Annotated in this window: 44 protein-coding genes; 9 read left to right on the top strand and 35 right to left on the bottom strand. The window is 69.6% G+C overall.

The features are described from left to right. Positions 1 to 105 precede the first annotated feature (105 nt). From B0F77_RS49005 to B0F77_RS14580, 10 genes are all read right to left on the bottom strand, one after another. Positions 106 to 648, bottom strand: coding sequence for a YbaB/EbfC family nucleoid-associated protein (locus tag B0F77_RS49005; protein WP_245848151.1), 543 nt, complete (start codon positions 646 to 648; stop codon positions 106 to 108). Positions 649 to 702: 54 nt separating this feature from the next. Next, positions 703 to 1,719: an RNA polymerase subunit sigma-70 gene (locus tag B0F77_RS14540; protein WP_425435658.1), complete on the bottom strand. Its 1,017-nt coding sequence runs from the start codon at positions 1,717 to 1,719 to the stop codon at positions 703 to 705. Positions 1,720 to 1,773: 54 nt separating this feature from the next. Beyond that, a complete protein-coding gene (locus B0F77_RS14545; protein ID WP_086663419.1) occupies positions 1,774 to 5,004 on the bottom strand; it encodes an NB-ARC domain-containing protein in 3,231 nt (1,076 codons plus the stop codon). A gap of 24 nt (positions 5,005 to 5,028) precedes the next feature. Next, the gene (locus tag B0F77_RS14550) at positions 5,029 to 5,985 is read right to left on the bottom strand and encodes an endonuclease/exonuclease/phosphatase family protein (protein ID WP_086663420.1); all 957 of its coding nucleotides are present in this window, start codon (positions 5,983 to 5,985) and stop codon (positions 5,029 to 5,031) included. A gap of 110 nt (positions 5,986 to 6,095) precedes the next feature. Further along, positions 6,096 to 7,142: a branched-chain amino acid aminotransferase gene (locus B0F77_RS14555; RefSeq protein WP_086663421.1), complete on the bottom strand. Its 1,047-nt coding sequence runs from the start codon at positions 7,140 to 7,142 to the stop codon at positions 6,096 to 6,098. Between the two features lie 20 nt (positions 7,143 to 7,162). Continuing rightward, complete coding sequence (locus tag B0F77_RS14560; RefSeq protein WP_086663422.1) at positions 7,163 to 7,522, bottom strand: nuclear transport factor 2 family protein; 360 nt, start codon at positions 7,520 to 7,522, stop codon at positions 7,163 to 7,165. Positions 7,523 to 7,576: 54 nt separating this feature from the next. Beyond that, the gene (locus tag B0F77_RS14565; RefSeq protein ID WP_143466725.1) at positions 7,577 to 8,416 is read right to left on the bottom strand and encodes a hypothetical protein; all 840 of its coding nucleotides are present in this window, start codon (positions 8,414 to 8,416) and stop codon (positions 7,577 to 7,579) included. 109 nt (positions 8,417 to 8,525) lie between these two features. Continuing rightward, complete coding sequence (locus B0F77_RS14570; protein ID WP_086663423.1) at positions 8,526 to 8,990, bottom strand: cobalamin B12-binding domain-containing protein; 465 nt, start codon at positions 8,988 to 8,990, stop codon at positions 8,526 to 8,528. Continuing rightward, entirely contained in the window at positions 8,987 to 9,184 is a 198-nt protein-coding gene (locus B0F77_RS14575) for an MbtH family protein (RefSeq protein ID WP_281252514.1), read from the bottom strand. Before B0F77_RS14575 ends, B0F77_RS14570 begins: the two co-directional genes overlap by 4 nt. 86 nt (positions 9,185 to 9,270) lie before the next feature. Further along, the gene (locus B0F77_RS14580; protein WP_143466726.1) at positions 9,271 to 9,744 is read right to left on the bottom strand and encodes an amidase; all 474 of its coding nucleotides are present in this window, start codon (positions 9,742 to 9,744) and stop codon (positions 9,271 to 9,273) included. Positions 9,745 to 9,951: 207 nt separating this feature from the next. Here B0F77_RS14580 and B0F77_RS14585 point away from each other — a divergent pair, with 207 nt between their 5' ends. Together B0F77_RS14585 and B0F77_RS14590 are read left to right on the top strand one after the other, a co-directional pair. Beyond that, positions 9,952 to 10,623, top strand: a complete 672-nt coding sequence (locus tag B0F77_RS14585; RefSeq protein ID WP_086663426.1) for an AIM24 family protein — start codon at positions 9,952 to 9,954, stop codon at positions 10,621 to 10,623. A 39-nt stretch (positions 10,624 to 10,662) separates the two neighbouring features. Then, entirely contained in the window at positions 10,663 to 10,836 is a 174-nt protein-coding gene (locus tag B0F77_RS14590; RefSeq protein WP_086663427.1) for a BTAD domain-containing putative transcriptional regulator, read from the top strand. 297 nt (positions 10,837 to 11,133) lie between these two features. On the opposite strand, the gene B0F77_RS14595 is transcribed toward B0F77_RS14590, so the two are convergent. Together B0F77_RS14595 and B0F77_RS14600 are read right to left on the bottom strand one after the other, a co-directional pair. After that, on the bottom strand, positions 11,134 to 12,048 hold the full coding sequence (locus tag B0F77_RS14595; RefSeq protein WP_086663428.1) for an intradiol ring-cleavage dioxygenase: 915 nt from the start codon (positions 12,046 to 12,048) through the stop codon (positions 11,134 to 11,136). A gap of 76 nt (positions 12,049 to 12,124) precedes the next feature. Further along, on the bottom strand, positions 12,125 to 13,348 hold the full coding sequence (locus B0F77_RS14600) for a bifunctional glycosyltransferase family 2/GtrA family protein (RefSeq protein WP_086663429.1): 1,224 nt from the start codon (positions 13,346 to 13,348) through the stop codon (positions 12,125 to 12,127). A 144-nt stretch (positions 13,349 to 13,492) separates the two neighbouring features. Here B0F77_RS14600 and B0F77_RS14605 point away from each other — a divergent pair, with 144 nt between their 5' ends. Next, on the top strand, positions 13,493 to 15,058 hold the full coding sequence (locus B0F77_RS14605; protein WP_158102690.1) for a hypothetical protein: 1,566 nt from the start codon (positions 13,493 to 13,495) through the stop codon (positions 15,056 to 15,058). Here the strand turns inward: B0F77_RS14605 and B0F77_RS14610 are convergent. Next, positions 15,039 to 16,160 carry a M20 family metallopeptidase gene (locus tag B0F77_RS14610; protein WP_086663431.1) on the bottom strand — a complete coding sequence of 374 codons (1,122 nt, stop codon included), beginning with the start codon at positions 16,158 to 16,160 and terminating at the stop codon, positions 15,039 to 15,041. The two genes, B0F77_RS14605 and B0F77_RS14610, sit on opposite strands and share 20 nt — an antisense overlap. A gap of 36 nt (positions 16,161 to 16,196) precedes the next feature. Continuing rightward, complete coding sequence (locus B0F77_RS14615; RefSeq protein WP_086663432.1) at positions 16,197 to 17,738, bottom strand: AbgT family transporter; 1,542 nt, start codon at positions 17,736 to 17,738, stop codon at positions 16,197 to 16,199. Positions 17,739 to 17,851: 113 nt separating this feature from the next. On the opposite strand from B0F77_RS14615, the gene B0F77_RS14620 reads away from it, so the two are divergent. Beyond that, positions 17,852 to 18,871, top strand: coding sequence for an Lrp/AsnC family transcriptional regulator (locus tag B0F77_RS14620; RefSeq protein WP_086663433.1), 1,020 nt, complete (start codon positions 17,852 to 17,854; stop codon positions 18,869 to 18,871). Positions 18,872 to 18,887: 16 nt separating this feature from the next. On the opposite strand, the gene B0F77_RS14625 is transcribed toward B0F77_RS14620, so the two are convergent. From B0F77_RS14625 to B0F77_RS14640, 4 genes are read right to left on the bottom strand one after another with little or no spacing between them, the layout of a single operon-like run. Continuing rightward, positions 18,888 to 20,369, bottom strand: coding sequence for an argininosuccinate lyase (locus tag B0F77_RS14625; protein WP_211293791.1), 1,482 nt, complete (start codon positions 20,367 to 20,369; stop codon positions 18,888 to 18,890). Beyond that, positions 20,366 to 21,208 (bottom strand): carbohydrate ABC transporter permease, encoded by an 843-nt coding sequence (locus B0F77_RS14630; RefSeq protein WP_086663434.1) that lies wholly within the window; start codon positions 21,206 to 21,208, stop codon positions 20,366 to 20,368. Before B0F77_RS14630 ends, B0F77_RS14625 begins: the two co-directional genes overlap by 4 nt. Continuing rightward, positions 21,198 to 22,154, bottom strand: a complete 957-nt coding sequence (locus tag B0F77_RS14635) for a carbohydrate ABC transporter permease (protein ID WP_086663435.1) — start codon at positions 22,152 to 22,154, stop codon at positions 21,198 to 21,200. Before B0F77_RS14635 ends, B0F77_RS14630 begins: the two co-directional genes overlap by 11 nt. Next, a complete protein-coding gene (locus tag B0F77_RS14640) occupies positions 22,151 to 23,464 on the bottom strand; it encodes an ABC transporter substrate-binding protein (RefSeq protein WP_086663436.1) in 1,314 nt (437 codons plus the stop codon). The genes B0F77_RS14635 and B0F77_RS14640 overlap by 4 nt, the downstream gene beginning before the upstream one ends. A 117-nt stretch (positions 23,465 to 23,581) precedes the next feature. Between B0F77_RS14640 and B0F77_RS14645 the strand changes: the two genes are divergently transcribed. Then, the gene (locus B0F77_RS14645; protein ID WP_211293792.1) at positions 23,582 to 24,634 is read left to right on the top strand and encodes a LacI family DNA-binding transcriptional regulator; all 1,053 of its coding nucleotides are present in this window, start codon (positions 23,582 to 23,584) and stop codon (positions 24,632 to 24,634) included. On the opposite strand, the gene B0F77_RS14650 is transcribed toward B0F77_RS14645, so the two are convergent. From B0F77_RS14650 to B0F77_RS14705, 12 genes are all read right to left on the bottom strand, one after another. Continuing rightward, the gene (locus B0F77_RS14650; RefSeq protein WP_086663437.1) at positions 24,598 to 25,923 is read right to left on the bottom strand and encodes an alpha/beta hydrolase domain-containing protein; all 1,326 of its coding nucleotides are present in this window, start codon (positions 25,921 to 25,923) and stop codon (positions 24,598 to 24,600) included. The two genes, B0F77_RS14645 and B0F77_RS14650, sit on opposite strands and share 37 nt — an antisense overlap. A gap of 22 nt (positions 25,924 to 25,945) precedes the next feature. Then, positions 25,946 to 26,722 (bottom strand): ATP-binding cassette domain-containing protein, encoded by a 777-nt coding sequence (locus B0F77_RS14655; RefSeq protein WP_086663438.1) that lies wholly within the window; start codon positions 26,720 to 26,722, stop codon positions 25,946 to 25,948. Then, positions 26,722 to 27,579, bottom strand: a complete 858-nt coding sequence (locus B0F77_RS14660) for an ABC transporter ATP-binding protein (RefSeq protein ID WP_211293793.1) — start codon at positions 27,577 to 27,579, stop codon at positions 26,722 to 26,724. The genes B0F77_RS14655 and B0F77_RS14660 overlap by 1 nt, the downstream gene beginning before the upstream one ends. A gap of 9 nt (positions 27,580 to 27,588) precedes the next feature. Beyond that, complete coding sequence (locus tag B0F77_RS14665) at positions 27,589 to 28,530, bottom strand: ABC transporter permease (protein ID WP_086663439.1); 942 nt, start codon at positions 28,528 to 28,530, stop codon at positions 27,589 to 27,591. 7 nt (positions 28,531 to 28,537) lie between these two features. After that, positions 28,538 to 29,368, bottom strand: a complete 831-nt coding sequence (locus B0F77_RS14670; RefSeq protein WP_143466728.1) for an ABC transporter permease — start codon at positions 29,366 to 29,368, stop codon at positions 28,538 to 28,540. Between the two features lie 108 nt (positions 29,369 to 29,476). Then, a complete protein-coding gene (locus B0F77_RS14675) occupies positions 29,477 to 31,024 on the bottom strand; it encodes an ABC transporter substrate-binding protein (RefSeq protein ID WP_086663440.1) in 1,548 nt (515 codons plus the stop codon). Between the two features lie 111 nt (positions 31,025 to 31,135). After that, positions 31,136 to 32,242, bottom strand: coding sequence for an ArsR/SmtB family transcription factor (locus tag B0F77_RS14680; RefSeq protein WP_086663441.1), 1,107 nt, complete (start codon positions 32,240 to 32,242; stop codon positions 31,136 to 31,138). Between the two features lie 28 nt (positions 32,243 to 32,270). Further along, on the bottom strand, positions 32,271 to 33,848 hold the full coding sequence (locus tag B0F77_RS14685) for a pectate lyase family protein (RefSeq protein WP_086663442.1): 1,578 nt from the start codon (positions 33,846 to 33,848) through the stop codon (positions 32,271 to 32,273). 10 nt (positions 33,849 to 33,858) lie between these two features. Beyond that, positions 33,859 to 34,824, bottom strand: a complete 966-nt coding sequence (locus tag B0F77_RS14690) for a pectate lyase family protein (protein WP_086663457.1) — start codon at positions 34,822 to 34,824, stop codon at positions 33,859 to 33,861. 96 nt (positions 34,825 to 34,920) lie between these two features. Continuing rightward, the gene (locus B0F77_RS14695) at positions 34,921 to 36,087 is read right to left on the bottom strand and encodes a right-handed parallel beta-helix repeat-containing protein (RefSeq protein ID WP_086663443.1); all 1,167 of its coding nucleotides are present in this window, start codon (positions 36,085 to 36,087) and stop codon (positions 34,921 to 34,923) included. Positions 36,088 to 36,221: 134 nt separating this feature from the next. After that, positions 36,222 to 37,124 carry a DUF4082 domain-containing protein gene (locus B0F77_RS14700; protein ID WP_086663444.1) on the bottom strand — a complete coding sequence of 301 codons (903 nt, stop codon included), beginning with the start codon at positions 37,122 to 37,124 and terminating at the stop codon, positions 36,222 to 36,224. Between the two features lie 132 nt (positions 37,125 to 37,256). Beyond that, the gene (locus B0F77_RS14705) at positions 37,257 to 37,691 is read right to left on the bottom strand and encodes a DUF6069 family protein (RefSeq protein ID WP_086663445.1); all 435 of its coding nucleotides are present in this window, start codon (positions 37,689 to 37,691) and stop codon (positions 37,257 to 37,259) included. A gap of 113 nt (positions 37,692 to 37,804) precedes the next feature. On the opposite strand from B0F77_RS14705, the gene B0F77_RS14710 reads away from it, so the two are divergent. Both B0F77_RS14710 and B0F77_RS14715 read left to right on the top strand, forming a co-directional pair. Next, the gene (locus tag B0F77_RS14710; protein WP_086663446.1) at positions 37,805 to 38,371 is read left to right on the top strand and encodes a TetR/AcrR family transcriptional regulator; all 567 of its coding nucleotides are present in this window, start codon (positions 37,805 to 37,807) and stop codon (positions 38,369 to 38,371) included. A gap of 52 nt (positions 38,372 to 38,423) precedes the next feature. After that, positions 38,424 to 39,068 (top strand): dihydrofolate reductase family protein, encoded by a 645-nt coding sequence (locus B0F77_RS14715; RefSeq protein ID WP_086663447.1) that lies wholly within the window; start codon positions 38,424 to 38,426, stop codon positions 39,066 to 39,068. Between the two features lie 7 nt (positions 39,069 to 39,075). Here the strand turns inward: B0F77_RS14715 and B0F77_RS14720 are convergent, their stop codons facing one another. Both B0F77_RS14720 and B0F77_RS14725 read right to left on the bottom strand, forming a co-directional pair. Continuing rightward, on the bottom strand, positions 39,076 to 41,700 hold the full coding sequence (locus B0F77_RS14720; RefSeq protein WP_086663448.1) for a tetratricopeptide repeat protein: 2,625 nt from the start codon (positions 41,698 to 41,700) through the stop codon (positions 39,076 to 39,078). 80 nt (positions 41,701 to 41,780) lie between these two features. Next, positions 41,781 to 42,203 carry a hypothetical protein gene (locus B0F77_RS14725; RefSeq protein ID WP_086663449.1) on the bottom strand — a complete coding sequence of 141 codons (423 nt, stop codon included), beginning with the start codon at positions 42,201 to 42,203 and terminating at the stop codon, positions 41,781 to 41,783. Between the two features lie 267 nt (positions 42,204 to 42,470). Here B0F77_RS14725 and B0F77_RS14730 point away from each other — a divergent pair, with 267 nt between their 5' ends. Then, positions 42,471 to 43,673, top strand: coding sequence for a vanadium-dependent haloperoxidase (locus tag B0F77_RS14730; protein WP_211293794.1), 1,203 nt, complete (start codon positions 42,471 to 42,473; stop codon positions 43,671 to 43,673). 7 nt (positions 43,674 to 43,680) lie between these two features. On the opposite strand, the gene B0F77_RS14735 is transcribed toward B0F77_RS14730, so the two are convergent. Continuing rightward, complete coding sequence (locus B0F77_RS14735; RefSeq protein ID WP_211293795.1) at positions 43,681 to 44,280, bottom strand: TetR/AcrR family transcriptional regulator; 600 nt, start codon at positions 44,278 to 44,280, stop codon at positions 43,681 to 43,683. A 130-nt stretch (positions 44,281 to 44,410) separates the two neighbouring features. Between B0F77_RS14735 and B0F77_RS14740 the strand changes: the two genes are divergently transcribed. Then, positions 44,411 to 45,178, top strand: coding sequence for an NADPH-dependent F420 reductase (locus tag B0F77_RS14740; protein ID WP_086663451.1), 768 nt, complete (start codon positions 44,411 to 44,413; stop codon positions 45,176 to 45,178). Positions 45,179 to 45,214: 36 nt separating this feature from the next. Here the strand turns inward: B0F77_RS14740 and B0F77_RS14745 are convergent, their stop codons facing one another. Both B0F77_RS14745 and B0F77_RS14750 read right to left on the bottom strand, forming a co-directional pair. Next, a complete protein-coding gene (locus B0F77_RS14745) occupies positions 45,215 to 45,877 on the bottom strand; it encodes a VldE C-terminal domain-containing protein (protein ID WP_086663452.1) in 663 nt (220 codons plus the stop codon). A gap of 172 nt (positions 45,878 to 46,049) precedes the next feature. Continuing rightward, positions 46,050 to 47,701 (bottom strand): family 43 glycosylhydrolase (locus B0F77_RS14750; RefSeq protein ID WP_158102691.1); only part of this gene is annotated, 1,652 nt, incomplete at its 5' end.

The raw sequence follows: 47,701 nt of genomic DNA on the forward strand, positions 1-47,701 counted from the left end.
CGACCCTGGCCTGTTCGAGCAGCTTCGCCAGCGCGCCGAACTTCTCCGCGAGGCTGTCGCTACCGCGCGCGAACGCGGTCAGCGCTTCCGGCTGAACGTGGAAATTCACCTGACTCCCCCTACCTCAGGTACGTGCTGGGCGGTTCCTCGTCTTCGACGTGATCTTGGGGCGGCCGGTTCCGCTGCGCGGGCCGCGGCGTGGCGGGCGGCGGGAACGGTGGCCGGGCCTGCGGCGGGTACGGCGGCTGCGGCTGCTGCGGCGGCTGCGGTGGTTGCGGAGCACCGGGCGGAGGGGGCGCCGACGGCATCATCGGCTCCACGCCCGAGGCGGCCATGCCGTCCTTGAACTGCTGCAGCTGGTCCCCGAGGATCGGCGCCACGGCCTGCTCCAGCTGCGTGCTGCGTGGCCATTCTGATCGCGTCGAGGATCTCCTGCTGCAGCTGGACGTGCGAGCGGTTCATCGCGTTCGGCGACAGCTGCAGCCCGAGCACCGCGCCGGAGGTCGCCGCGGTCACCGTGACGGCACCGTCGCGGCTCCGGCCGACGCCGCGCAGGTCCTTCATGGCCTGCTGGAGCTCACCGGCCTTCTTCGCCTGCTCCTCGAACGAGCGCATGAGCGACTGCATCCGCTCCTGGCGGTCTGTCACAACACTTCCCCCGAAACGTCATCGGTCGACGCAACGAGGTTACGCGAACGGTCGTCAGAGCACGGCGGGCAGGCCGAACGCCGGGAACAGGGCGGTGCCGAAGGTGGCGGTCTCGGCGACCAGGCCGTCCTCGATCCTCAGCACGGTCAGCGCGAAGGCCTGGTACGGGCCGTCGNNGACGTAGGAGGCGGCGACGGGCTGCCGGTTCGCCGTCGCGGGCAGGATCCTGAACCTCACGGCGTGCGGTCCGTGCAGTGCGGGCGCCCAGGCCTCGATGATCGTCTTCCGGCCCTCGAACCACACGGCGTGCTCACCGTCGTAGCCGCCGGCGCCGGGCTGCTGGCTGGCGCGGGCGTCGGCGCTGAGCAGGGCGGCGAGGGCCTCGTCGTCGGCGCGTTCGAGGGCGGCCATGTAGCGCTGCAGGACCGCTCGGTCCTGTTCGCTGGAGTCGGTGTGCGCCCAGTCGACGCGGTGTTCGGGCAGGCGTTGTTTCAGGGCGGGCCTGGCCCGCTGCAGCATGCTGTTCACCGAGGCCACGCTCGACTCCAGCACCAGCGCGGTCTCCTTGGCGGGCCAGCCGAGCACGTCGCGCAGGATCAGCACGGCGCGCTGGCGCGGCTGGAGGTACTGGATCGCGGCCAGGAACGCCAGCTCGATGGTCTCCCTGGCGACGGCGGCGGTGTCGGGGCCGGTCTCGGCGGACTCGATCTCGGCCAGCAGGGTGTCCGGGCAGGGTTGCAGCCACGGCACGATCGCGGGTGGCACGCGGCCGGACGGTGGTTCCGGCAGGGCCGTGCGGGGATGCCGGGCGAGGAAGTCCAGGCAGGCGTTGGTCGCGATGCGGTACAGCCAGGCGCGGAAGGTGGACCTGCCCTGATAGGTCTCGCGGTGGCGCCAGGACCGCAGGAACGCCTCCTGGGTCATGTCCTCGGCCTCCTCGAACGAGCCGAGCATCCGGTAGCAGTGCACCTGCAGCTCCGGCCGGTACCGCTCGACCAGCGCGGTGAACGCCCGTTCGTCACCTGCCCGCGCGGCCGTCACGACGGCGCTGTCCTCGCCCAAGCTGATCACTCCTCGCCTCGTCGAACACGTCGATGTCTGTATGACTGTGTTCGGGCGGATTGCTCATCGCACGCGCAGGAGGTACAGCCCCGCGTCGCCCACGAGGGCCAGCCGCTCACCCGCGGGATCGAAGGAGGCGTCCCGCAGTCGGCCGTTGACCTTGATCCAGCACACGCGACGAAGCCCGTCGATCTCGTAGAGGCCGAGCAGGCCGGAGCGCGTCGCCACCGCCACGTGATGGTGGCTCACGGCCAGCTTGTCGGCCGTGCAGCTCAGCTGGAAGTCGTCCGCGCTCAACCGCGCGGCTGCTCTCCGCCGACCGGTGCCGGGGTCCCAGACGATGATCTCAGCCATCGTGTACCCGCTGTCCTCGGCCAGCGACACGAGACTGGACTCGTCCGGTGTGAAGCTCAGCGAAGCCCATCTCGTCGCGGCAGGTTCGTCGAAGGTGCGCAGGGGTTCTCCGTCGCCCGCGCGGAAGATCTTGACGCCTCCGAACCAGAACGCCACCGCGTGCCGGGCACCGTCGGGGACGAACGCGACCACGGGGTGCAGCTCGTACATGGCGGGGACGAGCCAGGCCGCGCCCGCACGGGCGCTCGGGTGGATCAGTGGAGGTGTGCCGAAGGGGTAGGAAAGTTCTTGTCGCGGTGGGCTTTCCGGGCTGTCGAGATCGATCGACGCCCATTCCCCGTGCCGTTGAACGGCCAACTGCCGCCCGTCGGGACTCCAGCGCACCACGTCGAACGACCGTGTGCCCGGATCCCGCTCCGTCAAGTTCTCGGGGTACCAGAAACTCACGACGGGCGCGCCGGCGGTGGCGATCATCGTGCCGGACCGCACCCAGACGAGATCGCCGTCCAGGCCTTCGTCGATGCCACCGTGGATCCTGCCGACGACCTCGGGCGGCTCCGCTTCGAGCCGTGGATCAGGCGGGACCCGCCAGGTCACCAGGCTCACCGCCCCGTGCCGGTCGGTCCGGTACGAACTGAGTGAGCGACCGTCCGGGGACCATCGGGAGTCGTGACAGGACCGCAGCTCGACAGGCGATTCCCGCCACAGCACGGTCTGGCTCCGCGGGTCCAGGATCATGACACCGCCGCGTGTGGACAGTGCCAGGGAGAAACCGTGCGGCCGCCAGGCAAGTCTCACGGGCACGCCCAGGAGTTCCCGGTGGGGCCATGCAACGACGTCCGAGGGCGACGAGACGGGATCACACCACCACAGCAGGCACCGATCAGTCGACGAGGCGGCCAGCCCGTGCTCACCGTGCCAGTCGAGCGCGACGACGCAGGCGGCCGCAGAAGGTTCCAGGCGAGCTGGTTCACCGCCCATGACCGGCCACAGCCTCACCTCTTGCACTGAGGAGACCGCCAGGCTCGACGAGTCCGGGGCCCAGGCGATCGCCACCGGGGTGCCGATCGAGTAACCGCGTGACGCGAAGGCGTTCACCTCGTCGCCGGTGCCCGCGTCGAAGATCAAGACAGTGAACAGGTGTGAGATCTCGTCGCTGTCGTCCGGAAATCGGTCCGTCCTGCCGACAACGGCGATGTACGAGCCGTCCGGGCTCCACCTCACCCTGTCCAGCGCCGCGTCCGGCACGGAGATGACGGTCGTTTCGGTCCAGGTAGCCGTGTCCCAGATCCGGACGGTCGTGTCGTAAGCACCGGTGGTGGCGACCAGGTGCCCGCCCGGATGGCACGTGATCGACGTGACCGGTCCGCGGTGCCCGCCGAGGACCCTTACGAGCGCGTTGTCGGCACGATCGGGAAAGGGGTGCAACGGTGTCACCCCGCCCTCGCCGACCGCCTCAGGGACGTGGGAGATCCGTTCGAACAGCTCCGGGCGGCAGAACAACCGGGTGTGCAGGGTGAGCGCCAGGTCCCCGCGGTTCTGATGACCCACGAGAAGGTGTGCCTCCTGCCGCAGCATCGAAGCCAGCATCTCGACCGGACGATCGGCGGCACCCGCGGCCGAGTACGTGATGACGTCCGCCTCCAACGCGAGCGGTCCACGGGACCACATGCGCTCGACCTGATAGCGCAGGTCGAGCAGCAGGAGCCGGAGCTCGTCGGCGCGACCTGCCTGCACGAGGTGGTACGCGAGCTGGTCGGTGAGCGGGCAGCCGCCGTCCAGCAAAGCCGCGCTGGCCGCAGACATCGTCCGAGAATGGTTCTCCCGCAGTGCCTCGCGGGTCACGTCGTGCAGCCGGACACCCGTGTTGCCGGACGCCGAGGCCAGGCAACGGCGGACCAGGCGGTCGCATTCGATCCGCGTCTGCACGGAGCTGAGCTGCCACAACTGTTCCAGCCAGGCGAACGGGACCACCGCGCCCTGCGGGAAGGCCGCGATCGACCTCAGCCGGTCGACGCTGGCCGCACCGGCGGAATCGGCGAGGTCCGCCAGACTCAGCTCCAGCGTGGTCGCGATGCCGCGGCGCAGCTCCACGGCGGAAAGCTGGTCGGCGGAGGTGATGCCGTGCCGGTCCAGTTCCGTGATCACCCCCGACACCGCCTCGGCGACCGGAAGACCGTGCTGGGTCACCAGGCTCCGCAGGGTGCCGCCGAGCATCGTCAGCGCCAGCGGCCATCGTCCGACCCGCGCCGCCAGTACGCCGACGTGTGCCGCGGCGTCGTCCGGCAGGTCCAGACTCAGGACCGCCCGGGCTTCCTCGTCCTCCAGCGCGTCGACGACCACATCGGTGGCGTCCACCAGGCCGCGGTTGCGAGTGGTCACGAGACGAACGCACTGCGACCCGCCGTCCAGGAACGGATCCACCGCGCCACTGGACCAGGCGTCGTCCAGGACGAGGAGCAGCCGGCGCGTGGAAATGGCGTCCCGGAACGCCTCCGCCGCTGCGGGAACGGTCGCGAAGACGCGCGGCGCGATGCCGGCCACCAGGGCCGTCACGTCGCTGAGCAACGACGCGAGCCGCTGTTCGGACGGATCGCGGCCCAGCTCGACCCACAGCACACCGTCGGGGAAGCGCTCCCGGACGGACGGCTGATGGCAGGCCCAGGTCGCCATCGACGTCTTGCCGAACCCGCCGGGACCGCACAGCACCACGGGGTGCCCCTCGCCGGCGGCGGGCTCCAGCAACGCGTCCAACAGCCGGCCGCCGAGACCGACGCGCTCGGTGAAGCCGTTGGGCAGCCGCGGCGCCATGACCGGGACGGCCGACCGCCTGGTCCGGTCACCGATCACCACGTCGCCGACGACGTTGCCGATCTGCACCACGCTGTCCGCCGAGCCCGACAGCTCGTTGTGGACAGGTGGTTGCTCGTGGTCCGGCATCCGATCATTGTCGCCGACCGGACCTCACACGGTGAATTCGCACCACAACGGGAAGTGGTCCGAGATCCGGTACGACAGCTGGGTCTGGCTGTCGGCGCGAATGAGATCGCTGGTGAAGTCGAAGGTGCCGGCGTTGGCGAACGGCAGCGACAGCACGGCGCGGCCGGTCGTGAACCAGGCGATCTGGTCGTAGAAGTGCCGCGTGTCCGCGGGCGCGTTCGGGTCCTCGAAGATCGTGCGGGGCGTGTAGTTCAACGCGGCGGGCGGTTCGAGGCCGGTGGAGACGAACGCCCGGTAGAGCGGGTCGCCGCGGCGGTCGATGTTGAAGTCTCCCAGCGCGATGAGGTTCTCACCCCAGGGATCCTTGCTCGCGGACCAGCGGGCCAGCCACTGCGCGATCGCGGTGAGCTCCGGAACCCGGTCCGCGGCCTGCTCGCCGTACAGGACGTGCAACGTCACCAGCGTGAACCTGGTGGCGCCACGGGCGAAGCTGACCGCGTACGGCGTGCGCGCGAACTGGTCGGTCATCGCGCCCGCGGTGGCCTTTTCGGGCGCGACGACGAGTTCGCAGGCCAGGCCGGAAGGCCGCACCCGGCTCCGGTCGTACACGAAGGCGAGCCGTTCGCCGTTGCCCGCGTGGCCGTCGGTGACATCGGTGACCACGAACGCCCAGTCGTCGCCGAGCACCTCCATCATCGCGAGGAACGCCCCGGCCGTGCGGCGCAGTTCCTGGACCGCGACCACGTCGAACCGGCGGACCACCTCCGCGATGGCCAGCACGTTGCCGGCGTCCCGGATCGGCGAGTCGCCGGTCTTGGACCGCCACACCGGGTTCATCCGGTCGAACGCGCGCACGTTCCAGGTGCCGATCAGCAGGTTGGACGACGTCTTCTTGGGAACTGTCTGGTCCAGAGCCGCGCCGAGCGCGTCGAGCTCCTTCGTGACGCCGGCCGGTGGGCGGGCGAGGTCGATGCCGGGCATTGCGCACCTCCAGGGCGCCGTTGCGCTGTGTGACATGACATCGAAGGAACTGCCCACTTCGTGTCAGCAAGTCACCCATTTGGCCCTGGAGGTGGTCGCGTAGCGGAGGCTCAGGTGCCCCGGACCGGGTGCATCCAGCCGTGCGGGTCGGCGAGCCTCCCCTGCTGCAGGTCGAGCAGAGCATGGCGCAGGCCCATGGTCACCGGGCCGGGCGTGCCGTCGCCGACCGTCCAGCCGTCCTCACCGTCCACCACGCCGCCCACCGGCGTCACGACCGCCGCGGTGCCGCACGCGAAGGTCTCGGTGAGCGATCCCGCACGACACTCGTCGCGCCACTGGTCGAGGGAGAGCTGGTCCTCGCTCACCGGGTGGCCGAGCGACTCGGCGAGCGCCAGCAGCGTCTTGCGGGTGACGCCGGGCAGCAGGGTGCCGGTCAGCCGCGGGGTGATGATGCGGCCGTCGCGCACGAAGAACAGGTTCATGCCGCCCAGTTCCTCGACCCAGCGGCGTTCGGTGGCGTCGAGCCACACCACCTGCCGGCACCCCGCCTCCTCCGCCTCGCGCTGGGCGAGGAACGCCCCGGCGTAGTTGGCCGCGCACTTCACGTCTCCGGTGCCGCCGGGGAACGCCCTGGGGTGGGCGCGGTTCACCCAGACCCGCACGGCCTCCACGGCGCCGCCGAAGAAGCCTCCCGCGACGAACGCCATCATCAGGAAGCGGTACTCCCTGGCGGGACGCAACATCAGGTTCGCCTCGCTCGCGAACATCAACGGCCGCAGGTACAGGCTCAGCGACGGGTCGTCCGGCAGCAGGTGCTCGTCGGCGCGGACGATCTCCTCGACAGCGGCGAGGAACATCTCCTCCGGCAGTTCGGGCATGGCGAGCCGGCGGGAGGAACGCTGGAAGCGCTGGGCGTTCTCCGCGGGGCGGAACACCGCCATCGAGCCGTCGGGCTGGCGGTGGGCCTTGAGCCCCTCGAACACGACCTGGCCGTAATGCAGGCCGATCGTGCCGGGGTGCATCGGGATGTCCGCCAGGGCAACGGTTTCCAGCGGACTCCAGCCCTCACCGTCGCGCCACGTCGCGGAGATCATGTGCGCGGTGAAGGCCGAGCCGTGCTCGCCGGCCGGGTTCTCGGCGAGGATCTGGTTGGTCATGTCGTTCTCTCCTCGGTCGGTCAGACGAGCGGGGCGAAGAAGAAGGTCTCGCGGCGGTCGAAGCCGTGCCGGCCGACGCGGAAGAAGTCGGCGAACTTCAGGTCGACGTCGCTGCCGTCGTTCATGCGGCCGTGGAACTCGCCCGCCACCGCCACCTCGTCGCCCGACTGCAGCACGGTGGTGAGCTGGTGGGCGCCCTCGCGGATCGGCCGCAGGTCGCAGTAGAAGTGCGCGATGGCGGCACGGCCGACGAACGGGTCGTGACCCGGCCGGCGGTACTCGGCGCCGGGGGCGAAGAGGTCCACCGACTCGAGCAGCCTGCCCTCGTCGATCAGTCCGAAGTAACGCCGGGCGAGCTCGGCGCCGGTGTCGTCGTTCACTTGTCCTCCTGATGAAGTCGAGCCGCCATCACCGCGGCGATGCGTGTCACGGCGTCAGGTGTCGTCATCGCGCCGTGCTCGCACTCGACGGAGTGCGTGACGATGCGACCGGTGACGTGCGGCGTCCAGGCGAGCGGAGTGAGGCCGTCGTCGTGGCGGGCGGCGAAGAACAGCAGTGCCGATTCGTCCAGCAGCAGGCGGGCACCGTGCGGGGGTGCGCGGGTACTTGCCCATGTAGGCGTAGATGACGACGTGCCAGTCCACGTCGCTGAGCAGTGCGCCGGCGAGCGAGCGCAGCGCGACGACGGCCTCCTCGTCCTGCTCGGGACTCGTCTGCTGCGCGTAGCTCAGCGAGATGCTGAGCACGCCGTGCTGCCGGAAGAACATCCCCTCCAGCACGCTGATCGCCACCAGCAGGCCGGGCGGGCACAGCTGGCCCATCATGCAGCCGCCGAACGTCTCCAGATGCGGCCGCGCACCGTGGTCGCGCAGTCCCGCGAGCCACTCGCAGCACCGCCTCCAGCTGGCCACCGACTCGCCCAGCGGCGAGCGGCTGCAGGGCAGGCAGTACGAGACGGGACCGCCCTCGGTGGCGTCGAGTCCCGTCTCCGTCAGGACGGCGAAGATGTCGCGCGGGTCCGGTGAGCCGTGCCGCACCTGGATCGGGAAGTCGCCGGACCGCACGTCGCGCACCACGTCCCTGGTGCGCGCGGCGCCGTGCGCCACGATCGGGTAGCCGTTGAGGTCGCTGCCCTCGCCCATGGCTCGCCGTGCCGCCGCGTGCTGCCCGAGCCGGGTGTAGCTGTCGAGCGTGATGGTGCCGACCGTGCGGGCGGCGGCGTGCTTGGTGGCGATGAGTCCCTGGCGCATCCGGTCCGGGTCGCTGAACCCCATTCGCGGCTGGACGACCAGGTCTCCGCTGCCGCCGCGGCGCGGACGTACTCGCCGAACGAATGCGTCGCGAGCCGGCCCGAATCGCGTCCCGAATTGTGCACGAGCGCACTCATCGACAAATTCCAGTGGGCAGAGAATCGACGAAGGAGAGGAACCTCTGCGACTCCGAACCGTCCTCGAAAACGCCGTCGAAACCGGCCGCCATCAACTTGTCCGCCCGTCCGTCATCGGTTCCGGAGGTGCCGAGCTTGCCGCCGATGACGACAGGTACGTGATCCAGTTCCTCGGTGCGGCGAATTCGTTCGATCACGCGCAGGCCGTCGGTGAAACCGTGTCCGTTGACACTGCTGACGACGACCAGGTCGCGGCCGGGGCGGGTGGCCTCGCGCACGAGCAGGTCGTCGGGGACGCACGCGCCGAGGTTCGTCACCCGGTGGCGGAGCTCCTCGACCAGCAGCTGCAGGAACACCAGGTTCCAGGTGTGCGCGTCGGAAGAGACGCTGGTCACGAGTACATCGAGTGGTCTTGCGGGGGCCGGGTGGACGAGCCCCGGCCGCAACGTGGTGACGATCATGCGGGCTCCACCACCGGCGTCAGGTCGCTCCAGTGCTCGTCGACGTAGCCCAGGCACTCGTCCCGTGCCGCCTCGCCGAACACCGTGCGCCACCCGGCGGGAACGTCGATGCCCACCGGCCACAGCGAGTGCTGGCCGAGATGGTTCACCAGCACCAGGTACTTCCGGTTCTCGTCCTCGAACGGATTCGTCACGTTTGCTCCTCCTCGCCGGACAGACATGCCGCCGAGAAGAAAACTAGCGAAGCGGGAACTCGGGCAGAGGCAATGTGAAGAGGCAGTCAGGAGGCAGCTTGCCGCCGCACTTTCAGTGCGCTTTCCACGGATTCGGCCACCGGCAACAGCCTGGACACCTCGCGAGCGCCGAAAACAGAAATTCCGATCGGTAAACCTCCGATCGCGCCCAACGGAAAGCAGATGTTCGCATAGCCGGCGACGGCGGCGGGGGTGGAACTGCTGACCGTGCGCGGATCGCGGGCTCCGAGGCGCCACGCGGGCGCGTTGGCGGGAGCGAGCACCGCGTCGAGGTGGTGGGTGTGCAGCGTCGAGTCGATCAACGCCCGCGCCGCCCGTTCCGCGCGATGGCGGGCCTGCCGGGCAACGGCGCGTTCCACCTCCGACACCGCGGCGGCGCGTTCGAACAGGTCCTGCCCGAACAGGCTGAGCTCCACGTCGTCGGCCAGGTTCGCCTCGATCAGCTCGTCCAACGTCGCCGGACATCCCGTTCTGCCGCGCAGATACCGTTCGAGGCCCAAAGCTAGATCTGCATCCGCGCCCGGCCGACTGTTTGACCTCCTGCGCTCTCGCCCCGAGGCGCCGATACCCTTGTTACTTGAATGTCACACGCTCAACCCGCCGTGACCACCCGAACGGTCGATACGTCGTTACTGCGTGTGTTTGACTTCGACCCGAAGCGCACCCCTGCGATGCAACGAGCTCATGATCACCTGCATCATCTGGGCATGCGCAGCTCACTGTTCAACCACGCGGAACGGTCCGTAGAGCCCGGAAGCTTCCAGCTGCAGAACGAACGCATGCTCAAGGTGGACCTCACCGGCAGCGGCGGGTTCTTCTTCGCCAAGCAGGGATCGATGGTCGCCTACCAGGGTGACGTCGACTTCGCCTACGAAGGTGCCGGCGGTCTCGGCAAGCTGTTCAAGAAGGCCCTCACCGGTGAGGGCATGTCGCTGATGAAGGTGTCGGGCAGCGGCGACGTGTTCCTCGCCCAGGACGCCGACGAGATCTTCGTGCTGTACCTGGAGAACGAGGGCGTCACCGTCAACGGCAAGAACGTGCTCGCCTTCGACAGCTCGCTCAAGTGGGACATCAACCGCACCGAAGGCGCGTCGATGCTCAGCGGCGGCCTGTTCAACACGACGTTCACCGGCACCGGCGCACTGGCCGTCACCGCCTACGGGACGCCGGTCGTGCTGAACGTGGACGTGCCGACGTACGTCGACATGCAGTCCGCCGTGCTGTGGTCCACCTCGCTGCAGTCCTCGATCCGCAAGACGGCGAAGCTCGGTGCCATCATCGGCCGCGGCTCGGGCGAGGCGTACCAACTCGCGCTGTCGGGTCAGGGCATCGTCGTCGTGCAGGCCTCGGAAGGCCACCCGGTGCCGACCGCGCAGTGACGTTTTCACGACGATCTCGCCGGCCGGCAGACCGACCCGTTGCGGGAAAGCGCTCACCGCACCCTCGTCGAGCCGCATCTCGCGGACGGCAACCCCGCGCAGGCCGTGCGGCAGTACCAGAGCTACCGGGAGCTGTTGCGGGCGCAGCTCGGACTCGAACCGTCCCCGCACATCCACGACCTCATGCGGCCGCTGCTGCGAAGCACGCGGTAGCGGCCGCATCCTGAGTGCCGCCGGACACCAAGCACCTGACCAGAAGTCTTGTCCGAAACCTCACGACTCGTTGATGCCGAGCGCGTCTGCAAGTACCACCAACTCTTGATCGAATCGCCCTCAACTACACCCAACCGGTTCGTCACCCGACGAACCGTCGCCGTGTCCTCCGTCCAGAACCGCCCTGTTGGTAGTAGAAAAGTGCCTGTTGATGTTGAGTTGGCGGTACTTGCAGACGCCATCAAGCCGAACGGGCGTCCGTCAGGCGAGTAACGGACACAACTTCTGGCAGCCTGCTTAGCGGGATGGAGGCTGTCCGGTGGGAGCACCGTTCGGCGGCGCACCGGCGGACGGCGTCGTGGTGGTGTCCACCCCGACGTTGAGCGTCACGGTGTAGCCATTGGTGACGTCACCGGTCACGGTCGCGAGCTGCAGGGCGCCGCTGTCGTCGCCGAAGACGTTGTCACCGCTCAAACTCACCTTCTTCAGGTTCGCCACCGACTGCTCGTAGCCGGACTGGGCGTAAACCTGCTCGCACACGTTCTGCGGCAACGCGACCTGCGAGGTGGCGATCACCTTCGTGTGATCCGTGATGCCGGCCTGGTCCGGGTAGACCTCGAAGTGGATGTGCGGCCACCGCCCGTCGTAGCAGGCCGGGAAGATGCTCGTGAAGCGCACGCGGCCGTCGGCGTCGGCGATCTGCACGCCGCGCAGGTAGTTCTCGTTCTCGATGCCCTTCGAGTACAGCGAGTACTCACCGACGTTGTTGCAGTGCCACACGTAGACGGCCACTCCGGCGAACGGCGCACCGCCCTTGGCCAGGTCCGCGATCACCAGTTCCAGGGTCATGGGCACGCCTTCGGCGGTGGCGCTGCCGGTGCCGAAACTGGACCGGATGTCACTGCGCACGACACCGCTCTGTTCGAGGACGTCCGGCCCGTTGGAGCCGTCGCCCGGATACGGGCCCGCCGTCTCGTCCGGAATCTCACCCGAGGCCGCCGCAGCCGACGAAGTGCTTGTGGTGGTTGAAGAACCACTCGAATCCGTACCGCACGCCGCCAGCACGGCGCCCGCCGCGCCGAGACCGAGGAACCTCAGTGCCCGGCGGCGGTTCAGCAGCGTTTCGACGTCGAAGCCGAGGCCCTGGTCCACGACCTCGTCCTGCGGCCGCGGCAGGGGGCGACCCTCGTAAGTCAGCTCGGATTTGCTCATGATCCAACCCTAGGAAGAGAACTTGTGAACACTGTGTGCGAAAGCTGTGAGCGACCAAAGTCCACAATGGACATGGTTAGCGGGCGCTCGTCCGGAAGACCCAGTTGCGGAACAACAGGAACCTCAACGCGGTGGCCACGAGGTTGGCCAGCACCACGGCGAGGATCTCCGCGTGTCCGCCCGGCGCGGTCACCTGCTGGATTCCGACGAGCGCGGCACTGGTGAGGCCGAGTCCCAGGCCGAAGACGATCAGTCCCTCGAACTGGTGGCGCACCGCGCCCGCCCCACCGCGCACCCGGAAGGTGAACCGCCGGTTGGCCGCCGTGTTGGCGATCGCGGTGACCAGCAACGCGACCAGGTTGGCCGCCTGCGCCCCGATTCCGCCGCGCAGCAGGAGGAACAACGCGAGGTAGGCCAGTGTGCTCGCGACCCCGACCGCGCCGAACCGCACCAGCTGGGTGAGCAGTCCCGCCGGCACGCCGGGCCGTGGCTGCTCCAGCGGCGCGCGCCCCAGCCGGCTGCGCAGCTCCGCGATCGGGATGGCACCAGAGGCGAAGCCTCGCGACAACCGCGCGATGCCCTTGATGTCGGCGACGGCGGTCGACACGATGTCGACCCGGCTGTCCGGGTCGTCCACCCAGTCCACCGGCACCTCGTGGATGCGCAGCCCCGCGCGTTCGGCGAGCACCAGCAGTTCGGTGTCGAAGAACCAGCCGGTGTCCTCGACGTGCGGCAGCAGGCCACGGGCGACATCGGCGCGGATGGCCTTGAACCCGCACTGGGCGTCGCTGAACCGGGCAGCCAGCGTGCTGCGCAGAATCACGTTGTAGCACCGGGAAATGAACTCCCGCTTGGGACCGCGCACGACACGAGCGCCGCGCGCCAACCGGCTGCCGATCGCGATGTCCGAGTGCCCGGAAGTCAGCGCCGCCACCAACGGAGGCAACGCGGCGAGGTCGGTCGACAGGTCAACGTCCATGTACGCCAGCACAGTGGCGTCCGATGTGGACCACACCGCCTTGAGCGCGCGGCCCCGGCCCTTCTCGGCGAGGTGCACCGCCCGCACCTCGCTCATCTCGTCGGCCAGTGCGTCGGCGATCTCCGCCGTGCCGTCCGTGCTGGCGTTGTCGGCGATGGTGATCCTGAAGGAGTCCGGGAACCGCTGCGTGAGATGCGCGTGCAGCTTCCGCACGCAGGGTGCGAGGTCGTTCTCTTCGTTGTAGACGGGGACCACCACGTCGAGCACAGGTGCGGTGGTGGCCGTCGCCGTGGTTTCGGGAGCGGGCGTCGCGAGGCTCATGGCGTCAGCGTCTGCAGCGGAGATTGGCGCCCGATGTGGCAGAGCTGTGCGGAGGCTGTGAAGGCCCGGCAAGCCACAGGGACGGTCGCCGATCTGGGGCCGGGCCGAGTCGTTGCCGTGATCGCAGCCACGCAGGCTGGCCGCATGCGAGCTGGGGTGTTCTTGCGCTGGGTGGCGCATCCGCTGACCGTCGGGGCCACCGCCGTCCTGTTGCTCAACGACCATGTGTTCAAACAGGCGTGGCCGGGCCTCGTCACCGGCAAGCTCAGTGACGTCGCCGGACTGGTGGTGGCGCCGGCCGTGCTGGGGCTGCTGTTCGGGCTGTTCCGCGCCGGCCAGGTCGGTGCCACGGCGGCGGTACTGCTGACCGGGGCCGGTTTCGCGTGGGTCAAGCTGACCAGCGGAGGCGCCGAGGTCGCGTCGGCGGCGTGGTCGGTCGTCAACGGGCCTTCGGTCGTGCTGGCCGACCCGAGCGACCTGGTGGCACTGCCCGCGCTGGGCCTCGCCTGGTGGGCCTGGCGGCAGGTCGAGGCCGCGCCACCGCTGCCGGACCGACTGGCTCACCGGGTGCGGCTGGTGCTCGCGGTGCCGTTCGCGGTGCTGGGGATCGCCGCGACCTCCGCGCCCGCCAACACGCTGCCGTCGGTGGACTCCGTGCAGCTCACGGGCGAGCAGGTGGTCATCGAGGTGGACGCGCGGTTCTACGGTTCCCCGTCCGGTACCGGCGACTGGACGCCGCTGCCGGAGACCACGCTGCCCGAGACCACGCCGCCCGGACGGTCGCGGGAGCGCCAGCAACTCGAAGCCTGCGCACCCGATGACGCCGCACACTGCTACCGGGTGCACGGCGGCGGAGACCTCGACCTGGAGGAAACGACGCCACGCGGCGGCCGGCTGCTCGGTGTCGACGAATCGACCGACACCGGTCAGACCTGGCGCACCGCCTGGGAGGTGCCGGCCGCCCGGTGGCCGTTCGTCGAGCGCCAGCACCCGTTTCCCGGCGGCGTGAACCGGGTGGAGAAGGTGGCCAGCGTGGACGTCCTGGTCCGCGCAGTCCCCGGTGGGCACGAGGTGATCGTGGCCAACGGCGTCGAAGGGCTGGCGATCCGTGGCGCCGACGGCACCTGGAACCGCGTGCCGGTCGTGATCGCGACGACCGGGCTGGACATCCGCCCCGCGCCGCTCACCGGGTTCGGCCAGGTGATCGGAGACGACGTCAGCAACGCCGGCATGATCACCCTGCTCGCCCTGCTGATCGGGATGTCGGTCGCGGCCGGCCAGGCCCGTGCCCGACTGGGACACCTGCTCAGCGTGGTGGTGCCACTCGTCTTCCTCCTCCTCGCGGCCATCCCGATCACCGGCGTGGTGGTGTTCTTCACCGCCGACTCCGGCACGGCGACCGTGCCCAAGCTGGTGCTCGCGCTGTGCCTGATCGGCGTCGGCATCGGTCTCACGATGGCGCAGGGAGCGGTGCGCCGGTCACGCGCGGCGGTGGTCGGCGCCGCCGCCGCGCTGACCGGACTGGCGTTCCTCGGACCTTTCCTCGGCTGGACGGTCGGCCTTCCTCCCGCGCGCGAGGCCGCCATCCAGCTCGGCCTGATCCTCGCGGCGGGAGGCCTGGTCCTGGTCGTCGCGGCGGGCTGGTGGGCCGGCCGCGACCGGGTCCAGCAGACGCCTGACTCGGCCGGAGTTACCGGCTCAGCCGGGTGAGCAGCCCGGCGAGCAACATCGTCTGCGGGAGAACGGTGTCGGGGTAGATGAACTCGTCCCTGGCGTGAGCGCCGCCGCCGACGGCGCCCAGTCCGCACAGCACCGGCCGGCCGAGTGCAGCGACGAAGTTCGCGTCGCTCGCACCGCCCACCGCGGCGTCGCGCAGGTCGCGGCCCTGGTCGCGGGCGACGGCGCGGGCGAGGTCGAGCAGTGGGGCCGACGCGGCGTTCAGCGTCATCGGGGGCCGGTTCCAGCGGCGGTCGACGTGGATCCGCACGCGGGGGTCGCTGACCGTGATCGCGGCCAGTTCGGCGTCGACGCGTTCTCGTTCGTCCGCGGTGCCGACTCGGATGTCGATGCTCGCGGTCGCCGATCCGGCGAGGACGTTGGTGGCGCTGCCGCCGTTGATCAGACCGATGTTGACGGTGGTTCCCTTGGCCGGCGCGGCGATGGCTGAGGCGAGGACGACGAACTCCGCGAGCGCGTGGATCGCACTGGCGCCGTGTTCCGGGGCGAGTCCGGCGTGTGACTCGACGCCGATGGCGGTCACCGTGGCGTTCCCGGTGCCTTTGCGGGCCGTCTTGACCGCGCCGTCGGCGGTGGGCTCGAGGACGAGGGTCGCGTCGACCTCGGCGGCGACCTGCTCGATGACCGGGCGTGAGAACGGGGAGCCGATCTCCTCGTCGCCGTTGAAGACGAACGTCACCGTCGGCACCCGGCCAGTCTCCCTGGCCAGCTTCAGCGCCCAGATTCCCTGCACCAGACCGGTTTTCATGTCGAAGATGCCCGGACCGCCGAGCCTCGGCCGCCCGTCGCCGGCGGCGGGGGCCCAGTCGGCGAGCGTGCCGGTCGGCCACACGGTGTCGTAGTGGCCGACCAGCGCGACGTGTCCGGGGCCGGTGCCGTCGTAGGTGAGGGTGACGGTGTCGCCGTGTTCCCCACCGGGGTGCCGCCGCTCGTGACCGGGCGGCCCGAGCCGGGACACCGTCAGCTCCCGCAGCAGGTCCAGTCCCGCCGCGAGGCCGGCCAGGTCGTGGCTGCCGGTCTCCTGGTGGACCAGGGCGAGGACGTCGGTGAGGATCTGCGGGGTGGGATCAGTCATGAGCGGCTTTCTCTCGGAGTGACAGGAGAAGACGGGTCAGGCGCTGATGCCGAACGGGATGCCGAGCAGGTACCAGGCCACGAAGAACGCGATCCAGACGACCCAGACGACGGCGGCGATCGGGATGGTGAACGAGGCGAGCGTGCCGATGCCCGCGGACTTGCGGTACTGCTGGATGAAGCCCAGCGCCATGACGAAGTAGGGGCTCATCGGGGTGACGCAGTTGGTGACCGAGTCGGCGACGCGGTAGACGGCCTGCGTGGTCTCGGGGTCGATGCCGACCAGCATGAGCATGGGGACGAACACCGGTGCCGCCAACGACCACAGCGCGGATCCGCTGGTGATGAGGAGGTTCATCACGGTGATCAGCACCGCGATGCCGACGAGCACGATCCAGCCGTGCAGCTTCAGGTCGCGCAACGCCTCGGCGCCGGTGATGGCCAGGACCTCGCCCATGTTGGTCCACTTGAAGTAGGCGAGGAACTGGGAGATCGCGAAGAACAGCACGAGGATCGGGGCCATCGTCCGGACGCCGTCGGCCATGGCGGCGACGACGTCGCGGGCAGCGGGCAACGTCCCGGTCATGCGGCCGTAGACGGTACCGAGCACGGCGAAGAACACGCCGAGCACGAGCGCTATCCCGGAGATCAGCGGCGAGTTGACGATGCCGCCGTTCTCGCCGCGCAACGGGGATGACGCCGGAATCATGGCCACCACCAGTGCGGCGAGGAAAACCAGCGCCACCAGGCCGGTCACCCGCAACGCGCGGCGCTGCAGCGGGCTCACCGTCATCGCGCCGAGCTCGGTGGCGTCGAGTTCCGCGTCCGGCTCGTCGGCTTCCAGGTCGGAGCGCTTCGCGAGCACCTTCTCGACGACGATCGTGATCACGGCCGCGATGAGCACCGACGAGGCGAGCCCGAAGAAGTAGTTGGCCACCGGGGTCACGACGTAGTCGCGGTCGATCGTGCGGGCCGCGGCGGTCGTGATCGACGACAGCAGCACGTCGGTCTTGGTCAGCGACGGCGAGGCGTCATAGCCGGCGGAGATCGAGACGTAGGCGACGATGCAGCCCAGCACGGGACTGCGGCCTGCCGCACGGAAGATCAGCGCGCCCAACGGGATCAGCGTGATGTAGGCGGCGTCGCCGACCACGTGACTGACCATCGCCGTCATCGACAGCGCGAAGGTCAGGTACCGGGCCGGCACCCGCGCGACCATGCGCCGCAGCATCGTCGAGAGCAGCCCGCTGCGTTCGGCGACGCCGATCCCCAGCATCACGGTGAGGATCGTGGCCAGCGGCGGGAAGCTCGCGAAGCTTTCCACGGCGCCCGCGACGACCAGCGTGAGCCCGTCCTTGCTGAGCAGGCTGCTCACCTCGACGACCTTGTGCGTCGCCGGGTTCACCGCGCTGACGTGCATCGCCGCGAGGACCGCGCTGAGCACGGCCACACAGGCCGCGAACAGCCAGAACAGCCAGAACGGGTTGGGCAGTCGGTTGCCGGTCCTCTCGATGGCGGCGACGCCGCGGAACGCGGCGCGCAGGACTTTCGACTGTGGTTCGGTCGCGGCGGTGCTCATCGGTACCTCGCCGTACAGGTGGGGGATGTTGCGGCAAAGAATGACACCAGAGTGAGCGATTTGCTAGAGTGCGGCCACAGATTCGGTATTTACTGGCATCGAAGGCGGCAGTCATGGCACCCCCTCAGCTCGACGAGCTGGACCGGCGTCTCATCGGCGCACTGCACCTGGCGCCGCGCGCCACCTGGGACGACATCGGGGGAATCCTGGGTGCCGACGCGAGCACGCTCAAACGCCGCTTCGACCGCCTGTCCACGGCCCGGATGATCCGCGTGATCGGGCAGACCGACTGGGGCCTGCACTCCACCGCGATGCCGGTGCACGTGTTCCTGGACATCACCGGCGAGACCCCGCTGGCGGTGCTCGACCGGCTCCGCACCGTGCCGCACCTGCAGGTGCTGGCACAGATCTCCGGCGGCTACCCGCTCTACGCCGTGGTGCACGCCCCGTCGGAGTCGGCCACCAGCGAGGCGATCGACCGCCTGTTCTCCGTTCCCGGCGTCCGCCGCGTGAACGCGCTGCCCGCGCTGAGCACGCTGCGCCGGGGCGCCACCTGGGACCCGCAGTTCCTGACCGAGTCCGAACGCGCCGGCTTGCTGACGCTGACCGGCGCGCAGCCAGAAGGCACCGCGACCGCGACCGCCAAACCCCTCGGCGACACCGAACGCACCGTGGTCACGCAGCTGATCCAGGACGGCCGGGCGTCCGCCGCGAGCATCGGCCGCGCAGCCGGCCTGCCCACCTCGACCGCGCACCGCGTCGTCCGCCGGGTCCTGGACGAGCGGTGGGTCCGGCCACGGCTCGAGGTGGTGTCCGAATGGCTCGGTTTCCGCACCCCCTTCGTGCTGCGCCTGCGGGTCTCCCCCGGCGCGACGCCCGACGTCATGCGGCACCTGGACCGCCTGCCCCAGACCAGGGTCAGCGCCCACGTCGCGAGCGACTTCTCGGTGCTGTGCGTCGGTCTGGTCGCCGACCGCCCCGCCCTGGCCGCGTTCATCGACGACGAGCTCGCGGCGATCCCGGGGATCCTCGCCGTCACCGTCGACGTCATCCTCACCGAGCCGCGCCGCTACTGGTTCGACCGCGACCAGTCCTCAGGTCTCGGGGAGTTCCGGGCGCCGGCACTGCTGTGACCGGTCCCGCCGGAGTTCACCACGCCTTGCGATCCACCAGCGTCCTGGCATCGGACAGCAGCCGCGCCACCGCGTGATCCACTCCGCTCGTCAGGCTCTCCACGGTGTCCTGATGCGCCTTGAGGTCGTCCGCGGCCTCGACGGCGAGTTCCCGCCTCCGCGCGGCCGACGTGCCTCCCGCGCTGGTCCTGCTCTCCACGAAGGACCGCGCGTCCAGCACGGCCGCCAGTCGTGCGGGCGAGTAGTCCCGCAACGGTCCCTCGGCGAGTTCGGGTCGCACGGTCCCGTCCGGTTCACCTGCCGCCTCGTGCGCGGCGATGAACCGGGCGACGAGCTCGTGTGCGGCGCGGAAGGACATGTCGTGGACGTCCACGAGGTCGTCGGCCAGCGCACTCGCCGTGGCCCACTGCCGCACGGCCGACGACTCGAGCAGGTCCGCGTCGATCTCCAGCGTGGCCAGCACCTCCCGGAGCAGGGCGACGGCGCCCGCGGTCTCCCTGCAGTACCCGGGAACGCGGTGGTGGACATATCCCTGGTCGGCGTCGGTGGACGTGGCGAAGTGCAGTAGCCCCAGTCTGCTCGCGCCCCAGCCGGCAGCGTCACCCGCGAGCCCTCGGATGCGTTCGAGGACGATCGGGTTCCTCTTCTGGGGCATCATGCTCGACGTCCCGCACAGCGACGGGTGCAGTTTCACCATCCCGATCTCCGACGACGACCAGTAGTAGAGATCGGACGCGCACCTGCTGAGTCCCGCCAGCGTCAGGCCCAGCGTGGCCGCCAGCTCGGCAGTGGTGTCCATTGAGGACAGTCCGGCGTCGCGCGCGTTGCGGACCGGGCGGGCGAACCCCAGGTACGCGGCGGTGGCGGCCCGGTCGATCGGCCACGCGGTCCCGCTGTGCGCGGCGCCCCCCAGCGGACACTCGTTGATCCGCTCGAAGACCTGGATCATCCGGGTCAGGTTCCGCGACACCGACCAGTACTGAGCGTTGAAGTAGTGGCCCAGCGAGGTCGGCTGGGCGTGCTGCAGGTGGGTGTAGCCGGGGGCGATCACCTCGTCGTAGGAGTCGGCGGCGGCCAGCAACGTCCGCGCCAGCCCCAGCGTCTCGGTCATGAGCTCCAGCAACGCCCGCCGGTCCGCCATGCGGACGCCGGTCGCCTTCTGGTCGATGCGGCTGCGGGCGCGCTGGATGTCGAGTCCGGCCGGGCCGCACTCCTCCTCCAGGTAGCGCTCGAGCTGCAACGTGATCGTGCCGATCTCCGGGTCGCCGGCCAGCAGGTCCTTCGGCTCGTGGTCGAGCAGTTTGAGCAACGCCGCCACGAGTGACCTGCCTCGCCGGCGATCGAAGATGTTCTGCTGGGTGAGCATGAGCGCGTGTGCCAGGTCGATGAGCACGAACTCGTGCACGGCGTCCAGTTCGTCGGACAGCTCCACGGCGTTGACGTGGTCCACCAGCGCTCGAGACGGGCGAGCGCCCAGCCTTCCGTCGGTCAGGCTCACTTGACGGCTCCCGCGGTCATTCCGGAGACGATGTGTCGTTGCAACACCAGGAATCCCACGACGATCGGCGCGGACACGACGAGCGAGGCGGCCATCACCTGGTTCCAGTACACGTTGGACTCGCTCGCGTAGGCCTGCAGGCCCACCGCGACGGTGCGGGTCTTCTCGTCGGTGAGCACGGAGGCGAACAGGACCTCGCCCCAGGCCACCATGAACGAGAAGATGGAGACCGCGACGATGGCGGGCCGGGCGGCCGGCACGAGGATGCTGACCAGCAGCCGCAGCGGTCCCGCTCCGTCGATCTTCGCGGCCTCGTCGAGCTCGCGCGGGATCGTCTGGAAGTAGCCGACCAGCATCCAGATCGCGAACGGCAGCGAGAACGTCAGGTACGTGATCGTCAGCCCGGTGCGGCTGCCGACCAGACCGAGACCCGTGTACCGGTCCACGAGCACGAACAGCAGGAACAGCGGCAGCAGGAAGAGGATGCCGGGGAACATCTGCGTGGAGAGCACGGCCAGCCGGAACGCCTCGCGTCCCCGGAACTTCCACCGGCTGATCGCGTACGCGGCGAGGATCGCGACCGCCACCGACAGCACGGTGGCCGCGCCGGCGACGATGATCGAGTTGGCGAAGTACTCGGCGAGCGGCACCGTGGACCACATGTCGACGAACGGCGCGAGCGTCGGCTCCGACGGCAGCCAGCTGAAGTCGCTCTGCACCTGGTCGAGCGGTTTGAGCGCGGTGCTCACCATCACGAACAGCGGGGCGCAGACGAACACCGTCAGCAGGGTCAGGGTGCTCCGGCGGAAGAGCCGGTAGCCGGAGGTCTCATGCCTCATGGACTTTCCTCCTCGTCGCGAGCAGGTAGACACCGGTCACCAGCAACAGGAACAGCAGCAGCACCGCGCTCATCGCGGCACCGAGGCCGAAGTTCCACGTCACGAACGAGTTCTGGTAGATCTCGACGTTGATCAGCCGGGCCTCCTCCGGCGCGCTGCCGCCGAACAGCACGAACGGCGTCTCGAACTCCTTGAACGTCCACAGGAACATCACCAGGACCAGGACCTGGTTCACCGGGGCGAGCAGCGGGAAGGTGATCTCGCGGAACTGGCGCCACGGCCCGGCCCCGTCGAGCGTGCCCGCCTCGTAGAGCTCGGCCGGAATCGACTGCAGTCCGGCCATCAGCATCAGGAAGGCGAACGGCCACAGCCGCCAGATCGCCACCACGCACTGCGCCCAGAACGCGTTGGAGCCCAACAGGAAGAACGCCTTCTCGTTCAGCACGCCCAGCTGGTCGACCAGGACGTGGTTGAGCATGCCGTTGTCGCGCTGGAACAGGAACCGCCAGGTGATCACGGCGGCGAACGCCGGCAGCGCGTACGGGACGAGGAACAGGGTGCGCAGCACGCCCCGCCCCACCGTGGTGTTCTGCAGCGACACCGCCGCGGCCGTACCCATGAGCCACGACGCCGCGATCACGATCAGCGTGAAGCACAGCGTGACCAGGAAGGAGCTGAGCAGCGACGCGCCCACCGGCTGGTCGACGTCGAGCACGACCTCGAAGTTGCCGAACCCCGTCCACGGCGCCTCCCACCAGCGCGCCAGCTGGTACTGGGTGAGCTTCAGCGTGCTCATCAGCAGCCCCGCCAGCATCGGTCCGAAGTGGACGGCCAGCTCCAGCACCAGCGCGGGCAGCAGGAAGAAGTACGGGCTCCACGTCCGTTTCGCGCGAGCGGGCCGCACCGGCGGCTCGTCGACCGTCCTCGCCAGGGTCTGGGTGCTCATCCGCCCGACGCCACCCTGTCCGCCAGCGCCTTGAGCCCGGACCGGATCTGCTCGGCGCTCGGCTGCTTCCCGGTCGCGGTGTCGGCGAGCCAGGTCGCGACGGAGTTGCCCACCAGCGTCTCGAACTGCGCCTCCTGCGCGACGCGCGGCAGCGGGACGGCGCGGTCGGTGATGGTCTGGCGGGCGACCTGCGACTCCTCGGTCGCGAACGCCTCCTCCCCCGCGTCCTTGATCGGCGGGATGGTGCCGTAGGCGGTGTTGAGCACGGTCTGTTCGCCGACGCTGGTCAGGAACCGCACCAGTTCGGTGGCGCCGTCCAGGTTGTCGGTCTGCTTGAAGATCGCCACGTTCGTCCCGCCGAGGAACGACGCCACCTCCTTGCCGCCCGCCGTGTGCGTCGGCACGGGCGCCACGCCGTAACGATCCGTGCCGAGGCCGTAGTCCTTGAGCGTCTGTCCCAGCGTCTGCACCAGCATCATCCCGATCTGGTCCTTCGCGAAGGCCTCGTAGACGTCGGCCCAGTCGGCGTTCTCCGCGTCCGACGGGTTCACGATCCTGTCCTGGCCCATCCACGACAGGTACTGCTCGATCCCGGCGACGGCCTGCGCCGAGTCGAACGCGGGCTTGCCGCCGGGGAAGAAGTCCGCGCCGCGGGCCGAGCCGAGGATGTACGCGTAGTGGACGGCCGTGGTGTACGCCTGACCGCGCAGACCCAGTCCCCACTGGTCCGGCTTGCCGTCACCGTTGGTGTCCCTCGTGAGCTTCTTGCCGATGTCGACGAGTTCGGTCCAGGTGGCGGGTGGCTTGCTCACGCCGGCGGCTGCGAAGAGCTTCTTGTTGTAGTAGAGCTGGAACACCTTGGTGTAGAGCGGAACGGCCACCGGTGTGGTCCCCTCGGCGCCCGTCGTCGCCAGCGAGACCCGCTCGAACCGGTCCGCGCCGCCGATCTTGGCCATCATCGCGTCGTCCCACTCCACCAGCGCGCCGGTGGCCTGCAGCGACGGCGTCCAGGTGTTGCCGAGGTTCAGCACGTCCGGCCCCTTTCCGCTGGTGGTCGCGGTGAGGATGCGCTTGAGGAGGTCGGTGAACGGGATCACCTCCAGCTCGACCTTGATACCGGTGCGCTCGGTGAACCGGCGCAGCTCCGGTTCCAGGATCTGCTTGTCCCGGTCGAGGCTCGGTGACTGCTGCGAGGCCCAGTAGGTGAGCACCTTCGGGTTCGAGTTACCGCCGCCGGACGCTTGACAGCCCGCCAGAACGATCACGGCGGAGGCGGCCGCCGCGATGATCTTGAGTAACCGCACGCGCATTTCTCATCTCCGTTACCTGCATGTAAACGTCAACATGGCGGATTGTGCGCATGGACGGGCGGCCGTGTCAACGTTTACATTCGGTACGTACACGAGTACCGCGCGGGAGGAAAGCTGTTGAACGAGATCGACCGCCAACGGGTGACGTTGCGCGAGGTGGCGCACGCGGCCGGGGTCAGCACCGCGACGGTGACGCGTGTCCTGCAGAACTCACCACGGGTCGTACCGGAGACACGGCAGCGGGTGATGGAAGCCGTCCAACGGCTCGGCTACTCCCCCAACCCGATGGCGCGCGACCTGCGGCAGGGACGTCCGGCGGGGGCCGTCGGTCTGGTCACCGCCGGCTTCACCAACGTGTTCCAGGCGGGTGTCGCAGCGGGCGCCGAGCAGGAGCTCCGCCGGGCCGGGCTGCAGCTGCTCATCGGCTCCACGGAGGACGATCCGGCCAGGGAACCCGAGCTGGCGCGGGCGATGATCGACCACCGGGTCAGCGCGCTCATGATGATGCCGGACGGCGACGAGCGCGGGTTCCTCTCCGCCGAGAACCTGTTCGGCACACCGGTGGTGCTCGTCGGCCGCCCCGCCAACGACCTCGCCGCCGACGTCGTGATGACCGACGACGACCGGGCCGTGGCGGAGGCGGTGACGGGTCTCGTGGACCTGGGGCACACGCGGATCGCCGCGCTGGCCGGTCGTTCGGACTCCTTCCGGACCCGGCAGCGGCTCGCCGGTTTCCACGCGGGCCTCGCCGGGCACGACTCGTCCCTCGTGGTCGCGAACCTGACGACGTCCGCACAAGCACGTGCCGCGATCGAGAGGCTGATGGCGCTGGACTCGCCACCGACCGCGGTGCTCGCGCTCAACCTCGGCATCAGCACCGGCGTGCTGCTCGACCGCATCGCGAACGACCGGCGGTACGCGTTCATCGCGCTGGACGAGCACGACCTGTCGGTCGGCCTCGGGGTGTCCGCCGTCGTCCGCGACCCGCAGGAGGTCGGCCGGCAGGCGGCGAAGCTCGCCGTCGAGAGGATCGGCGACCCGGCCGGCGCCCCGCGCACCGTGACGCTGCCCAGCGTCGTCGTGCGCCGCGGCACGGGTGAGATCCCGGCGGAAACCGTGCTGGCGGAAGGGAATCAGCGGCGCAGCTCCTCGGCGTCGATCGGCAGGTAGGTCTGCTCCCGCAGGTACTGCTCCAGCCGGTCGGCGACTTTCCGTTGCCACCGCTCGACGTTGCCGTACAACTGCTCGAACGTGCTGGGATCGAAGGGCATCTCGTTGCCGTGGTACCAACTGGGGCGCCCGAGCGGCGTCGCGGCGGTCAGGGTGGACGTGGGCACGTCGACGTGGGTGGTCCGCCAGCCGCCGAGCGCGTTGCCGTGCTCGTCGCGCCGGATCTCGTCGGTGTCCCCTTCGGTGGCGAGGACCATGCTGGGCGCGGGCGCCCGTCCGGTGTCCGACCAGTCCAGCAGCGCCTGCCACAACGCGTGGTGGACGTGGCTGTTCGGGAAGGTGCTCCAGCGGGCACCGGCCGGGAGCGGGCACCGGGCGAGCCGGTCGCGGTCGGCCGCCGACATCTCGCGGGTCTCCCGGTGCGCCATGCCGGCGACCTCGTACAGCCGGAACGTCGCGCTGTCGGCACGGCGGTGGCTCAACCCGCGCACCTGCCCGCCGACTCCGCACCGCCGGCGGACGCTCTGGAACTCGGCCTCGCCGAGCACCTCGATGACGGGCACGTCGACGTCGGGCAGAGCCGGCCCGCCGGAGGCTCCCGGCAGATAGCCGTCGAAGGCCGGGGCGCCTGCGGGCAGCCGCAGCCGGTCGTGGTGGTGGCGGATGAACTCGCGCACGACCCCGCCGGTCTGGGAGATGCCGCCGAGGAACACCTTCCGCGCCTTGATCCCGCTGCCGGGCAGGCCTTCCCGCAGTGCCGCGGAGACCTGGGCGAGGATCTCCGGCGACTGCGGTGTCGCGTCCCACCACCGCCGCATGAACCTGTCGTACTCCGCCACGACCTCGGCGTAGTCCGCGTCCGGCGAGAACGGGATGGTGGCGGCGAACTGCTGGGAGAGCGGGCTTTCCGCGAACCTGAACGACCGGTACCGGTCCGGGTCGGCGCCCGCGACCAGCCCCATCGCCGAGGGGGCCTGGGAGTCGATCTCGACCCAGACGTGGTTGCCCCGCATGACGAACCGGTTGATCGCGCGCCACACCGAGGTGCCGCCCCAGATGTGGCTGGCCTCGGCGATCATCGTGCCGCTGCAGCGTGCGGGATCAGCCGGGCGGCGGATCAGGATCCTGGTGCCGTAGGGGGTTCCGGCAGCCGTGCCGGACACGAGGTACTCCTCCTGGACGTAGTCGTACCGCGCCATCCGATCGGTGCCGTACGGCTCCAGCACGACCGCGCGGGAACCTGGGGTGTCGGGGTGCGGGCCGGTGACGGTGGCCGCGACGACGGTCATGCGGATCCTTTCTTCGGTGCCGTCACAGGGAAGGTGCGGCGTCGAGCAGGGTTCGGGTGTAGGGCTGTTGAGGGGAGTCGAAGACGTCGTCGCGGCTGCCGAACTCGACCAGCGCCCCTGCCCGCATCACGGCGACCTGGTCGCTGATGAACTCGACCACCGCCATGTCGTGGGAGACGAACAGCATCGCGAAGTTCCGCGCCTGCTGGATGTCCTTGAAGAGGTTCAGGATCTGCGCCTGGACCGAGACGTCGAGGGCGGAGACGGGTTCGTCGGCGACGAGGAGGTCCGGTTCGAGCGCCAGCGCCCTGGCGATCGAGATGCGTTGCCGCTGGCCGCCGGAGAACTCGTGCGGCAGCCGGACGAGACCGGATCTGGCGAGTCCGACCTCGTCGGCGAGCGCGGCCGCGCGGCGCCGTCGTTCGGCGCGGGTGTGCAGGTCCTGCGCCCGGAACGGTTCGACGAGCAGGTCCTCCAGGGTCATCCGGGGGTTGAGCGAGTTGGACGAGTCCTGGAAGACCATCTGCATCGTCCGCCGGAACGAGCGCATCTTCTCCGGTGTCAACGAAGCGAGGGGTTGCCCCTGCACCGTCACCCGGCCGCGGTCCGGGGTCAGCAGGCCGACGGCCATGCGGCCGAGCGTCGACTTGCCGCTGCCCGACTCCCCCACCAGGCCGACCGTCTCACCGGTGTGCACGCGCAGGCTCACCGACGTGACGGCGGCCGTGCGGCGGCGGGCGAAGAACGGGCCGGCGGAGAAGTCCTTGCCCACGCCGTCGATGTCCAGCACCACGTCCATCACGCCCCTCCTGCCAGTGCGCGGGTCTGGTCGAGCACCGCTCGGTCGATCGTGGGCAGCCGGTCGAGGCGACGGCCGAGCCGGGGCGCCGCGTCGATCAGCGCGCGGGTGTAGGGCTGCTCCGGTTGTTCGATGATCCGCGCGGTGGGACCCTGTTCGACGACCCTGCCGTCGTACATCACCAGCACCTCGTCGCTGTAGCGGGCGGCCAGCCCGAGGTCGTGGCTGATCAGCACGAGGGCGAGGTCGAGCTCCTCGCGCAACCGCACGAGCAGTCGCAGGATCTGTTGCTGCACGGTGGGATCGAGTGCCGTCGTCGGTTCGTCGGCCAGCAGCAACCGGGGGCCGCACGAGATCGCCATGGCGATCATGACGCGCTGGCGCATGCCGCCGGACAGCTCGTGCACGTAGCCGTCGAGCAGCTTCCGCTCCCGGCCCAGCCCGACCTGGTCCAGCAGGTCGAGGGCCCGGTCGCGGGCCTCGCGGCGGGTGAGACCGAGGTGGTGGCGCAGTGGGCGGATCATCTGGGTGCCGATGCGCAGCAACGGGTGCAGGGCGCTCATCGGTTCCTGGAACACGTAACCGATCTCCGCTCCCCCGCGGGCACGGCGTCGTCTCGCCGGCTCGCCGAGCAGCTCCGTTCCGTCGAAGAACACCGAACCTTCCGCCTTGATCTGCGGCGGCAGGATGCCCATGACCGCGGCGGCGGTGATGCTCTTGCCCGATCCGGACTCGCCGACGACGGCGAGTGTCCGTCCACGATGGACTTCGAAGCCGACCTCCCGCACCAGCCGGAGATCGCCGACGCGCGCGGAGAGCCCGCGGACGCGCAGTACTGGCTCAGTTGTGGTGTGCACGCGGACTCCTCAGTAGCGGATGCGCGGGTCGAGCAGCGAATAGAGCAGGTCGATCATCAGGTTGAGCAGGACGTAGACCACGGCGATGAAGAAGATGCAGCCTTCGATGACCGGGTAGTCCCTGCGTTGCACCGCCGTCAGCAGGAGCTGGCCCAGGCCGGGGATGGAGAAGATGGACTCGGTGACCACGGCCCCGCCCATCAGCGAGCCGGTGGTCAGGCCGACGACGGTCACCATCGGCACCACGGCCGCGCGGAAGACGTACTTCCGGATCACCGTGCCTTCTGGCAGTCCCATCGAACGCGCGGTGGTCACGAACGGCTGGTGCAGCGAGTCGAGCACTCCCGCCCGGCTGTAGCGGAACAGGGTGGCCGCCTCCAGCAGGCCCAGCGAGATCGCCGGCAACGCCAGGTGGTGCAGGAACAGCACCGGGTCCTCGGTGAACGAGACGTACCCCGCGACCGGGAAGACCTGCCACACCACCCCGAACACCGCGATCAGCAGGACCGCGAGCCAGAAACTGGGCAGCGCGATGCCGATCGACGACCCGAAGACCAGCAGCCGGTCGAGGAGACCGTGCCTGCGGGTGCCCGCCGCGATGCCGAGCGCCGGGCCGATCAGCACCGCAACGGCGAGCGCGAACACGGTGAGCTGCAGCGTGACCAGCGCGTGCTCGAACACCAGGCCGGACACCCGCTGTCCGGCGAACAGCGAGTCGCCGAAGTCGAGCCGCACCACCCGGCCGAGCCAGGTGAGGAACTGTTGCCACAGCGAGGCGTCCAGGCCGAGCCGGGTGCGGACGTCCGCGATCTCCTCCGTGGTGGCGGCATCGCCCGCGATGGCGGCCGCCGGGTCACCGGGGGCCAGCCGCAGCATGACGAACAGGAGCACCATCGGGACGGCGACGGTGGGCAGAAGCGCGCCGAGGCGCTTGAACAGGTAGTTGGTCACGGGGTTCTCACTTCCTCGCCGACCGGGGGTCGAACACGTCGCGGAGGCCGTCGCCGAGCAGCACGAGCCCGAGCACGGTCGTCACGATGGCGAGGCCCGGGAACACCCCGATCCACCAGGCCGAGTAGAAGTACTGCTGGGCGGCCGACAGGCTGGTGCCCCAGCTCGGCACGTCGGGAGGAAGTCCGATGCCGAGGAAGCTGAGCGCCGCCACGGACAGCACGGTCATCGAGAACGCCAGCGTGGCCTGCACGATCGTCACCGACAGCGCTTCCGGGGCGACGTAGCGGAGCAGCACCCAGCTCGTCCGGGAGCCCAGCGAGGTCGCCGACTCCACCATCGGCATCGCCTTCACCGCGAGCGCGGCACCGCGCACGACTCGGGTGACCATCGGGATCAGCACGACCGTGAGTCCGGTGACCATCGTGGCGACGCCGTCACCGAGCACCCCGACGAGGCTGATCACCAGCACGATCGAGGGGAACGACATCAGGCCGTCCACCACCCGCATCACCACCGCGTCGACCCAGCGGAAGTATCCACAAAGGACACCGAGCAGGTAGCCGGTCAGGACGGCGAGCGCCGTGGCGACGGCGCCGATGGCCAGTGACGTGCGGGCGCCGTGGACCACCATCGTCCACAGATCCCGGCCCTTCTCGTCGGTGCCGAACCAGTGGCTGGCGCTGGGCGGGCGCAACGTGCTGGTGGGATCGACCCGGTAGGGGTCGCCGCCGAGCAGCGGGGCCAGCACGGCGAGGGCGATCATCAGTCCGAGCAGCGCCGCCCCCGCCATCGCCGTCCGGTCGCGCAACAGAGCTGAGAAACGTTGTCGCAGCATGATTTTTTCCTTCTACGAGGAGGTGCCGGGCCGCGTGCCCCAATCGCTGGCCATGAACGGCGCTTTCGTGGACCTGAGGTCCACGAAAGCGCCGTTCATGGCAGCTCTTCAGCGCGCGAGCCAGACGTTGTAGAAGCCGCGGACCGTGCCGAGCGCCGGCGCGAACCCGCCGATGCGCGTGCTGGTGACGGCGAGGTTTCCCTCGAAGCCGAGTTTCACGAACGGGAGGTCGGTCCAGACGAGCTCCTGCAGCTGCGTCCACGCGGCCTGCCGGGCGGCCTGGTCGGCGCCGGAGAGGATGCGGTTCATCAGCGCGTTCTTCGCCGGGGTGTTCCACCAGCCGGGGAAACCCGAGCTGAGGAACACCACCGTCAACGGATCCGAGTAGCTGGTACCGGTGGCGAGGAACAGGTCCCACTGCGCCGGATCGGCACGGCGGGAGGTGAAGCTGGTCTCGTCGGTGGCCTGCAGGGTGACGTTGATCCCCGCGGCGGCGAGCTGCTGGCGGACCAGTTCGGCGTGCGGGTCGCGGCTGGGCCGGTACAGCACCCGCAACGGCGTGCCGTCGTAGCCCGCCTCGGCCAAAGCCTTGCGGGCGCCCTCGACGTCCGGTGCCGCCCGGTAGACCTCGCCGCCCGCGGTCGAATGCCACGGGGAGGTCTCCAGGAACATGCTGGGGTCGTCGACGAAGCTCTCGGTCGAGCCGAGGCTCTGCAGCGCGATCTGCTTCGGGTCGAGCGCGCGCTGAACGGCCTGGCGCAGCTCGAGGTTCGTCGCGGGCCCCTGTTTGAGGTTGAACTGCACGAGCCGGAACTGGCCGCCCGGCACGACGACCGGGGTCAACTTGTCGTCCCGCCGGTAGCTCGGCAGCTGGTCCATGAGCGGGCCAGACAGAGCGATGTCGACGGCGTCGGTCCTGAGCTGGTTGAGGACGTTGGACTCGTTGTAGGGGACGAACTTGACGCGGTCGGCGTAGGCGGTCTTCGCGCCGCTGGCCCCGTCCGGCGGTTCGGCGCGGGGCTGGTACCCGTCGAAGCGGTCGAGGATCACCTGACGGTCCGGGACGAACTCGCGCAGCTGGTACGGTCCGGTGCAGACGATGCGCGGCAGGGGTTTGTTCGACGGCACGCCGGTCACGAGCGACGCGGGCATGACGTAGGCGGCGGTGTCCGGGGTGGACAGCAGCGCGGGAACCGCGGAGCTGGGCTGCTTGAGCTTGATGACCACCGTCAGGTCGTCGGCAGCGGAGACCTGGTCGAGGATCTTGCCGAACGTCGCGCCAGGGCTGCTGCCCGCGTACCGGCGGAGCGACGCGGCGACGTCTTCGGCCCGCAACGGCTGGCCGTCGTGGAAGGTGAGTCCTCCGCGCAGCCGGACCGTGTAAGTGGTGGCGCCGTCGTAGTGGTAGCTCTCTGCCAGGCCGTTGTGCACCCCCATGCGGGCGTCGTTCTCCCAGAGCCCCTCGCACATCGTCGCGGCGGCCAGCCAGTTGCTCCGCAGCGTCGAGTACACGGGATCCAGCGCGGTGGGCATGCTCGCGATCACCAGTTCCCCGCCGCGGCGAGGGGTGGTCGTGTCCACAGTGGCCTGTGCGGCGCATCCGGCCACTGTGGACACCGCGAGTGCTGCGGCGAGCAGCTGGCGAAGCGTCTTCATCGGCACTCCTGGGGACGTCGGGCGGCGAGTGGCGCCAAGTATGCGTCCGTCCCCGTCCGGGAGCGCCCGGAGTTACCGCGGGTGCGGTAATGGTCAGCCGGCTCGGCCGCTTCAGCCGACGATGCCGGCGACCAGGTCGTAGCCGATTCCGTAGAGCCTGCTGGTCTGGATGCGGTGCTGGACGGTGCGCCCGTGCCGCGCGGACACGACCAGGCCCGCCTCGCGCAGGCGCCGCAGGTGCCGGGACACCTGGGGCTGCGTCATCCCGGTCCGCCAGGCCAGTTCGGTGGTGGTGCACTCCTCGTTGATCAGGTGGCGGCAGATCTCCAACCGGCCGGCGTCGGTGAGCACGAGCATCCGTTCCCGGATCTTGTCGAGGGTGTCCGCTCCCCTCGGCCCGTGCTGTTCGGCCGGGTACTGGACGACGACCGGTGGCTGCTGCTGCGGCGGCCAGCCCTTCACCTTGTCGGCCTTGACCAGCAGATGGGGATGCCCGAAGTGGGACGGCACGAGCACCAGTCCGCGTCCGCGCACCGTCTCCGCCGCCTGCTGGAGCTTGCTGAACTCGACGGTGTGCGCGGCGACGTCGATGACGGAGTTCGGCGCGAGCGACCCCACGACCAGCGGCAGCGGCTCTGTGCGCAACGACGCCTCGACCCGCTCGGCCGACCGCTCCAACGCGGGCCGGAGGCGACGCCACAGCACGCCGAAGAACGTCTCCGACGCCACGTGCAGCAGCCCGAGCAACCGCACGCGGAACCGTTCCGGATCAGCCACCAGCTCGGCGGCCAGCACACCGCGCCGCGTGGACCGCTCGGCGCAGGCCCGGACGAAGGCCTGCGCGCTGGCGGCGTCGTCCAACGGCCAGCCGAAGTTCTGCCGGAGACCGAAGATCGCCATCCCGGCCAGCTGGATGAACACGCCGAGGTCCAGTCCGGAGATCTGGGCGAGCTCGGCGTCCAGATCCCCGGCACCACCCGGCGTCAGCGGGAGCAGCAGCCGGGTGCGGAACCGGGCCCACAGTGGCGCGAACGCGACGAGGTCCGCCGCCGCCGGTTCGGGCAGGTCGGCGAGCACCCGGCGCGCCCACGCACCTCGATCCGGATGGTGCCCCGGTTCCGCCAGCACGTGCAGGCACGCCATCAGCTCGGCGGCCGCCGAGCAGCGAGCCGACACCTCGGCCGGACGCACGCCGTGCAGTCGCAACAGGACGGACATGGCGGAGGAGTGTAAACGCGTCCTGGGGTCAGGAGCCGATCTTGCCCACTCCCGCACCGGCCATGACCGCCGCCTTCACCGTGGCGGGGTCGTCGAGCACGTAGTTGTAGTAGGTGCGCGGTTCCTCCACGGTGCCGCTGCAGTCGGGTTGGCCGGACTCGCCGGTGAAGAGGTTGTTCCTGGCCACGCATCGGCCGGCCGGTCCCGCGTAGTGGTTGCTCACCGGCTCCTCGACGTTCTCGAAGTGGTTGCCCTCGACCACGCAACCCGAGTTCGCCTGGCATGCGACGCCCACGTCGGTGTTGTGGAGGTAGTAGTTGTTGAACAGGTGCACCGGTTCGCCGAAACGGACCCGCGGGTTGCGCTGTGGCGTCTGGTCGAACCAGTTGTGGTGGTAGGTCACCTTCAACCGGCCGATGTCCTGGGCGCCGTTCTTGTCGTCGTGGCCCAGCAGCATGTTCTTCGTGTGGTGGTGGGTGTGGTTCCAGGAGACGGTGATGTAGCTGGAGCCGCGTTTGATGTCGACGGCACCGTCGTAGCCGCTCGACAGGTCGTTGTGGTCGATCCAGACGTGGTGGGAGAACATCTGCACGTTGATCGCGTCGTCGGACCAGTCGCGGAACACCAGGTTGCGGATGATCACGTTGCGCACGGCGGCCGGCGGTGGCGCGGTGACGGCGTCGTCGATCGGCAGACCGATGTTCAGGCCACCTCCGGTGAAGCCGGAGTTCGCGCCGATGCCCACGATCGTCTTGTCGGACGCCACGTTGTGCATGCCGGCCGGCAACGCGATCACGCCGCGCACACAGAGGGTCAGCGGCCCTGTCCGGCCGATCGCGCTCAGCACCTCGGCTGCCGTGTCGGCCTCGATCGTCGGACCGCCCGCACCGCCGGTGGTGCCGTTCTGGCCCCAGGCGGTGACCGACGCGAACCCGACCGGCGCGCCGGTGGCGGTGCAGGTGCCGGGTGTCGGCGGTGTGGTCGTCGTCGTGGTCGGCGGTGTGCCGGTGCCGGGTGTGTCGGTCACCAGCACGTCGTCGAAGGCCGCGCCGGTGTAGTGGGTGGACACGCCGGCGCGGCCGTTGCCGAAGGTGCTGTCGGTCGCGGTGACGACCTGGACGTTGTCGAGGAAGCCGCGCAGCGTCGTGCCGAACGCCTCCAGTCGCAGGGTCGCCCAGGTGCCGGTGGGCACGCTCGCGGGTGCGGTGGCGAGCGGGGTGAAGCCGCCACCTACCCGCTTGCCCAGCACGACCGTGCCGGCGTTCGTCACCGCCAGGTAGTAGTAGTTGCTGGTGCTCTGTGCTCTGGCGAGCACGGCCGCGTGCCGGTTCGTGCCGTTGAACGCGATCGGCCGCACCCGAGCCTGCACCGCCTGGTCCGTCCAGCCCGACCCCGCCAGCGCTTTGGCGTCCGTGCTCGTGCCCGCCTGCTGGAAGGCGCCCGCGGTGACCGTCCAGGTGCCGCCGTTGGTGCTCCAGCCGCTCGCGTCGCCGTCACCGAAGTCGTCGGCGAGCAGCGTCGCCGCCGAGGCCGCCGGGAACGCGGCCAGGGTCGCGACCAGTGTGAGACTGCCCGCCGCCGCGGCGAGCCTGAGCTTGTGGCGCATGCGCTTCTCCTCAGCTCTTGCCGACGCCGGCGCCCGCGCGGACGATGCGGGGCACGTCGGCGGCGTTGTCGAGGGTGTACGGGTAGAAGGTGCGCGGTTCCTGGACCGTGCCCGCGGTCTGCGGGACGCCCGAGCCTGCGAAGACGTTGTTGCGCTGGACGACGCGTCCGGGGCCGCTGTCGCCGTAACCGACGAGGATCGGGTGGGGCACGTTCTCGAAGTAGTTGCCCTCCACCAGCACGCCTGCGTCCATTGTGGACGCCACGCCGTACAGTTCGTTGGCGCGGAAGTAGTTGTTGTAGACGTGCACGGGCTCGCCGAACCGCACGCGGGGGTGCCGCTGCCGCGAGCCGTCGAAGAAGTTGTGGTGGATGCTGATCTTGAGGTGACCCTTGTCGGTGCCCGCCGCGCCGTCGGAGTGGCCGATCAGCATGGACTTGTCGGTGCCGCGGAACCAGTTCCAGGACACGGTCACGTACTCGGCGCCGCGCACGATGTCGACCGACCCGTCCAGTGCTCCCGAGAACTCGTTGTGGTCGATCCAGACGTGGTGGGAGTTCTGGCCGATGTTGACGGCGTCGTCCTCGGCGTTGGTGAAGCGGAGGTTGCGCACGATCACGTTGTACGAGCGGTAGAAGTCCAGCCCACCGCCGTTGATCACCGCGGAGGTGCCGAGGCCGACGACCGTCTTGTTCGGGCGCACGCCCTGCTTGCTGGAGATGGTGATCGTGCCGGACACCTGGATGACCAGCGTGCCGACCGTGTCGATGTAGTCGAGGAACTGTTCGGAGGTGGTGGCGGTGACGACGGTGCCACCCGCTCCCCCGGTGGTTCCGTTCTGTCCCAGCGCGTTCACGCTCGCGAACCCGTCCGGGCCGGCGGCGGCTCCGGCCGGGGTGGCGAGATTCCCGGCGACGAGGGCGCCCGCGGTGCCCGCGAGCAGGGTGCGGCGGGTGATCCGGAGGTTTTCGGTCATCGCGGACTCCTTCACCAGGAATTCGGCAGCACGGAACAGCGGTTGTTCACGAATGTGACCAGTCGAATTTCGTCGAATTCCGCCAGTGGCGTGGCCCTAGAACCGGGCGCCCACGTCGGAATTGTTGCTCGGACGCAGGAAGTTCGACGACGGAATGGAGCCGTCGGCGTTGCGCCGGCCGGTGATGGTGGCCGCGTTCGTGCTCTGGAACGACCACGAGCCGCCGATGTTCCACGAGTTGCCGCTGCCGGTGGAGGTGGAACCGAGGGAGGAGTTGGTTCCGTTGGCGACGGCGAGGTTCTTGGCGAGGGTGCTGGAGGACCGGTTGAAGAGGAATCCGGTCTTCGGGTTGTCCCACGCGGTGCTGTTCTCGATCTTGTGGCGGCCGGGGTTGTTGTTGTCGATGAAGCCGCTGGCGGCGTTGTCCCACGTCATGCAGTTGCGGACGGCGTGGTCCGCCGCCACGCCGTTGCCGCCCAGCTTGAAACCGTTGCCGTCGCCGACGAAGTCCGGGAGGTTCCAGCGGTTGAACCCGTTGCCCCACGCGAGGCTGTTCTCCACGACGATCGGCGACGAGAACATCCAGAAGTCCAGGCCGTCGTCGGAGTTGTTCCACAGCCGGGCACCGCGCACGACGTTGCCACTGCCCGCGCCCTCCTTGATGGCGAGGCCGTCGGCGCTCTCGCCGTTCTTGCGCGGGTCGCGGTTGCCGTAACTGTCCAGGTTGATGATCTGGTTGTTGCTCGAGGCCTGGACGAGGTGCAACCCGGACTCGTAGTTGTCCCGCGTGACGAGCCGGTCGTAGACGTTGTTGCTGGAGTCCAGGCCGAAGACGCCGTACGGCCCATGTGCGATCTCCAGGCCGATCAGCCGCCAGTGATCACCCTCGATGTGGATCGCGCCGCGGTCCGCACGCGGGATGCTGGAGCCGACCGCGCCCGGCGTGTACGGCATGTTCTCGCCGTCGATGACCACCCGCTCGTTGTTGTAGCTGCGCAGGGTGATCGGCGCGCTCGACGTGCCGTTCTTCAGGATCTGGATGTTCGTGCTCGGCGCGTACGTGCCGCCGCGCAGGTAGATGGTGTCGCCGGGCCCGGCGCGATCGACCGCCTTCTGGACGGTCTTCAACGGTGCCGCCTGCGTACCCGGGTTGCTGTCGTTGCCGGTGGTCGCGACGAACAGCGACGTCGCCGCGTCCGCATTGGAAGGTAAAACCACGGCGGCGCCCACGGCTAATACAGCCGCAATGGAAACAAGCTTCATTGTTCACGTCCCTGAATTGCGTCAACGTGTCCGGGAGCGCTCCCAGGCACGTTAACGCAAATCCACGGAAATCCGCAATGTTCCATGCGGGCTAATACTCACGCCCATTCATGAATGTGAACCGAAGAAATACTTCAGGGCTGGAGCACCGGGGTGACCCAGTAGTAACTGTTGCCCCAGGTCTGAGTGGGCAACCCGTCGTCGTAGCTGTAGACACCCGCGTGCGCGGGCAGGACGAACGGGGCGTAGACCACCGTCGCCGGGAAGACGTTCTCGGTGGCCTGGTACTCGCCGAGGTACGCGGTGTACGACGCGACGTACTCCTCGCCCGGCACCACCGGCACCGGCGTGGTGAACGCCTCGGGGTACGCCCCGGCGACGCGCTGGTCGGCCAGCAACGTCCCGCTGCTGTGCCACAACCGCACCCTGCTGACCCGGCCGGGCTTCGACGAGACGCTGATCGAACTCACGGTGCCCGGCCGGTCGACCCGGAACCGCACACCCAGTTCCACGCGCCGCCACTCGACCACGTCCTCGTAGGGGTGATCGGTGCGGAACACGCACCAGTAGCAGGCGCCGAGCGAGGGTGCGGGCACGCCGACGTACAGCGTCCGGGGTGCGGAAACCTGGCCGAACAGGGTGTCGGTGTTGACCCGGCTGACGATCGTGTAGACGCCGGGCTCCTGCGGAGTGAACTCGTACGCCCACAGCGCCTGGATGATGCCGGTTTCACCGCCCAGCCGCACGACGGCGGTCCGGTAGCCGGGCTCCCAGGTCGAGCCGCCGTCGAACGACACCTCGTAGGCCTCCAGCAGGTTGGGCCCGTAGTTCTGGTCCCAGCCGCCGCCCGAGATCAGCACGGGCTCGCCCACCTCGACCTGCCCGTTGTTCGAGGGCGTGTAGATCTGGGACTGCGGAAGCTGGGCCGTCGCGTGAGCCGCACCGGAGAACACCAGCAGCGCTGCCACGGCGGCCACCAGCACCTTGCGCCACAACGATCTGACGCGCGACGGGTCGATCAAGTCCTGCCAGGACATGCGTTTCTCCTCGCGATCGCTTCGACACGGGGAAGATCCCCCCGGAGATGGATCGCGCGAAGTGACGACCTCGCTACACAGTGCGGCGACCAGCGCAGTGACGGCCGCGCAGACGGACCACCGCGATCATCTTCACTTGTCGCCGATCGGCAGAACACGTGACAGCACAGGCACTGTGGCCGCGGCGACCACGGTGTGCATGACGATCAGCGCCAGTGAGTTCACCACCGAAGCACCTGCCGCGAGGATGCCCAGATCCGGAATCCACGAGAGCACGACGACGGTGGGCACCAGGACGCGCAACACCCGCCGCGGCGCGCGGGCCATGCGGCGCACGAGGTACCAGCCGAGCGTGCCGAGCAGGACGCCGATCACCGTGGCGGGCGCGTACTCCCCCAGCGCCAGGCCCGTACGTTCCACGCCGGCGGGCACGAACCTGCCCGCGATGAAAGCGATCAGGGCGTTGACCGCGATCGAGACCACCGCGGCGCCCAGCAGGCCGACGACGATTTCTCCGGCGCTGGGCGCGAGAACGGAGGAGCGTGCGGGGAAGCTGCTGTCGGCCATGAGCCCTGTCCTTAGGTAGGCTGTTTTGCAAGCGGTCACTTGCAAACAAGGTAGCCACGCGCCCACGCCAATGCAAGTGCCCACTTGCATTGGTGACGGATCGAGGAGGGTGAGTGGCGGGCCGGGTGACCGACGAGGCGGTGTTCGACGCGGTCCTGGAGGTGATCGCCGAACAGGGCTACGAACGCGCGACCACCCGCGCGATCGCCGACGCCGCCGGGATCAACGAGGCGACGCTGTTCCGCCGGTTCACCTCCAAGGAGAACCTGCTGCGGCAGGCAGTGCGCGGCAACTTCGCGGAGTTCTCGCTCGACCTCGACGCTCCGGGCGACGACGTGGCCGCCGACCTGATCACGATCCTGACCTACTACACCCGGCTCTACGAGACCCGTGGCGGCGTGGTGCTCACCCTCATGCGGGAGGCGAAGTTCAGCCCCGAGGTCGCCGCCGTGCTCACCGAACCCGAGAAGCTGCTGGAGAAGGTGGACGAGGTCATCCTGCACCACCAGCGCCGGGGAGCCCTCGTCGTGGAGCCGCCGCGGCACACGTTCTTCGCCCTGGTCGGCCCGGTGATGATGCGGGCCATCGCCCGCCGGGTCGACCAGCGAGCCACCCAGGCGCCCGCCGATCCCGAGGCCGTCGTCCGGCGGTTCCTCGACGGGCACCGGCCGGACCGATGAGTTCGCACGGCCACTGAGGTCCACCCATCGACCAAGAACGGAAGGAAGCCCCATGACCCAGCTGGTGAAGGTCCAGAACTTCGTCGTGTCGCGGGACGGGTTCGGCGCCGGTGAGGACCAGAGTTTCGAAAGGCCGTTCGGCCACGCCGATCCCGGCACCATGTTCGCGTGGGCGGGCGCCACGGCGAGCTGGCCCAACCGCACCGACCCCGGTGGCAGCCGCGGCCTCGACGACTACCTCACCCGCGACTTCGAGCACAACATCGGCGCGGAGATCATGGGCCGCAACAAGTTCAGCCCGCACCGCGGGCCGTGGGAGAACCACGACTGGCAGGGCTGGTGGGGCGACGAACCGCCGTTCCACACGCCGGTCTTCGTCCTGACCCACCACGAGCGGCCGTCGTTCACCCTCTCCGACACGACCTTCCACTTCGTGAACGGCTCTCCTGCCGACGCCCTCAAGCTCGCGAAGCAGGCCGCGCAGGGCAAGGACGTCCGCATCGGCGGCGGCGCCACCACCATCAGGTCGTTCCTCGACGCAGACCTCATCGACACCCTGCACGTCGCGGTGTCGCCGGTCGAGCTCGGTCACGGGGTGGCGCTGTGGAAGACGCCCGACGAGCTGCTCGACCGGTTCCACCTCGACGTCGTGCCCAGTTCGAGCGGTGTGACGCACCACCTGTTCTGGCGGAAGTGACGCCCGCTCACCCCACTTCCAGGCGTGACCTCACCTGGCTTGCTTCCGCCAGGTTCAGGTCGGTGTAGCGGGTCAGGGCGGCGTGCCAGTGGGTTCGGGCAGGGATGGTGTCGCCCATTGCGGCGTGGGCGTCGCCCAGTCCGCGGTGGGCGCGGGCCTGCTCGTAGCTGTCGCCCGCCTCCTCGGCGAGTGCCAGAGCGGCGTCGTGCGCCTTCACCGCGTCCGCCGGCGACGAGGCGCACAGGGCTTCGCCGAGGTTGTTCAGGGCGATCAGACTCACGGTGTGGTCGACGAACTCGTCCGCGATGGTGATCGCGTGGCGGTGGTGGGCGACTGACTCCGCGAACCTGCCCTGGGCCCGCAGCACGGCACCGAGGACCGTGAGCGCGTAGCTCTCGTCGACGCGGTTCCCCGCCCGCCGGGCGGCGGCGAGCGCGATGGTCAGGAGTTCGAAGGCGCCGTGGTGGTCACCGATGTGGTGCCGGCCGAAGGCCACGTTGGTCAGGGTGTGACCCACTTCGTCCTCGTAGCCCGAGCCGCGCAGGGCGGCCAGCGAGCGTTCGTAGTACCCCAGTGCCTCGGCGTGGTGACCACGGCGGCGGTGGACGTTGCCGAGGTTGTTGAGCGTCCGGGCCTCGTTGACGAGGTCGCCCGTCTCGCGTGCCAGGACGAGGGCTTCCTGGTGCGCGGCCAGGGCTTCGTCGTGGCGGCCCTGGCCCCAGTGGATGTTCCCGATGTTGGTCAGCGTCCGCGAGAGGCTGGCCGGGTCGCCGACCTCTCGGGCCACGTCCAACGCCGTCAGGTAGTGCTCCTGCGCGAGGGACAGCCGGCCCTGCCGTTCGTACACGATGCCGATGTTGTTGTGCGCCCTGCCTTCTTCGGCGCGATCACCGAGTTCGCGGGCCACGTCCAGCGAATGTCCATAGTGGTCCAACGCGTCCGCGAACCGGCCCAGCCGCCAGCACACGGCCCCCAGCCGGTGGTGCGCCTGACCGACGCCGGCCCGGTCCCCGAGCAGCCGGCTCGCGGTCAGCGCGCCGTGGTGCAGCCGCAGGGCGGTGACGTGGTTTCCGGTGTCGTACAGGAACCTCCACAACAGGGCCGAGATGTCCGCGGTGTGCCGGAGGAGATTCCGCTGGCCGGCGACGGCCAGGAGGTTCGCTTCCTCCTGCGCGAGCCACACCCTGGCGTCCTCGGGTGAGCCGTGGCGGGCGGTGGCTTCCGGTGTGGCGACGACCGGGCGGCGGTGTTTCTCGAACGGGTACAGCAGGTCCATCGCCGCCGCCGCACCGTGCCGGTAGTGGTCGGCCAGACGGGTCATCGCCTGGTCGGCGCAGGACGACGGGTCCTCCAGCCGCGATCGTTCGAGGGCGTAGGCGCGCACCAGGTCGTGGAACCCGTACCGGCCCGTTGCCGGGCGTTCGAGCAGATGCGCCGTGACCAAGGCCCGGAGGTGGTGCTCAGTGGTGTCCACGTCCTGCCCGGCCAGGGCCGCGGCGGCCCGCACGCCCAGATCCTGACCGGGTTGCCGGGCCAGGTACCGCAGCAACCGGCGTGGCTCGTCCGGCAGGCTCCGGTAGGACAGGGCCAGCGCCGCGCGCACCCCGCCCTCCAGGGCGAGCGCGGTGAGCGGTGGCACGTAGTCGGCGAGCGTCCAGTCGGGGTGGTCCCGCAGGTGTCCGCCGATGATCGACATCGCCAGCGGCAGACGCCCCAGCAGGTCGGCGATCCGCTCGGCGGCCACCGGGTCGGCGTCGGCCCGGTCCGCGCCGGCGGTGCGGCGCAACAGGGTCAGGGCCTCGGCCGGGGTGAGGACCGGCAACGAGACGCTGCGGACACCGTCCAGGCGCGGCAGGGCGTTGCGGCTGGTGACCAGCGTCGGGCAGTCCGGCGACCTGGGCAGCAACGGTTCGATCTGCCGCTCGTCCAGGGCGTTGTCCAGCACTACCAACGCCTTCGTGCCGGCCAGCCGCTGCCGGTAGCGGCCGGCGCGCCCGTCCAGGGTTCTGGGCATTCGCTCGCCGGACACCCCCAGCAACCGCAGGAACGACCCCAGCACGGCGAACGGATCGGCCGGCGGGTCCTCCGGGTCGAAGCCCCGCAGGTCGGCGAACAACACCGTCCGGTCGCCGTGCTCGGCGAGGATCCGGTGACCGAGGTGCAGCGCCAGCGTCGTCTTGCCCACCCCTGCCATGCCCGCCAGCACCACCACCTCCGCGCTCGCTCCCGCGGCCTGGAACAACTCGGTCACCAGATCGGCGCGGCCGGTGAACAGCTCGGCATCGGCCGGGAGCCGGTCCCGCACGGTCACGTGGCCGGCGATTTCCCGTTCGCCCAACACCAGGCGGAGGGCCTGATACCACCGGAGCACCTCCGGCTCGTCGTCGACCACGGATCGAACGACCGCCAGCACCAGTTCGGGATTGGGACGGCGGCGGCCGAGGCGGAAGCAGTCCCCGACGGTGGCACGCGCCGGCCACTCGCTCTCCGGAGCCCCCGCCGCCCGCAACGTCCGGTGGATCCGCCGGGTGATCGTCGTGATCGACGGGTCGCCCGCCCACACCTTCAACAACCTGAGCTCGGCGATGAGTTCGTCCAACGTCCGTGCGCGCTCAGGATTCGGAGTCCGCATCGAGATCCCCCCGGTACGTGTCGTCCTCCTGAGCAGATTGCCAGAAGTACGGTCCGCACCAAGGGGATTCGATCAGACGGTCACGACCAGGGGCTGCAGTGCTTCTGTTCGCCGTCCTTCACCAGGCACACTTTGACGAGCACCCGCTTTTTGTTGTAGTAGGAGAACTTGGCCCGCTGGGCGTTGTCCTTCGGGCACGCATCGGTCCTGTTGAGGAGACTTTGGGTCCCGTCGTACCAGACCCATGCCCTGACGCAGTAGCCGTCGGCCTCCAGATCCTCGACCCACCCGTCGACCTTGCCGTCGTACGGCCCGGAGCCTGACCAGGTGATCGTGGCCGCCAGCACACCGCCCGGCTTGGAGTCCGTCGTCTTGACCTTCACGTTGCGCGACCCCATCGCGCTCACGTCGTCAGCCGACGCACTGGGTGCGAGGGCCGTCGATCCCGTCAGCAGCAGGGCGAGCAGCAACCCGGCCCTGCCGATTCCTGTCTTCCACACCATCCGTACTCCCCTTTTTCGTGGTGTTGGTGGATGTTCGTGATCACGGTGGCCCGCGATCCGGTCGCACGGATGGAACCTGGACGAACCTGGACGGAGTAATTGCTTGCACGCCAAGGGTTGTTGCCCGTGCGTCACCGCGGTTGGAGACTGGAACCTTCGTGTCACCGATTGACACCTGGGGATTCCATGACACATCGCATTCGTGAGTCTGGAAAATTTCGCCGACTGTGCGGGGCCGCTCTGCTGACCGCGCTTTCCGTTACACCGGTGGTGTTCACGGGAAGCGCGGCGCAGGCCCGGCCCGAACCCGGGGCCGTGATCACCTGGAACCTCCACGCCGAGACGGCCATCCACGACGTCGCCCAGCAGTCGCCGACCGCGTCCTCGCGCAGCTTCGCGATCGTGCAGGGCGCGGTGTACGACGCGGCCAACGCGATCGCCGGCGCCCCGTACCAGCCGTACCTGATCGCTCCCCGCAGCCGGCCGGGCGACTCGACGCCGGCGGCCGTCGCCACCGCGGCCTACCGGACGCTCGTGTGGCTCTTCCCCGCCCAGACCGGCTCCCTGCGCACGTGGTACGACGAGTCGCTCGCCGCCATCCCCGACGGCCCGTCCGAGCGCGGCGGCGTCGCGGTCGGCGAGGCGGCGGCCGCGGCCATGATCAACGCCCGGCGCGACGACGGCGCGTTCTCCGACGCGACCTGGCCCGTCGGCACCGCGCCGGGCCAGTGGCGGCCGACGCCGCCCGGCTTTCTCCAGACCGGCGCCTGGTTCGCCACCCTGAAGCCGTTCGTCGTCGACCCGCGCCCGTACCGCGCCCCTGGCCCGCCGGCCCTGACCAGCGCCGCCTACGCCCGTGACCTGAACGAGGTCAAGTCCCTCGGCTCGGCCACCAGCACGACGCGCACACCCGACCAGACCGAAGCGGGGATCTGGTGGGACGACCCGCGACTGGTGGAGTGGGCGATCAAACGTCAGCTCGCCACGACCCACCGGCTCGGCACGCTGCAGACGGCACGGATGTTCGCGATGGTCGACGTGGCCGCCGCCGACACGCTCATCGCGTGCTACCAGGAGAAGAAGCGCTGGCACTTCTGGCGTCCGGTGACCGCGGTCCCGCTCGCCGACACCGACGGCAACCCGGCCACCGCGGGTGATCCGGCGTGGACCCCGCTGCGGACCACCGCGCCGTCACCGGAATACCCGTCCGGCCACGCCTGCTTCACCGCCGCGACCACGACGGCCCTGCGCAAGTTCTTCGGCCGTGACGACCTGTCCTTCAGCGCCCACAGCGCCGACTCCGGCACCACCCGGCGCTACCACAGCCTCTCCCAGGCCATGGCCGAACTGGACCAGGCCAGGATCTGGGCCGGGGTGCACTACCGCTTCGCCACCACGGACGGGCATCGGCTCGGCAGCAGCGTCGCCCGTGACGTGCTCGACCGCACCTTCGGCCGGCGCGGCGACTGACCACGGATCAGGCCTCTGGCAGCGGTTCGGTGTTGTGACTGCCGAGGCCGTCGAGGGAGATGCGCAGGACGCGACGCCACCGGCCGGGGTGGCTGTCGCCGGTCAACTGGACGGTCTGGCTCAGGGACGTGCTGAGCACGACCAGGTCGGCGGTGGTGACATCGGGCCGCAACAGGCCGGCGTCCAGGCAGCGGGTGTGCAGGTCGTCGATGACGGAGTAGCACCGCTCGGCGCATGAACGGGTGGGACCACCGGTGGCCGCGTAGCTCTCGACGAGCGCGCGGTTGCCGGCCTGGGTCGTGAGCATCTCCTCGAAGAAGCCGGTCAGCGCCTGCCAGGGGTCCTCGATCGCGGAGGCCTGCTGGTGCGCCTCGGTGAGCCACGCCGTGAACTGCTCCTCCAGGACGGTGGCGAGCAGGTCGTCCTTGGTCGGGAAGTGGCGGTAGAGCGTTCCCATGCCGACGCCGCTGCGCCGGGCGATCTCGCGGACGTCGACGGTGCCGCCCAGTTCGGCGAAGACGGCACCCGCCGCTTCGACGATCGCGGCGCGGTTGCGCTCGGCGTCGGCGCGGCGGGCGCGCTTGGCGGGCTGGTCGGCGACGGTCACGGCGTTCAGCTTACCGCGAACCCCACATTTTCGGAGCACTTGCTCCGCTTGTGTTACGGTCAAGAGGAGCACTTGCTCCGGTTAATGACGCGAGGTTCCGGCTTCCGCCGAGACGAGGAGAACTCCTTCCATGGCAACACTTGGCTTCATCGGCAGCGGCAACATCGGCGCGAAGGTCGCCCGGCTCGCGGTCGTGGCGGGGATCGACGTCGTCCTGTCCAACTCCCGCGGCCCCGAGACCCTGGCCGATACCGTGGCGGAACTCGGCGAACGGGCACGGGCCGCGACGCCCGAGGAGGCGGCCCGCGCGGGCGACTGGGTGATGGTGAGCGTCCCGCTGGCCGCCTACCGGCAGCTGCCCGTCGCCGCGCTGGCGGGCAAGGTCGTGCTCGACACGATGAACTACTACCCGTTCCGCGACGGGCGCATCGAGGTCCTCGACTCGGGCACGCTCACGACGACCGAACTCGTGCAGGAGCACCTGGCCGGCGCGAAGCTCGTCAAGGCGTTCAACAACATCGGCGACCTCCAGATCCCCGAGCTCGCGCGGCCCGCGGGCGCCGCCGACCGCACCGCCCTGCCCATCGCCGGCGACGACCCGGAGGCCAGGGCGAGCGCCGCCGCCCTGATCGACCGGCTGGGGTTCGACACCGTCGACGTGGGCCCCCTGGCCGAGAGCTGGCGCTTCGAACCGGAGACCGCGCCCTACGCGGCGCCGTACTTCGCCGATCCCGAAGCCCTGCTGTCGGCCTTGGCACAGGTGGGCGAAGCCCTCCGCGCCGGCACGCCGCCGCAGGCGCTGCCTGCCCTTCCCGGCGCCCCGCTGTCCGCGGCGCGGTTGCGCACCCTGCTCGCCGACACTCCCCGCAAGCTCACCGCCGACCGTCTGGTGGCCTGAGCCCGACGAGGACCGGAGGGGTCAGGGGCGAAGAGATCAGCAGGTGACGTTGACGGTCGCGTTCGCCTGGAACGACACGTGCACGTGGTCCATGTGGTTGGCCGTCGGACTCCCCCGGTCCTCCATCGCCGACCAGCCGCTGCCGTCGTTGTAGCGCTGGCGCCAGATCACGTAGGTGACGCCGAACGCCCGGCGGTTGGCCAGCACGTGGTCGGCCAGGGCGTTGCCGGTGGCGGGGTCGACCATGAAGTCCAGCGCCAGGCCGAGGGGATGCTCACCGGAGCCGCCTCGGCCGGCGGCGCCGCCGATGTCCTTGACGCCGAACTTGCCCGCGAGGTGGTGGCCTACCTGCGCCACATGCGGTTTGGCTCCGTCCAGGGTGGTCGGACAGGGCGGAGGCGGCGGTGGGGGCGGCGGCGTGGTGGTCTGAGGTGGTGTCGTGGTCACCGGTGGTGCTGTGGTGGTCGCCGGAGGTTGCGAGGACGACGGCGCGGTGGTCGAGGTCGCGACAGGCCGCGGGTCCTGGCTGGCGGACTGCGACGCGGCGGCCAGATTGGCGGCCGCGCCGGTTGGATCGACTTGCTGGTCGGAAGATCGGACGACCCAGAAGGTCGCGGCGAGGCCCACCGTGAGGGTGGCGGCGACCGCGATGGGCAGCTTCCGGCTGGGTGTTTCGTTCGTTCTATGTCGGCCCGGCATTCGGTAACACCTTGCGTCGGGGACAGGGCATGTCACACGGCGCGCAATGTTACGAAATGAGCACGGGAACATCACGGGCGAGTGTTGATGGTCACATTTCACCCGAGTCGCACCAGGAAGCCGCGCGAAGCGGCTTCCTGGTGTCGCGGTCCCGCCAGACCAAGAGGGTCGATCAGCGGGTGATGCTTTGCAGCGTGGGCACGACCTCGGCCATGGTGCCGTCCGCGTTGAACCGGAGCCGGTCGATGGTCACCTCGCGGTGCGTACCGTCGCCGCCAGGGATGGCGAAGCGGTGGTAGGCGATGTACCAGTCGTCGGTTCCCGGCGCCTGGACGATGCTGTGATGCCCGGTGCCGAGGATGCCGAGTGACGGGTCCTTCTCCAGGATCACCCCGCGGTTCACCAGGCCGTCGAGCATGGGCCCGGTCACCGTGGCGTAGCCGACGCGGTAGTTCTCGCTACCGGTGTCGTCGATGGACCAGGTGAGGTGGTAGGTCCCGCCGCGCTTGGTCATGAACAGTCCCTCGCGGAAACCGTCCAGCCCGGTGACGTGCTTGATCTTCGTGGCGTCGAACGACGTCATGTCCGCGTTGAGCGGCACCACGTACGCTTCGCCGTTGCCCCAGTACAGGTAGCTCTGACCGTTGTCGTCGGTGAAGACGGCCGGGTCGATGGCCTGGCCACCGTTGGGGTTCGACGCGATCAGGGGTTTGCCGAGCACGTCGGTGAACGGGCCGGTGGGCGAGTCGGCGACCGCCACGCCGATCTTGGCGTCGGCGCAGAAGTAGAAGTAGTACTTGCCGTTCTTCTGCGCGATCGTCGGTGCCCAGGCCCGGCTGTCCGCCCAGGACACTCCCGGGCCGAGGTCGAGGATCTTCTCGTGCTTCGTCCAGTTCACGAGATCCTTGCTGGACCACGCGTTGAAGGACGTGCTCGACCAACCCGGATAGCCGTCGGTCGTGGCGTAGATGTAGTAGGTGTCGCCGAACCGGACGATGTTCGGGTCCGCGTTGTAGCCGGGGAGAACCGGGCTGTTCATGACGGCCGCGCGCACCGTCCAGGTGCGCTTGCTCCGGTCCGCTCCGGTGACCGTGTAGGTGACGGGCTTGGTGAAGTCCTGCCTCGATCCGTTGCGGGGCGACACGTTCGCGTCGTCCGCGACCTCCAGCCGAGGCGCCAGGCGGCGCAGGTCCGTGCCGGGTTTCACCGGCAGGAGGATGGTGCCGGCCTGGCTGTCGATGACCGCGGGAACCTTCAGCGCGTCCAGGTTCACCGACGCGACGGCCGTCTCGTTGCCCGGCAGCTCCAGCACTTCCGACGTGGTGAGGCCGCGGTTCCACACGGTGAAGCGGCTCATCTTGCCCTTGAAGTACTTGTCCGCGGCGTAGGCGGAGCGGCCGATGTAGTTCGACGTCGTGATGCCGCCGCCCAGGTCACCCGGTTTCGTCGTGACACCGTCCGCATGGGCCACCTCGACCCCGTTGTCGTACAGGCGTGCCTTTCCACCGGCCAGCGTGTACGTCAGCGTGTGCCAGGTGCCCCTGGCGAGGTTGCGCCCGCTGTTGGCGTTCTGCTCGGTCGACCAGTTGCCGGCCGCGATGGCCGCCCGGTAGCTGTCCCCGCTGGCGAAGAGGTAACCGTCACCGGCGCCGTTCGTGCTGTTGCCGAGGTTGAACAGGAAGTACGGCGTCTGCTGGCCGGGGTCGACCCACACCCGTGCCGACACGGTGATCGCGTCGAGCCCGGTCATGAGGTTGTTCGGCAGGTGCACGTAACCGTCGCTACCACCGAAGGCGAGGCCGTCCGACGAGCGGGTGACGTCAC

Origin of the sequence: Lentzea kentuckyensis, from assembly GCF_002150765.1 — a bacterium.
Classification (GTDB): Bacteria; Actinomycetota; Actinomycetes; order Mycobacteriales; family Pseudonocardiaceae; genus Lentzea; species Lentzea kentuckyensis.

Excerpts from the sequence above, each read along its gene's own strand:
- B0F77_RS14545 (WP_086663419.1), bottom strand. The coding sequence starts at position 5,004 with ATGCCGGACCACGAGCAACCACCTGTCCACAACGAGCTGTCGGGCTCG.
- B0F77_RS14550 (WP_086663420.1), bottom strand. The coding sequence starts at position 5,985 with ATGCCCGGCATCGACCTCGCCCGCCCACCGGCCGGCGTCACGAAGGAG.
- B0F77_RS14555 (WP_086663421.1), bottom strand. The coding sequence starts at position 7,142 with ATGACCAACCAGATCCTCGCCGAGAACCCGGCCGGCGAGCACGGCTCG.
- B0F77_RS14565 (WP_143466725.1), bottom strand. The coding sequence starts at position 8,416 with ATGGGGTTCAGCGACCCGGACCGGATGCGCCAGGGACTCATCGCCACC.
- B0F77_RS14570 (WP_086663423.1), bottom strand. The coding sequence starts at position 8,990 with ATGATCGTCACCACGTTGCGGCCGGGGCTCGTCCACCCGGCCCCCGCA.
- B0F77_RS14585 (WP_086663426.1), top strand. The coding sequence starts at position 9,952 with ATGCGCAGCTCACTGTTCAACCACGCGGAACGGTCCGTAGAGCCCGGA.
- B0F77_RS14595 (WP_086663428.1), bottom strand. The coding sequence starts at position 12,048 with ATGAGCAAATCCGAGCTGACTTACGAGGGTCGCCCCCTGCCGCGGCCG.
- B0F77_RS14600 (WP_086663429.1), bottom strand. The coding sequence starts at position 13,348 with ATGAGCCTCGCGACGCCCGCTCCCGAAACCACGGCGACGGCCACCACC.
- B0F77_RS14605 (WP_158102690.1), top strand. The coding sequence starts at position 13,493 with ATGCGAGCTGGGGTGTTCTTGCGCTGGGTGGCGCATCCGCTGACCGTC.
- B0F77_RS14610 (WP_086663431.1), bottom strand. The coding sequence starts at position 16,160 with ATGACTGATCCCACCCCGCAGATCCTCACCGACGTCCTCGCCCTGGTC.
- B0F77_RS14615 (WP_086663432.1), bottom strand. The coding sequence starts at position 17,738 with ATGAGCACCGCCGCGACCGAACCACAGTCGAAAGTCCTGCGCGCCGCG.
- B0F77_RS14620 (WP_086663433.1), top strand. The coding sequence starts at position 17,852 with ATGGCACCCCCTCAGCTCGACGAGCTGGACCGGCGTCTCATCGGCGCA.
- B0F77_RS14630 (WP_086663434.1), bottom strand. The coding sequence starts at position 21,208 with ATGAGGCATGAGACCTCCGGCTACCGGCTCTTCCGCCGGAGCACCCTG.
- B0F77_RS14635 (WP_086663435.1), bottom strand. The coding sequence starts at position 22,154 with ATGAGCACCCAGACCCTGGCGAGGACGGTCGACGAGCCGCCGGTGCGG.
- B0F77_RS14640 (WP_086663436.1), bottom strand. The coding sequence starts at position 23,464 with ATGCGCGTGCGGTTACTCAAGATCATCGCGGCGGCCGCCTCCGCCGTG.
- B0F77_RS14650 (WP_086663437.1), bottom strand. The coding sequence starts at position 25,923 with ATGACCGTCGTCGCGGCCACCGTCACCGGCCCGCACCCCGACACCCCA.
- B0F77_RS14655 (WP_086663438.1), bottom strand. The coding sequence starts at position 26,722 with ATGGACGTGGTGCTGGACATCGACGGCGTGGGCAAGGACTTCTCCGCC.
- B0F77_RS14670 (WP_143466728.1), bottom strand. The coding sequence starts at position 29,368 with ATGCTGCGACAACGTTTCTCAGCTCTGTTGCGCGACCGGACGGCGATG.
- B0F77_RS14675 (WP_086663440.1), bottom strand. The coding sequence starts at position 31,024 with ATGAAGACGCTTCGCCAGCTGCTCGCCGCAGCACTCGCGGTGTCCACA.
- B0F77_RS14680 (WP_086663441.1), bottom strand. The coding sequence starts at position 32,242 with ATGTCCGTCCTGTTGCGACTGCACGGCGTGCGTCCGGCCGAGGTGTCG.
- B0F77_RS14685 (WP_086663442.1), bottom strand. The coding sequence starts at position 33,848 with ATGCGCCACAAGCTCAGGCTCGCCGCGGCGGCGGGCAGTCTCACACTG.
- B0F77_RS14690 (WP_086663457.1), bottom strand. The coding sequence starts at position 34,824 with ATGACCGAAAACCTCCGGATCACCCGCCGCACCCTGCTCGCGGGCACC.
- B0F77_RS14695 (WP_086663443.1), bottom strand. The coding sequence starts at position 36,087 with ATGAAGCTTGTTTCCATTGCGGCTGTATTAGCCGTGGGCGCCGCCGTG.
- B0F77_RS14700 (WP_086663444.1), bottom strand. The coding sequence starts at position 37,124 with ATGTCCTGGCAGGACTTGATCGACCCGTCGCGCGTCAGATCGTTGTGG.
- B0F77_RS14705 (WP_086663445.1), bottom strand. The coding sequence starts at position 37,691 with ATGGCCGACAGCAGCTTCCCCGCACGCTCCTCCGTTCTCGCGCCCAGC.
- B0F77_RS14715 (WP_086663447.1), top strand. The coding sequence starts at position 38,424 with ATGACCCAGCTGGTGAAGGTCCAGAACTTCGTCGTGTCGCGGGACGGG.
- B0F77_RS14720 (WP_086663448.1), bottom strand. The coding sequence starts at position 41,700 with ATGCGGACTCCGAATCCTGAGCGCGCACGGACGTTGGACGAACTCATC.
- B0F77_RS14725 (WP_086663449.1), bottom strand. The coding sequence starts at position 42,203 with ATGGTGTGGAAGACAGGAATCGGCAGGGCCGGGTTGCTGCTCGCCCTG.
- B0F77_RS14740 (WP_086663451.1), top strand. The coding sequence starts at position 44,411 with ATGGCAACACTTGGCTTCATCGGCAGCGGCAACATCGGCGCGAAGGTC.
- B0F77_RS14745 (WP_086663452.1), bottom strand. The coding sequence starts at position 45,877 with ATGCCGGGCCGACATAGAACGAACGAAACACCCAGCCGGAAGCTGCCC.